At 58.7% G+C, this 56,639-nt stretch carries 51 protein-coding genes and 2 pseudogenes (1 of these 53 running past the window's edge); 30 read left to right on the plus strand and 23 right to left on the minus strand.

The window, feature by feature from the left end; genetic code table 11:
* The first annotated feature begins 318 nt into the window (after positions 1-318).
* The 4 genes from ACVWYY_RS05490 (at position 319) to ACVWYY_RS05505 (ending at position 3,736) form a co-directional block, all read left to right on the plus strand.
* Positions 319-525: a hypothetical protein gene (locus ACVWYY_RS05490; protein ID WP_457439818.1), complete on the plus strand. Its 207-nt coding sequence runs from the start codon at positions 319-321 to the stop codon at positions 523-525.
* A 173-nt stretch (positions 526-698) separates the two neighbouring features.
* Entirely contained in the window at positions 699-1,565 is an 867-nt protein-coding gene (thiD, locus tag ACVWYY_RS05495) for a bifunctional hydroxymethylpyrimidine kinase/phosphomethylpyrimidine kinase (protein WP_414357609.1), read from the plus strand.
* Positions 1,566-1,591: 26 nt separating this feature from the next.
* Positions 1,592-2,158 carry a GDYXXLXY domain-containing protein gene (locus ACVWYY_RS05500; RefSeq protein ID WP_457404364.1) on the plus strand — a complete coding sequence of 189 codons (567 nt, stop codon included), beginning with the start codon at positions 1,592-1,594 and terminating at the stop codon, positions 2,156-2,158.
* A gap of 303 nt (positions 2,159-2,461) precedes the next feature.
* Positions 2,462-3,736 (plus strand): RNA-guided endonuclease InsQ/TnpB family protein, encoded by a 1,275-nt coding sequence (locus ACVWYY_RS05505; RefSeq protein ID WP_457439820.1) that lies wholly within the window; start codon positions 2,462-2,464, stop codon positions 3,734-3,736.
* Here the strand turns inward: ACVWYY_RS05505 and ACVWYY_RS05510 are convergent.
* From ACVWYY_RS05510 to ACVWYY_RS05520, 3 genes are all read right to left on the minus strand, one after another.
* Positions 3,682-4,377, minus strand: a complete 696-nt coding sequence (locus ACVWYY_RS05510) for an alpha/beta hydrolase (protein ID WP_457403453.1) — start codon at positions 4,375-4,377, stop codon at positions 3,682-3,684. The genes ACVWYY_RS05505 and ACVWYY_RS05510 overlap by 55 nt on opposite strands.
* Positions 4,378-4,416: 39 nt before the next feature.
* On the minus strand, positions 4,417-5,430 hold the full coding sequence (gene hemF / locus ACVWYY_RS05515) for an oxygen-dependent coproporphyrinogen oxidase (protein WP_457403460.1): 1,014 nt from the start codon (positions 5,428-5,430) through the stop codon (positions 4,417-4,419).
* A 146-nt stretch (positions 5,431-5,576) separates the two neighbouring features.
* Positions 5,577-5,819 carry a Ycf34 family protein gene (locus tag ACVWYY_RS05520; RefSeq protein ID WP_011434378.1) on the minus strand — a complete coding sequence of 81 codons (243 nt, stop codon included), beginning with the start codon at positions 5,817-5,819 and terminating at the stop codon, positions 5,577-5,579.
* Between the two features lie 214 nt (positions 5,820-6,033).
* Between ACVWYY_RS05520 and ACVWYY_RS05525 the strand changes: the two genes are divergently transcribed.
* The 4 genes from ACVWYY_RS05525 to ACVWYY_RS05540 all read left to right on the plus strand — a co-directional run bounded on the left by ACVWYY_RS05525 (position 6,034) and on the right by ACVWYY_RS05540 (position 10,992).
* On the plus strand, positions 6,034-6,330 hold the full coding sequence (locus ACVWYY_RS05525; RefSeq protein ID WP_011434379.1) for a hypothetical protein: 297 nt from the start codon (positions 6,034-6,036) through the stop codon (positions 6,328-6,330).
* Positions 6,331-7,384: 1,054 nt separating this feature from the next.
* Positions 7,385-7,954, plus strand: a complete 570-nt coding sequence (locus ACVWYY_RS05530; RefSeq protein ID WP_011434381.1) for a phycobiliprotein lyase — start codon at positions 7,385-7,387, stop codon at positions 7,952-7,954.
* 35 nt (positions 7,955-7,989) lie between these two features.
* Complete coding sequence (gene hypB / locus ACVWYY_RS05535; RefSeq protein ID WP_414343585.1) at positions 7,990-8,679, plus strand: hydrogenase nickel incorporation protein HypB; 690 nt, start codon at positions 7,990-7,992, stop codon at positions 8,677-8,679.
* A 426-nt stretch (positions 8,680-9,105) separates the two neighbouring features.
* Positions 9,106-10,992, plus strand: a complete 1,887-nt coding sequence (locus tag ACVWYY_RS05540) for an AAA family ATPase (RefSeq protein ID WP_011434384.1) — start codon at positions 9,106-9,108, stop codon at positions 10,990-10,992.
* A 61-nt stretch (positions 10,993-11,053) separates the two neighbouring features.
* On the opposite strand, the gene glcD is transcribed toward ACVWYY_RS05540, so the two are convergent.
* Entirely contained in the window at positions 11,054-12,565 is a 1,512-nt protein-coding gene (glcD, locus tag ACVWYY_RS05545) for a glycolate oxidase subunit GlcD (protein WP_457393925.1), read from the minus strand.
* Between the two features lie 72 nt (positions 12,566-12,637).
* On the opposite strand from glcD, the gene ACVWYY_RS05550 reads away from it, so the two are divergent.
* From ACVWYY_RS05550 to ACVWYY_RS05565, 4 genes are all read left to right on the plus strand, one after another.
* Entirely contained in the window at positions 12,638-13,870 is a 1,233-nt protein-coding gene (locus ACVWYY_RS05550; protein WP_457439824.1) for a class I SAM-dependent methyltransferase, read from the plus strand.
* 128 nt (positions 13,871-13,998) lie between these two features.
* Positions 13,999-14,199, plus strand: coding sequence for a 50S ribosomal protein L35 (gene rpmI, locus ACVWYY_RS05555; protein WP_011434387.1), 201 nt, complete (start codon positions 13,999-14,001; stop codon positions 14,197-14,199).
* 133 nt (positions 14,200-14,332) lie between these two features.
* Positions 14,333-14,689, plus strand: coding sequence for a 50S ribosomal protein L20 (gene rplT / locus ACVWYY_RS05560; RefSeq protein WP_011434388.1), 357 nt, complete (start codon positions 14,333-14,335; stop codon positions 14,687-14,689).
* A 79-nt stretch (positions 14,690-14,768) separates the two neighbouring features.
* Positions 14,769-15,500 carry a transporter substrate-binding domain-containing protein gene (locus ACVWYY_RS05565; protein ID WP_414522463.1) on the plus strand — a complete coding sequence of 244 codons (732 nt, stop codon included), beginning with the start codon at positions 14,769-14,771 and terminating at the stop codon, positions 15,498-15,500.
* A gap of 60 nt (positions 15,501-15,560) precedes the next feature.
* Here ACVWYY_RS05565 and ACVWYY_RS05570 read toward each other — a convergent pair.
* The 5 genes and pseudogenes from ACVWYY_RS05570 to ACVWYY_RS05590 form a co-directional block, all read right to left on the minus strand.
* A pseudogene (locus tag ACVWYY_RS05570) lies at positions 15,561-15,744 on the minus strand (hypothetical protein); the annotation flags it as partial.
* A 101-nt stretch (positions 15,745-15,845) separates the two neighbouring features.
* Positions 15,846-17,579, minus strand: a complete 1,734-nt coding sequence (purH, locus tag ACVWYY_RS05575) for a bifunctional phosphoribosylaminoimidazolecarboxamide formyltransferase/IMP cyclohydrolase (RefSeq protein ID WP_457403448.1) — start codon at positions 17,577-17,579, stop codon at positions 15,846-15,848.
* A gap of 152 nt (positions 17,580-17,731) precedes the next feature.
* Positions 17,732-18,523, minus strand: coding sequence for a serine O-acetyltransferase (gene cysE, locus ACVWYY_RS05580; RefSeq protein ID WP_457403447.1), 792 nt, complete (start codon positions 18,521-18,523; stop codon positions 17,732-17,734).
* A gap of 136 nt (positions 18,524-18,659) precedes the next feature.
* Positions 18,660-20,201, minus strand: coding sequence for a hypothetical protein (locus ACVWYY_RS05585; RefSeq protein ID WP_457403446.1), 1,542 nt, complete (start codon positions 20,199-20,201; stop codon positions 18,660-18,662).
* Between the two features lie 180 nt (positions 20,202-20,381).
* Complete coding sequence (locus tag ACVWYY_RS05590) at positions 20,382-21,284, minus strand: 4-hydroxybenzoate solanesyltransferase (protein ID WP_457395192.1); 903 nt, start codon at positions 21,282-21,284, stop codon at positions 20,382-20,384.
* 392 nt (positions 21,285-21,676) lie between these two features.
* On the opposite strand from ACVWYY_RS05590, the gene ACVWYY_RS05595 reads away from it, so the two are divergent.
* Complete coding sequence (locus ACVWYY_RS05595) at positions 21,677-22,402, plus strand: response regulator (RefSeq protein ID WP_457403445.1); 726 nt, start codon at positions 21,677-21,679, stop codon at positions 22,400-22,402.
* Here ACVWYY_RS05595 and ACVWYY_RS05600 read toward each other — a convergent pair.
* From ACVWYY_RS05600 to ACVWYY_RS05610, 3 genes are all read right to left on the minus strand, one after another.
* Positions 22,399-23,781: a CCA tRNA nucleotidyltransferase gene (locus tag ACVWYY_RS05600; RefSeq protein ID WP_457403444.1), complete on the minus strand. Its 1,383-nt coding sequence runs from the start codon at positions 23,779-23,781 to the stop codon at positions 22,399-22,401. The two genes, ACVWYY_RS05595 and ACVWYY_RS05600, sit on opposite strands and share 4 nt — an antisense overlap.
* 145 nt (positions 23,782-23,926) lie before the next feature.
* Positions 23,927-24,961, minus strand: a complete 1,035-nt coding sequence (gene hemH, locus ACVWYY_RS05605; RefSeq protein WP_457403459.1) for a ferrochelatase — start codon at positions 24,959-24,961, stop codon at positions 23,927-23,929.
* Between the two features lie 268 nt (positions 24,962-25,229).
* Positions 25,230-25,697, minus strand: a complete 468-nt coding sequence (locus ACVWYY_RS05610) for a hypothetical protein (protein ID WP_457403443.1) — start codon at positions 25,695-25,697, stop codon at positions 25,230-25,232.
* A 312-nt stretch (positions 25,698-26,009) separates the two neighbouring features.
* On the opposite strand from ACVWYY_RS05610, the gene ACVWYY_RS05615 reads away from it, so the two are divergent.
* The 5 genes from ACVWYY_RS05615 to ACVWYY_RS05635 all read left to right on the plus strand — a co-directional run bounded on the left by ACVWYY_RS05615 (position 26,010) and on the right by ACVWYY_RS05635 (position 30,624).
* Complete coding sequence (locus ACVWYY_RS05615; protein ID WP_414355562.1) at positions 26,010-26,501, plus strand: Tic20 family protein; 492 nt, start codon at positions 26,010-26,012, stop codon at positions 26,499-26,501.
* A 92-nt stretch (positions 26,502-26,593) separates the two neighbouring features.
* Positions 26,594-27,145: a cyclic pyranopterin monophosphate synthase MoaC gene (gene moaC, locus ACVWYY_RS05620; protein ID WP_457403441.1), complete on the plus strand. Its 552-nt coding sequence runs from the start codon at positions 26,594-26,596 to the stop codon at positions 27,143-27,145.
* A gap of 44 nt (positions 27,146-27,189) precedes the next feature.
* Entirely contained in the window at positions 27,190-29,049 is a 1,860-nt protein-coding gene (locus ACVWYY_RS05625; RefSeq protein ID WP_457439850.1) for a hypothetical protein, read from the plus strand.
* On the plus strand, positions 29,043-30,047 hold the full coding sequence (locus ACVWYY_RS05630; protein WP_011434401.1) for an alpha-E domain-containing protein: 1,005 nt from the start codon (positions 29,043-29,045) through the stop codon (positions 30,045-30,047). The genes ACVWYY_RS05625 and ACVWYY_RS05630 overlap by 7 nt, the downstream gene beginning before the upstream one ends.
* A 16-nt stretch (positions 30,048-30,063) precedes the next feature.
* Positions 30,064-30,624 carry a gamma carbonic anhydrase family protein gene (locus ACVWYY_RS05635; protein ID WP_457403438.1) on the plus strand — a complete coding sequence of 187 codons (561 nt, stop codon included), beginning with the start codon at positions 30,064-30,066 and terminating at the stop codon, positions 30,622-30,624.
* Positions 30,625-30,645: 21 nt separating this feature from the next.
* Here the strand turns inward: ACVWYY_RS05635 and ACVWYY_RS05640 are convergent, their stop codons facing one another.
* The 4 genes from ACVWYY_RS05640 to ACVWYY_RS05655 form a co-directional block, all read right to left on the minus strand.
* Entirely contained in the window at positions 30,646-32,106 is a 1,461-nt protein-coding gene (locus tag ACVWYY_RS05640) for a circularly permuted type 2 ATP-grasp protein (protein WP_457383988.1), read from the minus strand.
* Positions 32,107-32,282: 176 nt separating this feature from the next.
* Positions 32,283-34,085 carry a glycosyltransferase family 39 protein gene (locus ACVWYY_RS05645; RefSeq protein ID WP_457403437.1) on the minus strand — a complete coding sequence of 601 codons (1,803 nt, stop codon included), beginning with the start codon at positions 34,083-34,085 and terminating at the stop codon, positions 32,283-32,285.
* Positions 34,086-34,301: 216 nt separating this feature from the next.
* Positions 34,302-34,562 carry a DUF6761 family protein gene (locus ACVWYY_RS05650; RefSeq protein ID WP_011434405.1) on the minus strand — a complete coding sequence of 87 codons (261 nt, stop codon included), beginning with the start codon at positions 34,560-34,562 and terminating at the stop codon, positions 34,302-34,304.
* Between the two features lie 98 nt (positions 34,563-34,660).
* Positions 34,661-36,283, minus strand: coding sequence for a CocE/NonD family hydrolase (locus ACVWYY_RS05655; protein WP_457403457.1), 1,623 nt, complete (start codon positions 36,281-36,283; stop codon positions 34,661-34,663).
* A gap of 160 nt (positions 36,284-36,443) precedes the next feature.
* Here ACVWYY_RS05655 and ACVWYY_RS05660 point away from each other — a divergent pair.
* Positions 36,444-36,627: pseudogene (locus ACVWYY_RS05660) on the plus strand (hypothetical protein); the annotation flags it as partial.
* Between the two features lie 503 nt (positions 36,628-37,130).
* On the opposite strand, the gene ACVWYY_RS05665 reads toward ACVWYY_RS05660, so the two are convergent.
* Both ACVWYY_RS05665 and ACVWYY_RS05670 read right to left on the minus strand, forming a co-directional pair.
* Positions 37,131-37,595, minus strand: a complete 465-nt coding sequence (locus ACVWYY_RS05665; protein WP_414331516.1) for a cupin domain-containing protein — start codon at positions 37,593-37,595, stop codon at positions 37,131-37,133.
* Between the two features lie 45 nt (positions 37,596-37,640).
* Positions 37,641-38,420: a cysteine hydrolase family protein gene (locus ACVWYY_RS05670; RefSeq protein ID WP_041437718.1), complete on the minus strand. Its 780-nt coding sequence runs from the start codon at positions 38,418-38,420 to the stop codon at positions 37,641-37,643.
* A gap of 273 nt (positions 38,421-38,693) precedes the next feature.
* Here ACVWYY_RS05670 and ACVWYY_RS05675 point away from each other — a divergent pair, with 273 nt between their 5' ends.
* The 9 genes from ACVWYY_RS05675 (at position 38,694) to ACVWYY_RS05715 (ending at position 47,216) form a co-directional block, all read left to right on the plus strand.
* A complete protein-coding gene (locus tag ACVWYY_RS05675; RefSeq protein WP_011434410.1) occupies positions 38,694-38,852 on the plus strand; it encodes a hypothetical protein in 159 nt (52 codons plus the stop codon).
* A 29-nt stretch (positions 38,853-38,881) separates the two neighbouring features.
* Positions 38,882-39,373 carry a GNAT family N-acetyltransferase gene (locus tag ACVWYY_RS05680; RefSeq protein WP_457439826.1) on the plus strand — a complete coding sequence of 164 codons (492 nt, stop codon included), beginning with the start codon at positions 38,882-38,884 and terminating at the stop codon, positions 39,371-39,373.
* Between the two features lie 78 nt (positions 39,374-39,451).
* On the plus strand, positions 39,452-39,742 hold the full coding sequence (locus tag ACVWYY_RS05685) for a 4a-hydroxytetrahydrobiopterin dehydratase (RefSeq protein WP_099884075.1): 291 nt from the start codon (positions 39,452-39,454) through the stop codon (positions 39,740-39,742).
* A 143-nt stretch (positions 39,743-39,885) separates the two neighbouring features.
* Complete coding sequence (locus tag ACVWYY_RS05690; protein WP_457439828.1) at positions 39,886-40,842, plus strand: NAD(P)H-binding protein; 957 nt, start codon at positions 39,886-39,888, stop codon at positions 40,840-40,842.
* Positions 40,843-41,247: 405 nt separating this feature from the next.
* Positions 41,248-43,083, plus strand: a complete 1,836-nt coding sequence (locus ACVWYY_RS05695; RefSeq protein ID WP_457439831.1) for an NAD(P)H-quinone oxidoreductase subunit F — start codon at positions 41,248-41,250, stop codon at positions 43,081-43,083.
* Between the two features lie 50 nt (positions 43,084-43,133).
* Positions 43,134-44,669, plus strand: a complete 1,536-nt coding sequence (locus tag ACVWYY_RS05700) for an NADH-quinone oxidoreductase subunit M (protein ID WP_457403432.1) — start codon at positions 43,134-43,136, stop codon at positions 44,667-44,669.
* 58 nt (positions 44,670-44,727) lie between these two features.
* On the plus strand, positions 44,728-46,038 hold the full coding sequence (locus tag ACVWYY_RS05705; RefSeq protein WP_457403431.1) for a CO2 hydration protein: 1,311 nt from the start codon (positions 44,728-44,730) through the stop codon (positions 46,036-46,038).
* A gap of 81 nt (positions 46,039-46,119) precedes the next feature.
* Complete coding sequence (locus tag ACVWYY_RS05710) at positions 46,120-46,578, plus strand: fasciclin domain-containing protein (protein ID WP_414357838.1); 459 nt, start codon at positions 46,120-46,122, stop codon at positions 46,576-46,578.
* Positions 46,579-46,958: 380 nt separating this feature from the next.
* Positions 46,959-47,216 (plus strand): CHRD domain-containing protein, encoded by a 258-nt coding sequence (locus tag ACVWYY_RS05715; protein ID WP_414374720.1) that lies wholly within the window; start codon positions 46,959-46,961, stop codon positions 47,214-47,216.
* Between the two features lie 234 nt (positions 47,217-47,450).
* Here the strand turns inward: ACVWYY_RS05715 and ACVWYY_RS05720 are convergent, their stop codons facing one another.
* From ACVWYY_RS05720 to ACVWYY_RS05735, 4 genes are all read right to left on the minus strand, one after another.
* Entirely contained in the window at positions 47,451-48,842 is a 1,392-nt protein-coding gene (locus tag ACVWYY_RS05720) for a TldD/PmbA family protein (protein ID WP_457439833.1), read from the minus strand.
* 95 nt (positions 48,843-48,937) lie between these two features.
* Positions 48,938-50,092 (minus strand): RNA-guided endonuclease InsQ/TnpB family protein, encoded by a 1,155-nt coding sequence (locus ACVWYY_RS05725; protein WP_457439835.1) that lies wholly within the window; start codon positions 50,090-50,092, stop codon positions 48,938-48,940.
* A 169-nt stretch (positions 50,093-50,261) separates the two neighbouring features.
* Positions 50,262-52,910 (minus strand): leucine--tRNA ligase, encoded by a 2,649-nt coding sequence (gene leuS, locus ACVWYY_RS05730; RefSeq protein WP_457439837.1) that lies wholly within the window; start codon positions 52,908-52,910, stop codon positions 50,262-50,264.
* 140 nt (positions 52,911-53,050) lie between these two features.
* Positions 53,051-53,941, minus strand: coding sequence for a ferredoxin reductase domain-containing protein (locus ACVWYY_RS05735; protein WP_011434421.1), 891 nt, complete (start codon positions 53,939-53,941; stop codon positions 53,051-53,053).
* 351 nt (positions 53,942-54,292) lie between these two features.
* Between ACVWYY_RS05735 and ACVWYY_RS05740 the strand changes: the two genes are divergently transcribed.
* Positions 54,293-55,300 (plus strand): phosphoribulokinase, encoded by a 1,008-nt coding sequence (locus ACVWYY_RS05740; RefSeq protein ID WP_414351832.1) that lies wholly within the window; start codon positions 54,293-54,295, stop codon positions 55,298-55,300.
* Positions 55,301-55,386: 86 nt separating this feature from the next.
* Entirely contained in the window at positions 55,387-56,118 is a 732-nt protein-coding gene (pgl, locus tag ACVWYY_RS05745) for a 6-phosphogluconolactonase (protein WP_457403425.1), read from the plus strand.
* A 151-nt stretch (positions 56,119-56,269) separates the two neighbouring features.
* Here pgl and ACVWYY_RS05750 read toward each other — a convergent pair whose 3' ends face one another.
* Positions 56,270-56,639: the 3' portion of a hypothetical protein gene (locus ACVWYY_RS05750; RefSeq protein WP_414344534.1), read on the minus strand. Its footprint extends 53 nt past the window's final position; the window shows 370 of its 423 coding nt (coding positions 54-423); the start codon falls outside the window, past its right edge; its stop codon occupies positions 56,270-56,272.

Below are 56,639 nucleotides of genomic sequence, written 5' to 3' on the forward strand. Positions count from 1 at the left end.
CTTCTGCCATTTGTTTTCATCTAAAAAAACCAACTTCATCCTCTTTCCTCTATAAATTATTCTCTCTATCCTAACATAAGATCAACACGACCTAGGACACTGTACCCACAACTAAAACCTTGGTCGCGTCTTCGCGTCAGCGTTGCGGAGCAATAGCGTTGCGGAGCAATAATGCAGGGGCCCAAAAGGTTTTTCTCAGTAGCCCGGCTGTCTCAGCCTAATCTGAAAATACTACATTAGTTTATATTGTTGGATTCTTAGTGTTAGAAGTTATCGAAAGTAAGTCTGTTTCCTTGGCGAGATCAGTTCTCGACTCCTGTGAAGTTGCATTTGTTGCACCTATCTCTGCCGTTGAGCTCGCCTCTCTATGCCCCGCAACTGGAGCAATCCCTCTGTCAGCAAGTTGACCGGGAGCTGGGCCAGCGGGCTCGGCTTCTGCGCTGGAGCTTGACGGCGGTGGAGGGGGATAGAGCCTGGGTTGAGGTGGTCGCCACCACTGATGAGGGCTACTCGGATTTAGACTAGGACAACTCACTCTTAGTCAGCTTCTTGACAGACGTCTGCAAGAGTTTTCCCAATACCCCAGTGGTCTCAGACCAATCGAGAACCAACAGTTTCATTGCTACGTTAAAGAGATGGTTCATATTGATTGATGGAAATGGCTATCGGTACCCTTGCCCATTTTTGTCGTTTGGCCAATGTCTGTCTCTGCATCTGAACCAACTCCGGCTCCACTGCTGGCCGAGCAGCACCCCCCTGTCGCCCTCACCATCGCTGGATCCGACAGTGGTGGGGGAGCAGGGATCCAAGCGGATCTGCGCACCTTTGCTTTCCAACGGGTACACGGTACCTCTGCCCTGACCTGCGTGACCGCCCAGAATACCCTTGGGGTGAGCCGGGTCGATGCGCTGCCCCCCGAAGCCGTGGCCGCCCAAATTGAGGCCGTGGTGCAGGACATTGGGGTGCAAGGGATCAAGACGGGCATGTTGCTGAATGCCGAGATCGTGCTGGAGGTAGCCCGTCAGGTGGAGCGCTGGGCGTTGCGGCCTCTGGTGGTGGATCCGGTGATGGTGTCCCGCACGGGAGCAAAGTTGCTGGCAGATGAAGCCATTCAGGCCATCCGCGAGCGGCTGATCCCCTTGGCCCAGGTGCTGACCCCCAATCGCTATGAGGCGCAAATTTTAACGGGGCTGCAGCTGCAGTCCCTGGCGGATATGCAAACGGCGGCTCAGCAGATTCGCACCCTGGGCTGTGGAGCGGTGTTGGTCAAAGGTGGGGGTATGCCGGGGGAACTGCAGGGGGTGGATGTGTGGTTCGATGGCGAGCGACTGGAAGTGCTGAAAACAGAGCGGATCCCCACCCGCCACACCCACGGCACCGGCTGTACCCTCTCGGCGGCCATTGCAGCACAGATGGCCTGGGGCAGGGATCCCTTGGCGGCCACAGTGGCGGCCAAAGCCTATGTAACAGAAGCGCTGCGACATCCTTTGGCCATCGGGTCAGGTCAGGGGCCAGTGGGGCACTTCTACCCGCTTCTGTCCGGGATTGGCAAACCTGTGCCATAAGAGAGAGGTCACTCTCTCTGGCTGCTATGGCTAGCCCGTCGAATCTTTCTCAGAAGGGATCCCTGCCCAAATGGCGGTTTTGGCTACCCCTACTGCTGCAGCTGGGTATCGTTCTGCTGATACCGGCTCGGCAAGCGCTGACCCTCGCTGTCGGAACCACGATCTACCTGCAAACGGCCCCCGTGGATCCCTATGACCTTTTGCGGGGCCGGTACGTGGCCTTGGGCTACGTCGTCGGTCGACGCTCCACCCTAGAGCAACTGCCGGGTTGGTCACCTGAATTGGAGACCCCAGGGATCCTTTATCTGCGCTTGGCTCCCCCCGCAGGGGATCCCACTCAACCTTGGCGAGCAATCGGTGTCAGCCGGGAGATGCCCAAAGATTTGCAGCCTGAAGAGAAAGTGCTGCGAGGCTGGTTTGACGGGCAGCAGCTCAAGTTGGGAACCGAAGAATTTTTTATTCCCGAAGCGATTGGAGATGCCTGGGAAGAGGATATTCGGCGTTACCCTGAAGCCACGCGGGCAGAAGTGAAAGTGGATCCCTGGGGCAAGGCAGCATTGGTCGGCCTCTGGGTAGGGGAGCATCGGTACTAAGTGCTCATTCTGCCCGGCTTTAACGCTTTAACAATTAATCACCATATTCTGACATCCGAACCCGAAGGAGAGCCGGAAAACTGAATGGGGCAGGGATCCCTATCACTTGCCCCTCGAAACCCTGAAGATGGCGAGAACCGGAGCTGTGCCATTGAGGAGCTTGCTAAGTGCTGCACAGCCTTGCTCAACACCTGAATTAGGGTCATCCCAATTGGGTCAAACTTCTTCAGCTAGAAATCGCAGGAGCCCCGCACTGTACCCGTAGGGTCAGTGCCGGGAGGAATGCGAGGTTACAATAGAACCATGACCCAAGTCCTGACCGTATCCTGCAAGCTCAAGGTGTCCCCGTCGCAAGCCGCCAAATTGGACGCGACTTTGGAGGCTTTTGGCCAAGCCTTGAATTGGGTCAACCAGAACACGCCGGAGAAAGTCGCCAACGCCGTTAAGCTCCAGTCTCTGTGCTACCGCGAAATCCGTGCCCGGTTCGGCTTGTCCAGTAACTTGGCTCAGCAGGTCTGCAGGCGGCTGGCCGGCGCCCGTAAAGTTGCCCAACAGAAAAACCGCCCCGTCAAAGCGTTCAAAGGAGACTTCGCTACCTACGACGCTCGTATCTTTTCGTTCCGCGAGAAAGACTGGACGGTGTCGCTGACCACGGTGGAGGGTCGGGAGCGCTTTGAGCTGGCGATTGGCCGCTACCAGAGAGAACGGCTGGCGGGCTCCAATCCCAAATCTGCCACTCTGGTCAAGCGTAAAGACGGCTCCTACTCTATTCAAATCTGTGTGGAAACGGAGCCATCCCCACCGCAACGCACGGGTAGAGTGCTGGGGGTGGACTTGGGAAGGACAGATATTGCCCATACGTCAGAGGGTGATAACTGGAATGGACAGCAGTTGAACAAAGTCCGAGACCACTACTCTCGATTGAGGGCGGCACTCCAACGCAAAGCCAGTAAGGGCACACGCAGTTCGCGGCGCAGATGCCGTCAACTGCTGCAACGGCTGTCTGGCAAGGAAAGACGCTTTCAGTCGCGTCAGCGTTGCGTAGCAAAAACGTGGGTCAATCATCGCATCTCTAAAGCTATTGTCTCTAGGGCAAAAGCTACCAACAGCGCTATCGCCCTGGAAGACCTGACAGGGATCCGGGAGCGCATCAACCAACAACCCCGCAGTAAAACTGAACGGCGCAGGGCCAACAGTTGGGCGTTTTATCAACTCCGTCAATTTTTGGAGTACAAGGCTCTGCGTGCAGGGGTTGCTTTGATTCTGGTGCCGCCTGCCTACACGTCGCAGACCTGCCACCGGTGTTTGCACATTCATCCCGACCCTGCGCAATCCTACCGCAGTGGAAAGAAGTTTAAGTGTGGACACTGTGGATGGGAAGGGGATGCGGATTTGAATGGTGCGAATGTGATTGCGCTTTTTGGGGCTGCTGTAAACCAGCCTAGAGGTTCGTGGTTGGCTTGCCAACTGCAGGGCTACCGAAAGCCCGCTCCGTACCGCTTTAGCGGTCGGAGTCGGGTAGTTTACGTTTTCACTTCCGAATCTCTCCTATCCAACAGGTTTTGCAACCACACCTGAATATCCCGCAGGCTCTCCGGGGAAACTTCATGGCCCATCTCGTACTCGCGATAGGTGAAGTTCAGTGGCAGCGGGGCAAAATAATCCCTGATCTGGCGGCCAAAAGCAATCGGCAAAACAGCATCAGCAGTGCCATGAACCACCAGGATGGCCAGGTGTTTCATCCGCTCCGGCTCCACCGCCTCGGCCAGGATCTCTGGAGATAGGCGCCCACTCATTGCCACCACCCCCGCCAGCTTCTCCGGCTGGGTCAGAGCCAAGTACAGGCTCATGATCGCCCCCTGGCTAAACCCCAGCAAATACACCTGCCTGGGATCCAAGGCAATATCCGGGATCCCATTGGGCAGCGCCTGTTCCAGAAAGCGGCTCAGGAGCTTGAGGCTATTGCGCGCTTGCTGGGGATCCCCCACCAGCCCTTCTGGCGTCCAGGCCATTTCAAACCAGGCAAACCCGCCCACACTCCAAGGAATAGGGGCTCTCAAGCTAATCACCGCCAACCGGGGATCCAGATAGGGGGCCAACTGGAACAAATCCCCCTCGTGGCTGCCGATCCCGTGCAGCATCACCAACACAGGTGCGGATCCCAAGCCGACCTGTCGAGGCGGCTGAAAGCGGTAGGTGAGGGGCAAAGAAGAAGGCACGCAGCGGATCCTCAAAGGCGGAGACAAGGTATGGCCGGCCTACGCCCAATCCTGGGGCTGGCGAAGCACCTGATGGAGCTTGGCTTCCCACGTGTCCGGTTGCGGCTCGTAGCCATATTCCCAGCGCACCAATGGCGGCAAAGACATCAAGATCGACTCGGTGCGGCCCTGGGTCTGGAGTCCAAAGATCGTGCCGCGGTCATAGACCAAGTTGAACTCCACGTAACGCCCGCGACGATAGAGCTGGAATTGCCGTTCTCGCTCTCCCCATTCCATCCCCTGCCGCCGCTCCACAATCGGCGCATAGGCCGGCAAGAAGGCTTCGCCACAGGCTTGCACCAACTCGAAAAGATGTTCCCAACTGCGGGATCCCACCCGCACCTGTAACGATGGTGGCTCAGAAGCCAGTTGTTCGGGATCCCCTTCCGCCTGGCCTTCAGGCCGATAGAGCAGCCCAGGGCGTTCATCCTGATAGTCGAAGAAAATGCCGCCAACGCCGCGCGCCTCGCCGCGATGAGGTAGGAAAAAGTAGCGATCGCACCAGATCTTGAAAACTGGGTAGTAGACGGGATCCAAGCGGTCACAGGCTGCCTTGAGGGTGCGGTGAAAATGGGCCGCATCCTCCTCAAACAGGTAATAGGGGGTGAGATCCATCCCGCCCCCAAACCACCAAACCGGCCCCGCCTCGAAATAGCGATAGTTCAGGTGTACCGTCGGCACATAGGGGTTGCGAGGATGCAACACCATAGAGGTGCCTGTGGCGTAGAAAGGATGCCCTGCCGCTTCTGGACGCTGTTTCAGAATCGAAGGGGGCAGATGGGATCCGAACACCTCGGAAAAATTGACTCCCCCCTGCTCAAACACGTCTCCCTGCTGAATGACCCGCGAGCGCCCGCCCCCTCCTCCAGGGCGTTCCCAACGGTCTTCCCGAAACTTGGCTTTTCCGTCTAGGGCCTCCAGACGGGCACAGATGTCATCTTGTAGGCGCTGCATGAATTGGCTCACCTGTTGACGGGCATCCACTGGCAGCGCTGTAGGGCTTGAGGCCAGCATCATAGTCTTCCAATCTCTCGAAACTCGACAAAAACCTCTCCAGCCCCCATCAAACCTCTCAGACTGGGAGAGCCGAACTGCCAAACTGAAGAGTTCTAACCTGGCCGGGCAAGAAACTCCCTGGAAATCCAGGCCGCTCTTGGATCTTACGTGGGAACCGCCTCATAGGGACGAAGTCGCGCCCACTTGTTCCGTTCCTCGCGAAAGCTCTGGCAGCCCACCACATCCCATTCCATCTCGGTGCCCCCATTGCGGATATTGACATTGATCTGGGGGCCCTGCGGCTCAAAATCCGGCGTCAGTGTGAGATGAGGTTGCTGATGCTGCGCTTCCACGGCATGGTAGGTGGTACAGCGATCCACGTAGTAGCAGTGAATACAAATACACATGGCTGCTGCCTGCAAGAAACGGTTCCCAATCTTGAGGGTAGCATCCTGCCTCCTTCCAGACGGCGGATCCCCTCTTTCTCAGCCGATTCTTGAGATATTTCTTAGCAAAGAGAGGCATCTCCTCGTCTCTCGTCTAAAATCTCGACATATTTCTCAGGATGGGGCTTGATCTGTCCTTAGGATCGAACCATCCAGGCTATCCAGAGGAACTGCCATGAACACCCACACCCGCTACCGCTTCACCTGCACCCTCTCCTTTGGAGATATCTACGGCCAGATCATCGTTTGGCTGATTGTCATCTTTGCCAGCTTGGCCGCTGCCCTCTCCCTGATGAATAGCCCCCTCTACGCTTTTCTCACCATTGCTCTGATTTTGGTGATCTCCCTGCCTTTCCTGCTCTTCGCCTTCGTGACCACCCTGCTCAATCACATCGAGTTTGCCGTTGTCCCTCCTGAGGAAGAGGAAAATCGCGCTGCTGCTGCCGCTAAGTCGCCCGTGGCCGTCAGTTAGAAACAACTGGCAGTCGGTTGGCGCTTGTCGGATGGATCCCTTGCCCCAAAGACACCTGTGCTGAGTTAAAAAAACCTTGGCTCTCTTGGTCTAGCGCTTGAGTTGGCCCCTGCAAGGCGAGCAAGCGGGTAGCCTTTTATTGGCATTTTATTGGCAATTGTTTTACCAAAGAATTGGGTCTAAAGCCCTGCCGTTCACGGCAGCTTTTGTGCTGTACTCTAGACCAGTAGTAGAGTAGTCAACCACTTAAAAAACCCGGTAGCCCGGCGACTACGCAAGCAACCTAAATAGGTTTTGCCCTTTCTCTTCAACGGTACTTAGGGCAGAAGGGAACTGCCCCGCTTGGGGAGATGGGCACCGCTGTCGTAAAGGGGCAACCCGATACGGCAAGTGCTGTCTTGGAACCAAGAGCCAGAATCCTCTGCCTTTGGGCAGGGGAGTATGGTGACATCCTCCCGGCGCTCGTCCTGTGGACAGAGCGCGGGCCACCCTTCCCGTCAGCAGGACGGAGTCCTTACCTCGCGGTCGGGCATTCCTGCCCCACGCCACTTGTCTGGGTCTACAACCCCCGACAGACCGACTGAACAGGCAGTTTCCCTTCCCCAGCCTCCCTGGCTACTGCCAGCTTGCAAAACAAGTCTAATCCCAGGGAACGGTGCATCGGCAGACAGGATGGACTCCTGCACCCAGGAACCCCTGTCCACCGGCCAAGAGCAAGATGCTATCCACTCGTTGATTTCCGGCAAAGTGTAGTTGTATACGTCCTGGCCAATCTCCAGCCACGCCAACAGCAAGGCCTCCGTCCCGCTGACGCGAGCGGCTTGTTGGGAGGCATCTGGATCAATCCGGTGCTTGTAGGTTACACCAGCATAAGTAGGTTTTGCTACAGATTTCGCTCAGGGGTATGGTGGGGATCCCTGTATCCCGGTGCTTACCCTGCGGGTAGAGCGCAGGACTGATTGCCCCCGCACCACCGTTAGCTAAATCGTTGAGTTGCTCTGCAAGCTAAGATCGGCAAACCCTGTTCCATCGATGAGGATCCGCGTCGGCCATGATGACCGTAATGGAGTTTTTCGCCCTCAGTGCTGGGGAGTGGATGTGCCAACGCACCAGCCATCACTTGGCTTTTCGCCGCTCTGAGGGTGGGAGGTCGCGGCTACAAATTGCCACCCTTGCGGCAACCGATCCAGCAGTCATCCGGGTTTGCGAGTTGTTCAGGGTGGATCCCCGACGAGCTGTGGGAGCAGCGCGGGTGCGGTGGGATGGCGAGCAGGAGTGGGACAACGAAGAGTACAAGGGAGACGTGGTGCTGGTACCTATCCCCGATGAGACCGATCCCATGCGCGGGCAGTTGCTGCGGGATCAGGGCTACGCTGAGAAAGTACCGGTGGCCGGTACCTATGTCATGGGATCCGATGGCGCCCTTACCCTTTACACCCAGTATGAGATGACTGAGTCGGAAGAGCGCATTTGGTTTGCCAGCCCCAACTTGCGCCTGCGGGCCAGCACTGTCAAGCGGTTCGGTGGCTTCAGCATGGCTTCTTTCTGCTCCGAGGTGCGTAAACTCTCCGTCGGCCCTTCTCCCACCCCTACGGTGGCCGAATCCAGCTCTTTCCGCAGCTAGAGCGTTTTCTCCTCAACCGCAACACGGGTTGTGCCATGCACCAAGTCTTGGATCTGGGGATTAACCTGCTCCACGCCAATCAACACCAGGCCGACCACAACCGGGAGCATTTTGATGCCTGGGGAGTAACCTGTCTGAACCTCATGAGCGCGCCGGGGGCGGGTAAGACGTCTTTGCTGGAGAAAACCGTGGTCGCTCTTGCTGGCTCGCTGCGCCTGGCGGTGATCGAGGGAGACATGACGACCCAACTGGACGCGGAGCGGTTGCGTCGCTACGGGATCCCGGTGATTGCCATCAACACGGGGCGGGCCTGTCATTTGGATGCGGCCATGGTGGCCGGGGGCTTGCAGCAATTGGAAGCACTGCTGGATCCCCAACAACTGGATTTGCTGCTGGTGGAAAATGTCGGCAACTTGGTCTGCCCGGCGGAGTTTGAGGTGGGGGAACACGCCAAGGTAGCACTGCTCAGCGTCACAGAAGGGGAAGACAAGCCTCTCAAGTACCCAATCATGTTTCGAGAGGCGGATTGTCTGCTGATCACCAAAGTGGATCTGGTTCCTGTGTTGGAGGTGGATTTGGATCGGATCCAGGCCAATATCCGCGAGATCAACCCTTCTGTGCCGATTTTTTGTCTTTCTGCCAAGACGGGTGACGGGCTGGAGCCCTGGCTGGGCTGGATCCGAGAGCAGATTCTCCTGGCCCAACACCGACGGCAGCCGCAGTGAAGGGTATCATACTGAGCATCTAGCCGTGGAACTGATACATTTACGCTGAACACTGCTGAACATCACTGTTCAACTATGCAGCGATAGCATTCTGTTTGTTTCCATTCGCGTTAGCGGGACGGAGTCCAAACAGAATGGCGGTATCCCGCAAAGCTTTGAGTAGAATACCCAAAGCGCAGTTTCCGTGTCGTCTTACTACCAATTTTCTGCTTTGCTTTGGCTACCATGTTGGCAGACTCGAAAGTAAACAGAAAGATCAACTGGTAGTAATCCGTACTGAACATATTATACATTATTTTCAGTATAGTTGAGCTTATTATTGACTAGAGTCATGCTCTCCTCACCTGAGCTGGCCAGGCAGGGGATGAGTTAGCACCTCTGGCGGGTCAATTTGCAGATAACTTGTGTGGATGGAAAATCCCGGCTATGGCCAATTTAAGTGACTTTGTACAGGGCATTGAGCAGTTGATCGAGCTGGCTCAGAAGCTGGACGAGAAAAAGCAAAGTGGAGAGCTGCGAACCGAAGTCCGCATCCAGGCCCGTCCTCTGGGCAGTTCTATTCCCCCTTCCGGCTCCATCCCCCGCCGCCGCAGCCCTGCCCAAACGGGGGATCCCCCCTGGAGCAGCGAGCCCCAAGTGATGTCTGCGGTTCGCTTCCAGGAACCGTCCAAGGCCGCTGTGCCCGACCCGCCAGCAACTTCTGCCGACCGCCCAGAGTCTTGGGCTGGGCCACGCCTCAAGGATGTGGGGGGACTGAGGGAACAGCTCCAAGCGCTGCGGGAGATGGTGGAGATCCCCCTCAAGCGGCCCGATCTGCTGGCCAAGCTGGGGTTGGATCCGCCCCGCGGCGTGTTGTTGGTAGGCCCCCCCGGCACCGGCAAAACCCTGACGGCCCGCGCCCTGGCCGAGAGCCTGGGGGTGAACTACATCGCCATTGTCGGCCCGGAGCTGATCGGCAAGTACTACGGCGAGGCGGAGGCGCGCCTGCGGCAACTGTTTGAAAAGGCAGCCAAATCGGCTCCCTGTCTGGTGTTTATTGACGAAATCGATGCCCTAGTGCCCAACCGCGCCACTGTCGAGGGGGAGGTGGAAAAACGCCTGGTGGCCCAGATGCTGGGGCTGATGGACGGGTTTGTGGCCCAAAAGGGGATCGTGGTGCTGGCAGCCACCAACCGGCCTGAGGCTCTGGATCCGGCTCTGCGGCGACCGGGGCGCTTTGATCGGGAGGTGATCTTCAAGGTGCCGGACCGGGAGGGGCGGCGGGAGATCCTGGCCATCCACACCCGCGGCATGCCCTTGGCGGAGGATGTGGATCTGGACAGCCTGGCGGATCAGACGCTGGGCTTTGTGGGGGCAGATCTGCGGGGCCTGTGCCAGGCAGCAGCCTATGCGGCTTTGCGGCGGCAGGTGCCCGATTTGGGATCCCCCATCCCCGAGTCCCTGACGGTAACCGCAGCGGATTTTCAACAGGCTCTGCAACAGGTGAAGCCGGCGGTGCTGCGCTCGGTGGAGATTGAATCCCCGCAGGTGAGCTGGGATCAAATTGGCGGCCTGGAGCACGCCAAGCAGATTTTGCAAGAGGCCATCGAGGGATCCCTGCTGCACCCTGAGTTGTACGAGCAGGCTCAGGCCCAAGCGCCCAAGGGCATCCTCCTCAGCGGCCCCCCTGGCACTGGCAAAACCCTGTTGGCCAAAGCCATCGCTTCCCAGGCCAAGGCTAACTTCATTGCCGTCTCCGGCCCGGAGCTCTTGAGCAAATGGGTGGGATCCTCCGAGCAGGCGGTACGGGAACTTTTTGCCCGCGCCCGCCAATGCGCCCCCTGTGTCATCTTCATCGACGAGATCGACACCCTCGCCCCGGCGCGGGGAAGCTACTCCGGGGATAGTGGGGTCAGCGACCGCGTTCTGGGGCAGCTGCTGGCAGAGCTGGACGGGATCCGCCCCAGCCAGGGGGTGTTGGTGGTGGCCGCCACCAACCGCAAAGCCAGTTTGGATCCCGCCCTCACCCGGGCCGGCAGGTTGGAGCTGCACCTGAGCGTGGAGCTGCCGGATCGCAGCGGGCGACGGGAAATTTTGGCCGTTCACAACCGCAAGCGTCCCCTGGGGCCTGATGTGGACTTACAGGGGTGGGCCGAGCAGACCGAAGGTTGGAGTGGTGCCGACCTGGCCCTGCTCAGCAACCGCGCCGCCATTGCCGCCATCCGCCGCCACCGCGCCACTTCCGAGACGGTGGATGCCAAAACCCTGGTCATCCAACAGGAAGACTTCTGTCGAGCCTTTGCCGAGCTGCAGCAGCAACGCCAAGCCGGCTGATCCCAGCCTGAGGGCTATTCCCATCACGCCAGCGGTTCGGAGCACCTTCAAACTTTCAAAATCAAAAGACTGGGATCCCTTGCCATTCTGGTTGGCTGTGGGCGTGGGCTGACTCACCGCAGGTGCGGGGGGTGGGAAAGATCTTGCCGGGGTTGGCGATGTGCTGGGGGTCAAACACCTGCCGCACCCATTGCATGCTCTCCAAATCCGCAGGCGTAAACATTTCCGGCATGTAGCAGCGTTTGTCTGCCCCGATGCCATGTTCGCCGGAGATGCTGCCCCCCAAGCGCACGCAGAGCTTAAGGATCTCGCCCCCCAGTTTCTCCACCTGCTCCAGGGATCCCGGCACCGACTCGTCGTAGAGGATCAAGGGGTGCAGATTGCCGTCGCCAGCGTGAAACACATTGGCCACTGGATAACCGTACTCACGGCTGAGGCGCTCGATTTCCTTCAAGACAAAGGCTAGCTGGCTGCGGGGGATCACCCCATCCTGAACATAGTAGTTGGGGCTGAGCTTGCCCATGGCGGCAAATGCTGCCTTACGTCCTTTCCACACCCGCGCCCGCTCTTCCGGGTCGGATGCAACTTGCACCTGTCGCGCCCCATTTTTGAAGCACAGCGCCCTCACCTGCTGGCCGGCTTCTTCCACCTCCAGTTCCAGCCCATCCACCTCCACCAACAAAATGGCCGCCGCATCCCGCGGATAGTAGCCCAACTGCACCACATCCTCCACGGCATTGATGCTGAAGTTGTCCATAATCTCCAGGCCGGCGGGGATGATCCCGGCAGCAATGATGTCGGAGACGGTGGATCCCGCCGCTTCCACACTGTCAAAGTCTGCCAGCAAAACCTGCACTTGAGCCGGGGCCTTGAGCAAGCGCAGGGTAATCTCGGTGGCAATGCCCAGGGTGCCCTCGGATCCCACAAACAGCCCCACCCAGTCGTAGCCGGGCATCTCCGGGATCTTGCCTCCCCAGCACACCACCTCCCCATCCGGCAGCACCACCGTCAGGCCGAGAATGTGGTTGGCTGTTACGCCGTACTTGAGGCAGTGGACACCGCCGGAGTTCTCCGCCACATTACCTCCGATGGAGCAAACCGACTGGCTAGAGGGATCCGGCGCATAAAAGTAGCCTTGGGCGGCAACGGCCTGGGTAATCCAAGTGTTAATAACCCCCGGCTGCACCACCATGCAGCGGTTGTCCAGATCGATTTCCAGGATCTGCTTCATCAGGGTGGTGGCAATGACGACGCTATTTTCCACCGGCAGGGCCCCCCCCGATAGCCCAGTACCGGATCCCCGCGCCACGAAGGGCACCTGGTAGCGGCTGCACAGCTTCACCACCTGCGCTACCTCTTCTGTTGTGCGGGGCAGCACCACCAGCGCCGGCCTTTGCCGGTAGCTGACCAGCCCATCGCATTCGTAAACCAGCAGCTCCTCCGGCTTGCTGATCACCCGCTTGGGATCCAAAATCTTTTTGAGCTCAGCCGTCAGCCTAATCCAGTCGAAGGTGAGGCCGGTTTGCAGAGGATGAGAAGAAGTTTTTGCGCTGGCAGTGCGAAGCACTTTCATAACAGTAGGCTCAGCAGGAGTTTGGGAGGGGGATATTGTCACTATAGTCTTGCTGGCTCCAACAGATAGTCCATGCAGCCCAACTCCCCCAGCGCCGAACAAGTCCTCAACCAAGTGCGGCAGCTCTACGAGCTCTACCCCTTCCCCCCGCAGCCCGTCGGCACTGTTCCCCCGCCAGGGTGGAATTGGCGCTGGAGCTGGCCCCAGGCCCATGCCTTTTGTACGGGATCCCATCCGGGTCGGCGCAAGGTGCGCATTCTGGATGCGGGCTGTGGCTCGGGAGTGGGAACAGAATACATTGCCCACCAAAACCCCAACGCAGAAATTTGGGCCTTTGATCTGAGCAGCCGCGCCCTGGAGATTGCCGAGGCCCGTTGTCGGGCTTCCCAGGCACCGCCGGTGCAGTTTCGCCAGCTCAACGTCTACGACATCGACCAGCTGCCGGGGCAGTTTGACTTCATCAACTGCGTGGGCGTGCTCCACCACCTGCCCGATCCGCTAGCGGGGCTGCAGGCTTTGGCCGGCAAATTGGCTCCCGGCGGGCTCTTGCACCTGTTTGTGTATGGTGAGCTGGGCCGCCACGAAATCCGCCTCATGCAAAAGGCCATCCGCCTGCTGGTAACGGGTTCTGAACACCAAACCCTCGCCTCGGCGGAGCAATTGCAGAGGGGTCTCCAGGTGGGCCGCCGCCTTTTCGAGATCTTGCCGGAAACCAACCGCATCCAGCAGCAAGAACGGGCCCGCTGGGCCATCGAGAACGTGGACGACGAATGCTTCGCCGATATGTACCTGCACCCCCAGGAAGTGGACTACACCATCGAGACTCTGTTTGAATTAATCCGGGCTTCCGGACTGCAGTTTCTGCGCTTTTCCAACCCGGAGTTTTGGCGGCTGGAACGGGTGTTGGGCCAGGATGAAGCGCTGTTGGCGCAAGCTGCTCAACTGCCAGAGCCGGAACGCTATCGCTTGATCGAGCTGCTGGATCCGGTGGTGGCCCACTACGAGCTGTTTCTCGGTAAGCCCCCCATCCGCCGCTGGGAATGGACAAGCCCGGAAAGTGTAGCATCAGCCATTGCCCACCTCAGCCCCTGTCTGGGCCTGTGGCCGGGGCGGAGCATTTTCAACTACGCCTACGAAGCCATCTCCCTGAGCGAAGAAGCCTTCGCCTTTCTCCAACAGGTGGACGGGATCCGCACCGTCCAAGAGATCCAGGCTGGCCTAGAGTGCCCCCTGAGCTTTGAGCAACTGCAACGCTTGCTGCGCTGGCAAGTGCTGCTGCTGGAGCCTCAAAACTCAGTCTCCTGAGAGTTTCTCGACCCCTTTCCCTTGCCTCAGCGGGACGAACCTTGGCATTTGCCCTCTTGTTCTTCTATGGCTTATCCTAGAAAGCTGTGACCTTTAGCTCTGGCCCCGCATATTCTGGGGTTGTCATCATGCCCAAAATCAAAACCCGCAAGGCAGCAGCCAAGCGCTTCCGCCTGACCGGCAGCGGCAAGTTTATGCGTCGCAGGGCCGGGCACAACCACTTGCTGGAGCACAAAACCAGCAAGCGCAAACGCAAATTGGCCGGTGTGGCCCTGGTGGACAAGCGGGATGTGGTCAATGTGCGCCTGATGTTGCCCAACACCCACTAGCCGGGATCCCGCTCGCGCCGGCAAGAAGATTTCAGGGGCTGGCATTGGCGACAGCAGTTCCGATCCCGTTAGCAGGACGGAGTGCTTCTACCCTTCAGTTTGAGTTTGTTCAAGTTCCTATTGAGTTACTGCCATGAGAGTCAAACGGGGCAATGTCGCCCGCAAGCGCCGCAAAAAGATCCTCAAGCTGGCCAAAGGCTTTCGGGGAGCTGGTTCAAAGCTGTTCCGCACCGCCAACCAGCAGGTGATGAAGGCTTTGCGCAGCGCCTACCGGGATCGCCGCCGCAAGAAGCGGGACTTTCGTCGCCTATGGATTACCCGCATCAACGCGGCCACCCGTGCCCAGGGCCTGCGTTACCACGAGTTCATCGATGGTCTCAAAAAAGCCAATATCCAGCTCAACCGCAAAATGTTGGCCCGCTTGGCTTTCCTGGATCCAGAGGCCTTTACCCAGGTGGTGGAGGCAGCGCGCCAGTCTCGCGCCTCCTGAGGAGGTTCCGACGGCTATCCAGAAGTCCTTCCTGGCAGCCATTCTGGCCCTCGCCTGCCTGGGGGGAGGGATCCCTACTGTGGCTCGTCCTTGGCCGGAGATTGTGGATTCTGGACGGCTGCGCGTTGCCATAAAAGACAACTTGAGGCCGCTGGGGTTTCGCACTCCCCAAGGGGATCTGCAGGGGTTTGAGATCGAGCTGGCTTGTGAGCTGGGATCCCGGCTGTTGGGCTCGGCAGAGGCTGTGGAGTTGGTGCCGGTCTCGAATGTAGAGCGGCTGCAGGTGCTGGCTGACGGCCAGGTGGATTTGGCCATTGCTCAGATCGGCATTACCCCGGATCGGGCGCGCCAGGTGGAGTTCACTTCTGCTTACTATCAGGATGGCCCCAGCTTGGTTGTGGCTCGTTCCCACAACTGGGAAAGCTGGTCGGACTTGCGGGGCGGTCGCGTTGCAGTCTTGCGCGGTTCCAGCGCCATTCCCCTGCTGAATCGATACCTGCCAGGGGTGGAGTTGGTGCCTGTCGATTCCTACCGAGAAGGGGCGGAACTGCTCCTGAAAGGGGCGGTGCAGGGGTGGGCAGCAGATCGCTCGGTGCTGGCAGGGTGGCTAGCAGAGCATCCCCGTCGCGAAAGCGCTGCGGAGCCACAGTTTCAATTTCTGGGATCCCCCTTGGCAACGGTGGGGCTGGGCATTGCCATGCCCAAGGGGCTGCAGCACGCCGAATTGCGGCTGCGGGTGCGCCGAGAACTGGAGAATTTGCGGGCTGAGGGCTGGCTGGCAGAGCGGGCCAGAGCCTGGGGGTTGCCCTAAAGTTGAGGATACTCCCTACTGATACATTTACGCTGAACACTGCTGAACATCACTGTTCAACTATGCAGCGATAGCATTCTGTTTGTTTCCAAACAGAATGGCGGTATCCCGCAAAGCTTTGAGTAGAATACCCAAAGCGCAGTTTCCGTGTCGTCTTACTACCAATTTTCTGCTTTGCTTTGGCTACCATGTTGGCAGACTCGAAGGTAAACAGAAAGATCAACTGGTAGTAATCCGTACTGAACATATTATACATTATTTTCAGTATAGTTGAGCTTATTATTGACTAGAGTCATGCTCTTTGTCTCTCTTGGGAAGATTTCTCTCTTGAGCAGAAAGGCGGGCTCAGTGCAGAAAGTGACGTATGCCGGTGCAAACCATGGCAATACCGGCAGCGTTGGCAGCAGCAATGGAATCGGCATCGCGGATGCTCCCCCCCGGCTGGATGATGGCGCGGATCCCTGCTTGGGCAGCCATCTCCACGCTGTCGGCAAAGGGGAAGAAGCCATCGCTGGCCAAAACAGCTCCTGCTGCTTGGGATCCCGCCTGGTGGAGAGCGATCTCCGCTGCTCCCACCCGATTCATTTGTCCGGCTCCGACGCCGAGCGTCTGCCTCTGCTTGGCGACGACAATGGCGTTGGATTTCACATGTTTGCAGACTATCCAGGCAAATTCCAGATCCGCCCACTCCTCCGGTGTGGGCTGGCGCTGGGTGACCACTTGCCAAGAAGGGGGGCTGTCGGTTTGCGTCGGTTCCTGGTCGCGACAGCGTTGCAGAGCAACAGGTGAATCGGCGTCTTGCACCAGAAAGCCCCCGGCCAGGGTGCGGATTGTTTGGGCAGGCCCCACGCACAAGTCCGGCAAGATCAAGACCCGCAAGTTCTTTTTGACTGACAGTAGCTCAGCCGCTTCTGGAGTGCAATCGGGAGCCACCACACACTCCAAAAAAGGCTCCACCAGCCGTCGGGCGGTCTCTGCGTCCAAGGGTTGGTTGAGGGCGACGATGCCCCCAAAGGCCGAAACTGGATCAGCAGCCAGGGCAGCCTCGAGGGCGGCAGCCGGCGATGGGCGAATGGCCACCCCGCAGGGGTTGTTGTGCTTAACCACCACCGCCACCGCTTGTTCAGGTTGCAAGAACTCCCTCCGAGCAGAGCCAGAAGACACAGAGCCCTTCCCGTCAGTGGGCCGCGTCGCATCAGCATTGCGGAGTAACAAGGTTAACTCTGCCGCCAGGGCACGGGCCGCCTCCAGATCCAGCAGGTTGTTGTAGCTCAGCTCCTTCCCCTGCAACTGCTTAGCCCGGTGCCAGCCGGGGGCAGCCGGATCCGTCACATACCAAGTGGCAGCTTGATGGGGATTTTCCCCGTAGCGCAGGCGTTGCCACAGGATCCCTTGCAGTTGAAACCTGTCTTCAGCGGCAGCTGCGGAGGACTGGGAGGGACCTGCTAGCTCCAGGCGAGCCAGGTAGGTGACGATGGCGCGGTCGTAGGCCAGCACCTGCTCAAAGGCCCGACGAGCACACTGGAAGCGAAACGCCAGCCGCTCTGTTTCCCCATAGGCCCCGGAGAGCAGTTGCAAATACTGGGGGTACTGGCTGGGATCCGTCAGCACCGTAACGTAGGGATAATTTTTGGCTGCCGCCCGCGCCAAAGTGGGCCCGCCGATATCGATCTGCTCAAAAGCTTCCTCCAGAGACACTCCTGCCTGGGCCACTGTCTGTTCAAAAGGGTAGAAGTTGACCACCACCAGTTGGATGGGAGGGATCCCCAGCGCCTCTAGGTCTGCCCGGTCTTCGCTGCATTCCAGGCGGGCCAAAATGCCGCCGTGGATGCGGGGGTGCAGCGTCTTCACCCTTCCCCCCAAGATTTCCGGCGCGCCAGTGTGGGCAGAGACAGGGGTGACCGGGATCCCAGCTTCTGAGAGCGCCTTGGCGGTTCCCCCACTGCTGAGCAGTTGAAAGCCATGCTCTTGCACGAGGGACTGGGCCAGCGGGATCAGTCCGGTTTTGTCGGATACACTCAACAAAGCCAACGGTACAGAATCCTGTTCGCGACAGCGTTGCGCAGTAGCAAGGGGCATTGGAGGCGTTATCCAGTAGAGAAGGGCCCAGAGGAAAAAGCTGGCCGGGATACCCAGCCCAGCGCTCTCACAGCATACCCCGAAAGCTGGACCCTCTTGTCCAGCCACCTGGTTCAGACAAATCTTCAGATCGTTCGCATCAGCAGGACGGATCAGGAATATTCTGCTTCGCCTCTCACCTGATCCTGCCGGACCTGTTCCCGCTCCCGGTTAAGGCGGGCCACCTGGGCCTCCAGATCTTGAATACGGTGCAGCAACTGCTCGATTGCACGCCCCACCGGGTCAGGCATGAGATGGTGATCCAGGTCAATGCCATGGGCGGGGATGCGGCGCTGATGGGGCGGGATGACCGCACGGCCTGGGATCCCAACCACCGTCATGCCGGGAGCCACATCCTGAATCACGACCGCGTTGGCTCCGATACGAGCTTTTTCCCCAATGCGAACCGGCCCCAGAATCTTGGCCCCCGTGCCGACAATCACCCCGTTTTCCAGGGTGGGATGACGTTTGCCCTTGCTCCAGGAAGTACCCCCCAAGGTGACCCCGTGGTAGAGGGTAACATCATCACCAATTTCTGCCGTCTCACCGATCACCACCCCACAGCCGTGGTCAATGAAAAAGCGCCGCCCAATCTTGGCTGCCGGGTGGATTTCAATCAATGTGAAAGAACGAGCCAAGAAGCTGAGCAGCCGCGCTAGGAAAAACCAGCGCTGTTTCCACAGCCAGTGGGCGATGCGGTGCAAAAACAGAGCATGCACACCGGGATAAGTGAAGATGACCTCCCAGCGATTGCGTGCTGCCGGATCCCGATCGAAGACACAATCAACATCCTCCCAAAATTGCTGCCAGAACCCCAGTTTTGGCTCCGGCTTGCCAGCAGGGAGAGAATTGCCCTCCCCCGTTTTGGGGCTTTCCACCGCCGACTGCTCGGCCTCCGTCAGCATGAATGGTCTCCGTTTAGGAACCTCCACTCCCCTTTTAGCACTTTTTGCCGGCAGCAAGGAGAGATCTCCAATCGGGCCAAGGGAGCTCCTCGCGCAACTCTCCACTGGGTCGAGCTCAAGCAAATTGCCTTCTGCCCTAGCCTTTACCCAACTGTTGAGCCACCAGTTGTCCAATAGCTTGGGCAGCTCCCGGCTTGCCCCCCAGCCGCTGCAGTTCTGTCTGCATTTGCTGACGGCGCTGGGGATCTTCCAGCAGAACTCGCATTTGCTCGGCCACGGCCACCGGGCGCAAATGGCCCCGCAACTCTGGCACCACCTCTCGCCCCGCCCAGATGTTCGGCCAAGCCAAGTGGCCCAGCCAACGCAGAGCAATCCTATTGAAGACGCGGGCCAGCCAAGTGCCCAAGCCCGGAAGGTGGGCCAACAGGCCGAGGATCCCATCCCAGGCGCGCATTGCCTCCAGCTTGTTGGTAGGGATCACCACAACCATCGGCACCCCCAAATAGGCCAGCTCGGCGGTGTTGGCGCCAATGGTGGTCAGACAGAGATCACAGTTGGCCAGCACAGAATAGGCAGGGAAGCTTGTCCACAATTGCACCGTGCTGCCAAAGGGGGTAACAAACTGGGATCCCAGATTGGTCTGCTCCAGAATGGCTGAGGTGCCATAGATCAAAGCCATATCGGGATTGAGCTTGGGATGGGCATAGGCTGCCAACGACTGGGGGGTTTGTCCTGGGGCCACCGGGATCACAAAGCGGACATTCGGCAGCATCTGTCGCAGCTCATCGGCCACAGCCAACACCAATGGCACCCCCAAGGAGAGCTTGGCTGGCTTGGAGCCTGGGAGCAGCCCCACCTGATAGTGGGTGCGGTTCTCATCGCTCAGACGCTGCCAGCCGCGCGGTAGCAATTCTTCAAAGGCCTCCGGCCCGCTTACGCGAAAGGCCTCCGGCCCGCTTACGCGATCGGTGAAGCGGTTCCCCACTCTCTCTGGCGCAGTTCTTACAGGCTCCCCCTCGCCGATGGAGCTGGGAGATGCATCTTGGAGCAGGCCAAAGGCTTGGGTTGGGGAAGAAAAGCCTGCCGTGGGTTTGGAGGCAGCGGCAGGAGATCTGCTGCCAAGCCAGCCGGAAAGGGGCACCCCCGGCAAATAGACAGCGCTGGCTACGCCATCCGCCATCAAATCCCCGACAACGTGCATTTTGTGGGCCCAAGGGTGGCCCAGCAGCCGTCCGCCATCGTAGCGGCGTTTGATGGCCTCGGTTCGCACGGCGAAAGCATGTACCCAAGGCCGCCAACGGGGTTGATGCTCAGCATAGACCACCAGCCGATAGCGCAAGCGGCGAGCAATCCAGACGGCAAAAAACTGATCCCCCCCCAGAAACAGCACCACCCCTCGCTTGGCCCAATCCCAGGCTTCTTCGGTTTGGCCGGTAAGCAAAAAAGCCAGAAAAAAATCGGGATCCTGCACCCGATCCACGTCGACGAACGCTTGCGCTATCTTCATCTCTTGCCCGGAAGCATGGGGGCAGGGGGACAGCACCAGGGAGAGGCGTGCCTGAGGCAGTTGCTGGCGCAATTCCATCACCACCGGACGCACCCAGGTGGTCAGCTCTCCAGGGCCGTTTGAGAGAATAAGAATGTCATAGGGAGGCTCACCGCTGCTCAGTGGGGCCATCGGAGGCTGGGATCCTGCAATTAATCGTCTCATTCTACCGTTTGCCCATGGCCCTGGGCCGATTCCTGCCAGTCCGGAGATTTGTCGGGATCCCTTCCCAAAGAGGCAGCCCCAGCGTCGGCTGAGGGGCAAGGCGTTCTTCAGAGAGGCATCTGGCCATGCGAGAGGCCAGGGGATCCCTCAGGCCAGCAGGGACCCGCCGATCATCCCCGCCAGCAGAATAAACCCTTGCACCACATTTTGGCCGAAGATGGCCAGGTACAAGGTGGGAGAGGCATTCCTTTGGTGGAGCTGCCAGGTTTGCCGGCCCCAGAGGACGCTGGCGATGGCCCAACTGACAAAATAAACTCCATGCAACCGTAGGCTGATCCCCACCCCCAACAGCGCGATGGCAGTGCCCAAAAAAAATAGCCCCACCGCCGTCGGCGTCCGCTGCCCGAAAAAACGGGCGCTGGAATGGATCCCGGCCCGCTCATCGTCCTCCCGATCCGCAAGAGCATAGACGGTATCAAATCCCAGTGTCCACAACACCGTGGCCAGCCACAGCCAGCCCAGCCCCTCTTCCCACAGGGGTGTGTTGGCATCTTGGCCGCTCACCGCCGTCCAACTGATGAGCACGGCAAATCCCCACGCCAGAGCCAGCACCAACTGCGGCACCGGAAACACCCGCTTGGCCCCTGGATAGAGCAGAATTACCGGCACCGCCGCCACACAGAGGGCAAAGCTAACCGGGTTGAGAAACAGCGCCAGCCCTGCCGCACAGGCCAAACTCACCACCGCCATCAGGATCCCGACGCCAACGGTCAACTCCCGGCTGGCCAACGGGCGATGGCGGGTGCGCTCCACCAGCGGATCCAAATCTCGATCCCAAAGATCGTTGATGACACAGCCCGCTCCGCTGGCGGCCAAACTGCCCAGAATCAGGATCCCGACCAACGGCCAAGGGGGCGTTCCCCGTCCGGCCAAAAAAGCTCCCCACAGCGCCGGGATCATCAAAATCAGTCGCCCTGCCGGCTTGTGCCAGCGCAACAGCCGCAGAATGGCTCCGCCAGTGGCCCAGAGTGCAGAAGGGGAAGCAGACATAACCGGTTTCCGGCCAATCGCGACAGCGGGACGGAGTCCTTAAAGCGTGAGTTGCCGTTCGCGGGAGGGGTGCAGAGCACCATGAGGCGTGGGTAGGGGCGGCTCCACATTAGAGATCTTAAATCAATCATCCTGAATTGCAGGTTTTTGGAATCCTTTCGGTTCCATTCGCCGTCTCAAGGCCCTGTGCAAGTCAGTCCGCCCCTGTTCTCTTTATTGGCCTGCCCTGGAAGTTTGATATCCTATCGGGGGGCTGCTGTTGACGGTGGCGGCACTTGCCCTTCTCACCCTGTGAGGCAGTGATTGCTACGTGACGCTTCCGCGTTCGTGACGGCGGTGCGGAGCACTTGCGTGCAGGCGCAACGGAGTTCTGTATGGAAGCAACCCTCTCCATGACCGGTCCACTTCCTCAAGCCAAGGAAGCTGCTTCCCATCTGGAGACCCTGCTGGTGGTGGATGACGAGGATGCCATTCGGGAAACGGTTGCCCTGGCTTTGGAAGAGCAGGGGTATCAGGTTTTACAAGCCGCTGATGGTCGGCAAGCCCTTGAGATGGTGCATACGGTTGAGCGGCTGGATTTGATGATCTTGGATTTGATGTTGCCCAGCTTGAACGGTCTGGATCTGTGCAGGCTGCTGCGCAGGGAGGGCAACACGATTCCCATCCTGATGTTGACGGCCAAAAGTAGCGAAACCGACCGCGTGGTGGGCTTGGAACTGGGGGCCGACGATTATCTGACCAAGCCCTTCGGCATGCGGGAGCTGATCGCCCGCTGTCGCTCGGTGTTGCGTCGGCAACAACTGGCCCAAGCCAGCGATGCCACGGTGCTCCGCTACGGGGATCTGTGTATGTTTACTCAGGAGTGCCGCGTGTTGGTGCGGGGCGTCGAGGTGAGTTTTTCCCCCAAAGAGTTTCGCCTGTTGGAGCTGTTTATGTCCAACCCCCGCCGCGTTTGGACGCGGGAGCAGCTTCTGGAGCGCGTCTGGGGATCCGACTTCATGGGCGACAGCAAGACCGTCGATGTGCATATCCGCTGGCTGCGGGAAAAATTGGAGCTGGATCCCAGCAACCCAGAGTATTTGGTGACGGTGCGCGGCTTCGGCTATCGCTTCGGCTAGTCTTTTTGCTGGCCACGCCACCGGCGGGCAAAAGAGAGCGCCTCGGCACGAGTTTGAATCTGCCCCCAAGCCTGCGCCTCCTGGAGGTCTTGCAGCAACTGGCCTACCCAGGGGCCGGGTTTGGCCCCCAAGCTGTGCAGCAGATCGCGGCCATCCAGCAGGGGCACCAGATGGGCCAGGGGATCCTGGGGGTCTTCGTAGCGTTTGAGCCAAGACTCCAGCTTTTGAGGGTCGCCGCCCGTAGCCACCGCCAACAGCGCCAGGCCACCGAACAGGGATCCCGCCTGTTGATAAAGCCGCCACTGTTGCGCAGGGGTGGGGGAGTCCGTCAGGAGAAGCTGAAGCTGAGGCAGAAGATGGTGTAGCTTTTGGATGGCCCGCATTTCCGCTCGGCTGAAGCGCAGCCGCTCCAGCTCGGTTTCCACCCTTTCTGCCGTTCGCGTCAGCAAGACAGAGTCCTCAGTTCCCGCTGGATCCCACAACAAGGCCGCCAGCACCACTGCCAACAGCCTGCCGCGCCCTTCGCGTGAGGATGTCAAGGGCTGGGCCAGCTCTGCCAGCGTGCGGGGATAGAGCGGTTGCCAGCGCCCGGCCCACTCCCACACGGCCTGAGCTTGAGGGAAGCCCGGACTTTCCGGCTTCAGGTGGGGCAGCCAAGCCTGCAGCAACCCCGCCGCCACCGCCGCCTGTAGGTGAGCCAGCCCTGGGATCCCTGCCTCCAACAGGGCCACTATCTCTGCCCGCACCCGTTCTGCCGCCACATTCGCCAAAAGGGGGGCCCGCTCCCGGATTGCCTCTTGCGTAGCCGGATCCAGCACAAACCCCAGTTGAGCCGCCTGTCGATAACCCCGCAACAGCCGCACCGGATCGGCGCTGAGGTTGTCGGGGTGTACCATGCGCATCCGGCTCTGGCGAATATCGGCTTGTCCGCCTGTGGGATCCAGCAGTTGCTCCCTTTGCAGATCCAAGGCCAGGGCATTGCAGGTGAAGTCCCGCTGCCTCAGATCCTCCTCAGGGGTGGATCCCGCCTGCAGCCCCACGTCCACGGTCAACTTTGCCAACACAATGCGGGCAATCTGCCGTTCGGGATCCAACACCACAAAGCCCGCCCCCAACCGCCGTGCCACTGCCGCTGCCCAGCCCACGGGATCCACAGCGCACATCAGGTCCAAATCCACCGACGCTGAGGACTCCATCCCACCGTCGCGAGCGGGATCTCCAGCAGCACAGCTCCGCAGCCAAGCCAGGTAAGCATCCCGCAGGGATCCCCCTACCCAATAGCTTTTCTGCGGCAGCCACTCTTGGGGGAAAGGCAGCCGTTGGTAAAAATAGGTCAGCAGCCACTTCGTCAGCAAGGCTTCGCTCGGGCTTAGGGTCATTCCCAGTCAAAACTCCATGAAGATGAGACACCTGGGGTGGTAGGAGAACGCTTCTGGGGGTATGAAGTCAGCGTCCTCGTCTGGTCGCGTCAGCGTTGCAGAGCAACAATGAGCAGAGCAACAATGAAATGCCCGGAGTTTTTCCCTACCGCTCCAGCAGCGAGCCGCCCACAGCAGCAGGGACAAAGGCAGGAGCTGCCAAGCCCGGAGTGAGCAGATGAGGCCGCACCAGCGCCGCCAAGCCAGCAATGAACAGAGGGTCGGTATTTAAGGCGGGCACACGGCGAAAATCGGCAATCCCAGCTCGATGGGCCAGCTCCCGATACTCGATGTCAATCTCCTGCAGGGTCTCGATGTGCTCCGACACAAAGCTAATCGGCACCACCAGCAACTGCTTCACACCTCGGGATCCCAACTCCGGGATGACCCGTTCGGTGTAAGGCTGGAGCCACCGCACCGAACCCACCCGGCTTTGATAGGAGAGGGTGTGGTCATTGGGGCGTCCCACCTGCTGCCAGATCAGCCGCACGCAGGCTTCCATTTCCTGTTGGTAGGGATCCCCGGCCTCGGTGACATAGCTTTCGGGAATGCCGTGGGCGCTGAACAGCACATGCACCCCTTCGGGCTCGGCAAATCCATCCAACTGTTCCCGAATTGCTCTGGCCATCGCCTGCACGTACTGAGGCTGATCGTACCAGGAGTAGATCTGGCAGCGCTCGATGCATGCCAGCTCCGGATCTTCAGCCCAGAGCCGATCCAGCAGCTTAAAGCTGGATCCCGTCGTGCTGATGGAATACTGCGGGTAGAGCGGCAGCACCACCAAGCGGGTGATCCCATCCGACTTGATCTGCTGCACCACCGACTCGATCAACGGATGCCAGTAGCGCATGGCAACATACACCGGCACGTCATAGCCCTCAGCCACCAGGTGGGCCTGCAGTTCTCGTGCTTGCTCAGCAGTAATGCGCCGCAAGGGGGATCCCCCCCCAATGGCCGCGTAGTTGCGGCGGGATTTTTCGGCCCGCAGTGTGGAGATGGCCCAGGCAAAGGCCCGCTGCAAGAAGGGAAACGGCAGCCGGATCAGCTCGGGATCGGCAAACAGATTGTAAAGAAAGGGCTGCACATCGGCCTGGGCCTCTGGCCCCCCCAAGTTCAGTAGGAGCATGCCGCTTTTGGACATAACAAGGCTCATTGCGTTGGCGGTGCGGAGCACCATGTTCTTCTTTATCCACTGTAGGGGCTCTTATCCCCCAGCGGGAAAGTGACCTTAAGTTTTTTTGCAGTCTTTCTCAGCTTTCCCCTCAGGAGAAACCACCCGCACCCAAACCTACAAGTCCAATCCGGAGACTCCGTCCCGCTGTCGCGAACAAAGTCCAAAAAGGGATCCCCGCCCACAAGGGGATCCCCAGCCTTAAAACTCCACTGTCGTGCAGAGCAGCAGAGCGGTGTTAAAACTCTCGACCTCGGTAAACCCGCTGCAGGGCCGGAGTGACGGGGTAGCGATCAATATCGGCCAGGCTCAACTTCAAGCGCAGCGTATTGAGGAGTTTCCAGTAGGGGGGCACAAAAGCCTTTTCAGGGATGGGTTGGGCGGTAGGAGAGGGATCCCCAGGTCGGGCAACCGTCTCCATGGGGCAGCCGCGGTAGCGGAGCGGACGGGATCCGAGGTGAGCTGAGCGCAGATCTCGGCTGGGATCCACCGTCAAGCCGCGAAACTGGATCGCCCCCGGACGAGAGGCTTCCCGATAGCGCAGATAGCCAGCCCACACCTGGGCAATCCACTCCGGCAAAGCTTCGGGCCGAATGTGATAGCGCTCCGGCAACAAACGGTCGTTGAGAAAACCCATCAGCCCAGACCAAACTTGCCAGACAAAAGCTCCGACGATGCGAGCAGCGGGAGACGATGAAATCTTCATGGTGGAAGCTGAAAAATGTAGAGAACCTGAAAAACCGGTGATGCAGCCAGAATTTGCCGTTGATTATACCAGCCCAGATGCATCGGAACGCTCACCCTGAACCTTTTGGCCTCGAGTTTTTCTGCTCACTGGAAAGCAGAAGCCGGCTTGCGGCCAAGCGCGTTGAGCCACCCAAATCCATCGACTACAATAAGCCCAAGGCTTGGGTGTTGCTTTCTCTCTCTGAATCTTTAGCTGGTGGGGATCCTGGAAGCGCACCGACAAGCAAACTTCACTTCAATGACCACTGCACCTAATAGGGATCGACGGATTATGACCTGGCGCGGCGACATCACTCCCATCAATCGGCTGTGGGGATCCCTTCCCTACCTTCTGCCTTTGGTATCGGCTCTGCCCTTGGGCTTTTTGCCCTCTGGGCTGTTTCAATCTCTGCCAGGGCTGATCCCCATTTTTGCGCCCCTATTTCGTCTGGTGCCCCTGGCCACGGGCTGGCTGGGAATGGGGGTGTTTTTGGCTCTCCTGTTCCTGGTGATCCGCAACACCCGCGTAGCCCATTTTGTTCGCTTCAACACCATCCAGGCGCTCTTGCTCAACATTGCCTTGTTCTTGGTGCAGGTGCTGATGCAGGCGTTTGGCATACTCTTCGGCAACCTTGGCCTGGCAGCGATGGTCAGCATTTTGGCCACCACGGCTCTCTTGGGGGTGATTGCCATCACCGTCTACGCCTGGGTGCAAAACATTCGCGGCCACTACGCCGAGGTGCCGGTGCTCTCTGATGCCGCCTATGCCTGGATTCGCTACTAGTTGTCAAGTCCCTGCGGGTCTGGTTGCCGATTTGCCGACCTCATCGGAGCCTAAGCCAACTCTTCAGCTCTCAAGGATTGTGGGAGGCCGGGGTGCCATCGGATTCGAGTTCTAGTCGCGCCAGCAGGACAGAGTCCTTTGTTGGGCAAGCCCTCACCCACCTGGACGCCTCTGGCCGAGCACAAATGGTGGAAGTGGGACACAAGCCCATGGTTGCCCGCTTGGCCACTGCCCAAGGACAGGTACGCATGTCAGAAACGACTTTGCAGACCATCTTGGCCGGTCAAGGGCCCAAAGGGAATGTGGTGGAAACAGCCCGGCTGGCCGGGATCATGGCTGCCAAGCGCACCGCCGATCTGATCCCGCTGTGTCATCCTCTCCCCTTGAGCAGCGTCACCGTGGATCTGAATCCGGATCCCCATCTGCCCGGCTTTCTGATCACCGCTACAGTGAAAACCAACGCCCAAACAGGGGTGGAGATGGAGGCTTTGACAGCAGTTTCGGTGGCTGCCCTCACCCTATACGACATGACCAAGGCCTTGGAGAAGACGATGGTGATCGAACACATCCGGCTGTTGCGCAAGTATGGGGGGAAGTCTGGGCCTTTCGAGGCAGAGGATCGGGATAACGCCGAGAAATGCTGAAAGCTTTGCAACAACCAGAGAGGGGTGTTGGGATAGGGTTGCTGGTGGGAGTCGTGGTGCTGCTCTGGCCCATGCTGCGCCAGGGCTATCCCATGACTCACTCCACTCACTTCAACCTCAGTTGGGCCTTTCAGTATCAACGACAGTTTTTCGGCGGGCAGTTTTACCCCCGCTGGCTGGAGTATTCCAACTTCGGCTACGGCAATCCTACCTTTGCCTTTTACCCCCCTCTGTGCATGGTGGCCCCTCTGCCGTTTCGCCTGCTGGAGCTGGATATGCCCGGATCCCTGGTGGCCAGCATGGGCTTGGCGATGGCGGTCTTTGGCGCAGGGCTGTATGCCCTTCTCCGGCAACTTATCCCCTGGGCTTGGGCTCTGGTTTTGGCTCTGGCGGGTATGGCCGGCCCCTATTGGCTGGTGGATATTTATCAACGGGGGGCAATGGGGGAAGTGTGGGCCATTGCTGTCTCTCCCTGGATTTTCTGGGCCTCAGTCCAGGTGATCTGCCGGCCCCAGTCCCTTTGGCCGATTGTGGCCTTAGCCATTAGCTACGGCCTGTTGGCCCTATCTCACTTGCCCACTTTGCTGGTCTTTACGCTAACTTGGCTGCCTCTGCCTTGGGTGCTGGGCCGCTGGGATCCCCTCTGGCCCAGGGTGGGGCGCTGCTACTTGGGGTTTGGGCTGGGGCTGGGGTGGACGGCGTTTTATCTGCTGCCAGCCTTTTGGGATCAGCGCCTCATCCAGGTGGAGTTGGTGAATTTTGTCGAAGAGTACATGCCCCAACATCGCCTGATGCTGAGTGGGCTAACCCGGCTCCAGCCGCAACTGACGCAGCACTGGTTTGAAAGCGGCCTGGTGGGGTACTGGATCTGGATGGTGGCCGTTGTCTTGGGTGCTGGGATCCTGGTTTTCTGGGAATGGCTGGCCCGCAGGACAAGGGGGATGACCCCGATCCATTCCGTTCGCGCTGGCGAGACGGAGTCCTTTGATGCCTTGGGATCCCATGCTCCCCTGGCCAAAGCGATCCTGCTCTACAGCTTGGGGGCCAGCTTGGTGGCCCTGCTGATGATGACGGATTTGCTGGGTTGGCTCTACGAGTGGATTTTGCCCCTGCGGCGCATTCAGTTTTCTTGGCGCTGGATGGCGGTGACATCAGTAACGGTGCCCTGGCTGTTGGGATCCCTGGCCGCCTGGGGGTGGGGACAAAAGGGCTTGAGGATCCTCTTGATTGTGGGGATAGGTCTGGCCATGGGGATACAAAGCTGGCAGGGCTGGCAGGTCTTGTCCAGAGCCAGGTTTGACCCGCAAACCATCCAGACTTTTCAAGAGCTGTCTGCCGCTAAGCCATTTCCCAATGAGCCCCAGCAGCGACCGGGCATCGCTTTTCTTCACTGGCACTGGATCTTTCCCGATGGGCTGGCGCTGGTGGATGTGCTGGAGTACCGACCTCGCCAAGCAACCCTGCCCATGCCGCCCCCAGAGGTGGATCCGCTGCTGCGGTGGCAAGGCGACATGGTGAACTTTGGACGAGAACAAAGCGATCTGGAGCCACTGTTGGAAGTGGAGCAGTGGCGCTATGGCTACCGTCGTTTTCGGGCCGTTAACCCCACTGCTCAGGATCGATGGGTAGTCCTGCGCACGTTTTACTACCCTGCTTGGCGGGTACAGGTGGATGGTCGCCTCACATCTGCCGAGCACAATGGACTGGGGCTGTTGCAGGTGCGGATCCCGCCGGGGGATCATCGCGTGCAGGTGCGCTATCTGGGTACTGCAGCCGAGTGGATGGGGTGGATCTTGACCGGCCTGACGGGGGTGCTGCTGGTGAAGGTGCGGCGGCTGCTCCGCCTGCTGGGTTTGAACGGAGCGCGGAGACAAGAAACTCCAGAGGAGGTAACAGCATGCTGAGTCGCGTGGCCGATTCCATCTACTGGCTCAACCGCTACGTGGAGCGCGCCGAGAACATCGCCCGCTTCATCGATGTCAATCTCAACCTCATCCTAGACTTGCCCAGCGGTCCCGCTCAGCAGTGGGATCCCATCGTCTACACCACCGGGGATCAGGAGCTGTTTTACCAACGCTATGGCCAGGCAACCCAAGAAACAGTCATCCAGTTCCTGGCTTTTGATAGGGATTACCCCAACTCCATCCTTTCCTGTTTGCGGCTGGCGCGGGAAAATGCCCGCTCTGTGCGGGAGGTCATTTCTTCAGAAATGTGGGAGCGGGTCAACCGCTTTTATTTGATGGTCAAAGAAGCGGCTCAGCAAGGCCCCCACCTGAGTCAGCTCCATGATTTTTTCACGGAAGTGAAGCTGGCCAGTCACCTATTCGCCGGGGTGATGGATGCCACCATGACCCATGGGGAAGGATGGCATTTTGGCCAGATTGGCCGTCTTTTGGAGCGGGCGGACAAAACGGCGCGCATTTTGGATGTTAAGTATTTTATTTTGCTGCCCTCTCTGCAGTATGTGGGTACGGCTTTGGATGAGTTGCAGTGGATTGCTTTGCTGAAGTCGGCCAGTGCTTATGAAATGTACCGGAAATACAGCCGCCAGCACCGCATCAATCCCAGAGAGGTGGCCTCTTTCCTGATTTTGGATCGGCAATTTCCCCGCTCTATTCAGTTTTGTCTTATTCACGCAGATCGATCCCTGCACCAAATCACCGGCACCCCAGCCGATACCTGGCGGGATCCCAGCGAGCGAGCTTTGGGCCGCCTGCGTTCTGAGCTGGACTACCTAACCATCGACGACATTATGGAGCAGGGCTTACATGAGTTTCTCGACAAATTGCAGCTACAAATGAACCACGTTGGCGATTGCATCTACGAAACTTTCTTTGCCACTCGCCCCTTGCAACCGTCTGAATCCTCTCTACTCTCTCAACGTCAAGCCCAACTGACATGAACGGCCTCGACTCTAAATGCAACGAGAAAAACAGGACACCTGGCCAATTGGGCTGGATCGGCAGCCGACGGGAGTAGATGAGGCAGCCTTTATTGCCGCCAATGTCACACTGATCGGCGATGTCCATCTTTCGGAAGCGGTGAGCATTTGGTACGGGGCTATCCTGCGGGGGGATCTCTCGCCCATTGTCATTGGCCGCCGCAGCAATATCCAAGATGGAGCCATTCTGCACGGGGATCCCGGACAGCCGACCCTGGTTGGCGAGGAAGTGACCGTAGGCCATCGAGCGGTCATCCACAGTGCCCACATCGAGGGGGGATGTCTGATCGGGATTGGGGCCATTATCTTGAACGGGGTCACCATCGGGGCAGGCAGCATGGTGGGAGCTGGAGCAGTGGTCACCCGGTCTGTGCCACCCCACTCTTTGGCGGCGGGGATCCCGGCCAAGGTTATCCGCACCCTCACCGAGGAAGAGGTCGAGCAACTGCGCCTTCACGCCCAGCACTACGTGGATCTGGCGCTTCAGCATGCCAGCTGCCTTGGTCAGTGGAGCAGATGTTCGGGCGAGCGGCTCTGAACCTATTTTGCAAGCCGTCTCTCAACAGCCGGGATCCACACAGAGCACCCAGGTATCTTTGCTGCCGCCCCCCTGGGAGGAGTTCACCACCAGAGATCCCTTCTTGAGGGCGACGCGGGTCAGCCCCCCTGGGTGAACATAAATGTCCTTGCCATAGAGGATGTAGGGCCGCAAGTCCACATGACAGGGTTCTAGACGGGGGCCTTCTCCCCGATCCACCAAGGTGGGCACGCGAGAAAGGCACAGGGTGGGTTGGGCGATGTAGTTGCGCGGCTGGGCGCGGATTTTCTCGGCAAAAGCAGACCGCTCTGCCGGTGTAGCCTGGGATCCCATCAGCATGCCATAGCCGCCTGACTCGTTGGCTGCCTTCACCACCAGCTTGTCCAGGTTTTCCAGTACGTACGCCTGATCCTTAGGATCCCAGCAGAGGTAGGTGGGCACGTTGGGCAAAATGGCTTCCTCTCCCAGATAGTAGCGGATCATCTGGGGCACATAGGCGTAGATCACCTTGTCGTCCGCCACCCCCGTTCCCAAAGCGTTGGCGATCGCCAGCCGCCCCGACCGGTAGACCTCAAACAGGCCGGGTACCCCCAAGAGGGAATCAGGGCGAAAAGCAAGGGGATCGATGAAGTCATCGTCGATGCGGCGGTAGATCACATCCACCCGCTGCAGCCCCTTGGTGGTGCGCATTTGCAAATAGCCATCGGCCACCACCAGATCCCGCCCTTCCACCAGCTCCACCCCCATCTGCTGGGCGAGGAAAGAATGCTCGAAGTAGGCGGAGTTGTAGATGCCGGGGGTGAGCACCACCACCGTTGGATTGGCCAGTTGCGGCGGCGCCAGGTAGAGCAGAGTATCCAACAAGTGGCTGGGGTAATCGTCCACCGGGCGGATCCCCATGGTGTTGAACAGGGAGGGAAAGGTGCTTTTCATCACCCGCCGATTTTCCAGCACGTAGGAGATTCCCGACGGACAGCGCAGGTTATCTTCCAGCACGTACCAAGTTCCGTCCCGATCCCGCACCAAGTCGGTGCCGGTGACGTGGCACCAAATTCTCCCCGGTGGGTTGAGCCCCACACAGGGCCGCAGAAATCCCTTGGCCGTCTCGATCAGCTCGGCAGGGATCACCCCATCCTTAAGGATCTTCTGGTCGTGATAGACATCGTCGATGAACAGGTTGAGGGCGTGGATGCGCTGCTTGAGACCCTTCTCCAGCCGCTGCCACTCGGAAGCCGAGACGATGCGGGGAATGATGTCAAAGGGGAAAATTCGCTCCGTGCCCTGGCTATCGCCATAGACGTTGAAGGTTACCCCCATTTGAAAGAGGGCCGCCTGCGCCGCCGCTTGCCGCTGCTGCAGTTCCCCTTCTTCCAGAGAATGAATGCGCTCAATCAGCGGGATCGCCTCAGGACGGGGCTGGTTACGCCCCAAAAACAGCTCGTCGTAAAACCCCTCGCCCGGGTCGTAGGCATCAAAACGCACGTCTGGGATCCCTGGAACGCTATCATCTTCTTCTACTTCTTCTACTGTTGGCGGCTCTGGATCTGCATAGTGTGCTTTCAGCTACTTTTAGCCTGGTAAAAAGAAAGGACTCCGTCCCGCTGACGCGAAAGGACTCCGTCCCGCGAACAGTGGGTTGGCCAAACCAGGGGGGAGCTCTAGGGATCCGCCACCTCAAAGGCCCATAGCCCCCGCTCAGCAGGGATCCGGTGCAACCGTCCGCTGGGAAAACGCCGTTGCAGTTCTGCCCCTTGCTGATCCCATACCCACTCGTTCATGAACAGGGTAAACGGCGGTTCTAGGTCTTGGCCGGGCAACGTCTCTGGGGAAAAAACCTTCACCTCCTGCTCCGGCCCAGCAAAAAATTGAATCCAACTTTGCCAGTAGATAGGCTCTCCCCAGCTGAAATAGGGGTAGGCAGTGCTAGCCGCCAGATAGAAGCGGTAGTCGGGATCCATTTGGCGAGCTGCCACATAGCGCCCGGTGGCCCCCACATCGTTGCCCTGCGTCCAGCCTTTGTGGACAAAGTCTCCAAAAATGGCCAGGTTCCACCCCCCAATCAGCAGGATTGCCCCCGCCATCGCCGCCGCCGGCAGCCAACTCCCGGCCCGGGATCCCCAGCGTTCCAGGAGACCTGCCAGCACTTGGATCCCTTCCAAGGTTAGATAGGCTACAAAGGGCAGGATCACCAGCAGGCGGGTGTAGTTGGGGGCTTTGGTGATGGCCAAGCTAAACAGCAGGTAGAGAAATAGGAAGCTGCCGATACAGAGCCAGTCGTGGGGCTGGCTGCGCTTCTTGAAAAGGCGGTAGAGGCCGGATCCCAGCCCCAGCCAGATCAAAGCCCCCGTCAAGGGATCCACAAAAGCATGGCCGTAGTTGGGATAGATGTAGCCGCGGTCGTGCTGGCCGGGGTCGTTGAACATACTCAGGCCGTTGAAGATGTTGCGCCAGACCGCCTCCTCCGGGGTAGCCGCATTCACCCACATCTGCTGTAGGGCCCGCCCCTCCGGGAAAAAGAGAAATTGTTGGCGAGAGTACTCGGCGCTCACCGCAGGTGCTGTGACCGTGGCCACCAGAATGGGCCCAGCCACCAGAAAAAAACCCGACGCCGCCGGCACCGTCAGCTTAGCCAGGACCCAGAGGGGATTAGCTTGCTTGTTTTCTCCTCGGAGATCCTCCCGGCCCAGGAGCAGGTACAGAACTCCAAACAGCAACCCCAGCAGGATCACCACCCGCCCCGGCAAATAGCCGTAGAGGGAGAAAGCCGCCGCTCCTCCCCCCAGATAGAGCAACAGGGGGTTTTTCTCCCGCACCCCCTTCAAGATCAAGGCCAAGGCTGCACACTCTACCAAGACAATGAGGTTTTCCCGCATCGCCATACGGCTAATAGCCAGCAGGGCATGGTTGGATCCCAAGAGGGCTGCCCCGGCCAAGGCCAGACGGGATCCCCAAAATGCCCGAAAAAACCCGTAGGCCACCAGAATGGTGACGACCCCGAAGGCGGCATGTACCGTGCGCACATTGAGCAGCGTGACTCCCCCCATCAGCCGCGTCAGGCCGCCGAAGAGGCTGAACATGAAGCGGGGGAAATAGAAATACTCCGGCATCAGCCCAAAGATATCGGGATAGCGCACCCCTGAGGCGCGACGGGCCATGGAGGTGATCACAATCTCGTCAGTATTGATCTGAAAGGGGATGTTGGCCAGGTCGTAGAGGTAAATCGGGGCAAAGACCAACACCAACAGCCCCAGGTGCAACAGCTCCTGTTGCCAGCGCAGCCGCGTCGGATCCCAAGGGGGTTGAGCCGGGGAAAACTGCGCCCAATACAACCCCACCAGCAGGATGCTCAGCAGCCAGAGGCCAATCTGCAGCACGTGGTAGCCAAACACCCCGTACCAGAGGATCAGGGCTACCCCCAAGCCCAAGCCGGATCCCAGCAGGGGCAGATGCCGGGAGGTCATCACCCTATCCCAAACCGCCATAGAACCGATACGACTGGAATCAGGAACGAATCGATCCCTCTCAGCCTACCAGGCGCAAGATGCTCGACAAAACCAGAACTCAGTCAGCGCCTTCCCCCCTAGTCTTTCTCCCAAGGGGCGAGGGGAGATCAGAAAAGGTTGGAATCAAAACTTTGCCCCACCTGTTCTAGGGATCGCCAACAGGGATTCACAAAATCAATAACCCCGCATCGGCTCCGCCTCTGGCTCCAATTCCGGATCTATGAAGTTGGACGGATCGTAGAGGAAGCGGTTGACCTCGTCCTCAATGCGATAGATCTCGAAGGGCTCCAATTGTTTGCCAGTTCGCAAGGCCAGCAGGTAGCCATCCACCAGCAGACGTAGCTCATCGGTGCGCCGGTAGCCCCGCTGCCAGGTATCCACCAGAGCATCGGTCAAAGCCTGATAGTGCCGGATCAACTTTGGGTCTTGCAACATGGTGTTCCCTTGCCCTGCCTGTTTCTATCCTAACGTTTGGTGTCTCTTTGTAAGCGGGGATTGCGAACGGGATCCCGAAGCTTGGTCTCTTCTTGGCTTCAAGCCATGGGCAGGTGCAGCCGCGAAGGCGTCTCGCCACCGCTGCGGAGAGTGATGGTGAGAATGCGGGCCTCAATCAGCCGCTCTTCCCGCATTCCCGTGCCTGTGTTGACAGGATAGGCCGGAAAACAAGCCGCGCTAAGGCTGAGGCGCAAGGCGTGACCGCAAGGGATGCGAATACAGGTGGGCTGACAGGGAATCAGAATGGGGGTACTGGGCTGGGGATCCCGTAGGCGACAATAGCCTTGGGAAAAGTTATACACCTGCCCATCGGGCCTTACCACCGAGAGCACAGCGCAAAGATCGAAACTGGGGCTGTCGGCCTCCGCGTACACCTCCACAGCAATGTCCCCGACCAGAACCAGCTCGGCTTGCAGCGGCGGAGTGGTATAGGTCAGGACATCGGTGCGGCAGTCGAGGGCGGAGCGCTCTTGCGGCCCGGCAGGCTGAACTAGGTGGCCCCCCAAGGCCGGCACCGGTCGCCAGGGATCGTGAACAAACGTATCCGACTGTTGTGCAGGCGAGGGTTCAGGGCGAAGGGATCCCTCTGCTTCTGAAAGGGCAGCCAAGCCGGTGCTGTGTAGGTAAAAAGCTTTTGGCTCAGGGGTAGGCCAAGCATCAAAGCCGCGCCAGCGGTTGGATCCCATCTCGAACAGGCGTACCGGCGGCTCCTGGAGGATCCCTGTATCTTTGCCTTTGAGGAACTGGTCAAACCAGCGCACCTGCAGGCGATCGATGGGGCTGACAGCCTCTGGGCCGAAATCCAACGCCCCCACTTTGCGGCCCCAAGGGAGATGGGCCCAAGGGCCGATGATCAGGTATTGAGGGTTCTGGCTGCGGGCGCTCATTTCCTTGTAGAGGCGCAGGCTACCACTCAGGTAGCTGTCAAACCAGCCGGCAATGTGTAGCATCGGCAGATCCACCGCCTCTAGACGGGGAGAGAGCTTGCGCCAGTATTCATCCGGCTCACTGTGCTCCAGCCAGTCGAAGTAATAGGATTGGGGGGCATACTGCTGCAACACCCCCGGCTTGAGGGGGATAGGGTCGTAGAGGGGGAGATTGCGGGCAGCTTTCAAAAGCGCTTGGTAGGCATTGGCATCCCCCCTGAGACGCGCCCCTTCGGTCTCCAGTTGCAAGGCCCAACTGAGGTTGTTGTAGAAGGCAAAGGCCCCCCCTGGGTAAGCGGCATCGGCATAGAGATCGTAAGGCAGCATCGCCGGGCAGAGGGCCTTCAAAGCCGTCGGACGACTGGAAGCGGCATACAGCTGGGTCATGCCCTGATAAGAGAAGCCGTACATGCCCACTACGCCGTTGCTCCCCGGCAAGGCAGCCGCCCAATTGACGGCGTCAAACCCGTCTTCCACCTCATGGCGGAAAGGGTAGAAGGATCCCTTGGAAGTTCCCCGTCCGCGCACATCCTGGATGACCACAATGTACCCCTGGGCCGCATACCACCTGGGATGGGCATACACCACCGTCGAGGCAATGGCCCGCCCATAGGGCTGCCGCATCAGCAAAACCGGGTAGCTCCCCTCCCCTTGCGGGCGATAGACATCCGCGTCCAGTTGGATCCCGTCGCGGGTGAACATGGAAACAGTTTCGCGGGGGCGAACGGGCAACATGGCCTGGGTTGGGCTAGCGGATCTTGCCAAAGGGATACCAACCAAGGACAACCTAAGGGATCCCTGGGTGGATTCTTCCTAAGATAAAACAGAAGCCCTTATGAGAGCATGACTCTAGTCAATAATAAGCTCAACTATACTGAAAATAATGTATAATATGTTCAGTACGGATTACTACCAGTTGATCTTTCTGTTTACTTTCGAGTCTGCCAACATGGTAGCCAAAGCAAAGCAGAAAATTGGTAGTAAGACGACACGGAAACTGCGCTTTGGGTATTCTACTCAAAGCTTTGCGGGATACCGCCATTCTGGTTGGAAACAAACAGAATGCTATCGCTGCATAGTTGAACAGTGATGTTCAGCAGTGTTCAGCGTAAATGTATCAGGGAGAAACTCCCACCAGAGTTTGAGCCCCTTCCCTGGTATTGCCCTTGATCTCCGGCCTGCTGGCGCAAACGCAGCCCCCTCCAGACCCCTCTTTTATGGCTTTTATGGATTTATGGAAACAGAGACCCTGGGAAAAGATTTGTCGGAGCATGCCTCTAACCCCCAAAACCCTGAACTTTGCTGAATTTACTGAGCTTTAGGCGGTTTGGCAAAAGTCATTGAGAGGGATATAGTAGACCAAGTTTCCCCCTGATCCTTGAGTCCACCGCAACGGTTGCCGGGAAGTGAAGGGGGAAAGCGCTCGGGGGGTATTCCTCAGGGCTTTGCGGGATACCGCCTTCCTGCTCAGAGATAGGCAGGATGCGATCGCTTCTTTCCTGAACCATGTTCAGGAGAGTTCAGCGTGAATGTATCAGTACCCCTGACTTCCAACCTCTACAGCTCCCAGAGCCATTGAGGCCTAAGCCTCAGCAAATGCCCTTCTCCAGCCCCCCGACAGCACCTGCAAATCCTCCTCATCCAAGTCCGCAGGAGTGCCGGAGCGGATGAGCTCGGCAAAATCTTCGTTGGGCACCATGAAGCAGAGGGCGTAGAGGCGGCCTGGGCCGGTGTTGCGGATTTCATGCACGCCTGTTGGCGGAACCAAAATGCTATCTCCAGTTTTGATGGGGGCCGCTTTTCCATCGCAAATGGCCAGGCCTTCCCCCTTGAGAACAAAAAACATTTCCACAGCCATTTGATGGCGATTTGGAGGGGTTTTGCCTCCCTCATCGAAGATCTCCACACAAAAGGTTAGAGAAATCTGAGCATGAGAAGGATCGAACACGATGGCCAGGCGATTGGTATCGTGGGGGCTGATGCGAAAAGCCTGATAATCGGCAGGGGTTTTAACAATTGGAATCACGCAGCGGGAAAGCGTTTGCATCCGGATCCTCCGCTCAAGAGATGAGGGGTGAATAGTGGGCAAGTGCTAACAGGGGAGAGCCGCGAGCAAATCTGAGGAGGAGGCGACAAAGCCAAAGCACTGCTTGACGTTGTAGAGGGTAGCTAGCAAACAGTATTCAGGAGAGGTGGTGGCGGCGCAGTCTTCCAGCAAAATGCAGTCGTAGCCGAGGAAATTGGCATCTTGCAGCGTGGTCATGACGCACTGGTCGATGTTCACGCCGGCAAAAAAGAGGGTGGTGCGCCCCAGGTTTCTGAGAATGCTATCGAGAGGGGTATCCCAAAAGCCGCTCATGCGGAACTTGTCCACCCAGATATCCTCGGGTTTGACCTCCAGTTCCTCCACCACAGCAGCGCCCCAACTGCCCCGCGTGAGGACCAAAGACCCGTTCTTAGGCAAGGGATCCCCCAGCCCTACTCCCTCTCCGGTGGGGTTGTACACATGTCGCAAGCCGGCGCTGATGTTGAGCAAGTCAGGGCGATTGCCCCAGTTCACCCACACAATCGGCACTTGAGCTTGTCGCAGGCGGGGCAGCAGGGCTTTTAGAGGGCCGATGGGAGCCCGTGCCGGTGTAACATCGACGCCGATGCTGGCCAGCCAACCGTCGGGATGACAAAAGTCGTTTTGCATGTCGATCACCAACAACGCCGCCTTGGCCAGATCCAAGCGCAGGGTTTTGCTGGAGGTGGGTAGCAGGATGGGCCGGGGATCCAAGGGCGGACGGGTGAGGTCGGCCATTTCGGCATTCACAGCCCAGGCATTGGGAGGGATCCCAAGGGTCTTCAAGGGGCGATTGGGAGTGCTCATGGATTCTCCGCTCGCGTCGCGCAGCAGTGGGATCAGGTTGGGCAGTTGAGTGATGACCCACAACTACGCTCGACCTTAATGCACAGCTGACCTGACTTTGGAATCATAGGCTACACTTTCTCACCTTATTAACGCATGGGATCCCCCAGGGTCAGTCGATAGGGGCTGAGATGGAGATCAGGAGAAGAAAAACCGAGGAGATTTCCGAAAAGCTGCCCAGGGATCCCTCCCTGCACGCTATGCTGTAGAAACTTGAAATGATTATGTAGAAGCATGAGCATCCTGCGGCAATATATCTTTCCTGCCCTCATCCTGCTGGTGTTTCTGTTTACCCTGGTGGTGGTGAGCATTCGCTCGTTTCTGCCGGAGGATATGGCCCAGCCTGCCCCTCTAGAAGAAGCGACGCCTGTGGCCCTTTCTGCAAATGCCTGACGATGGCTGAACAAGGGATCCCTCTGCCTGTGGGTTATCGTTGGCGCATTGGTTCAGCCTGGGATCGGCCCTGGGTGCGACGAGGATTGCAGGCCACGTTGCAGGAATCTTTTCCAGAGCAAAGCAACTGGGATCACCTAGAAGAGACGCTGGATCGCCTCTTCGACCCACCCCGCACCCCCTGCTGGTGGATCTTGAAAGAAGAAACTGCAGAGCCGGTGGGCTGTGTTTGGGCCGGCATCTCCACAGATCAAGCCACCCATCGGCGGGTAGCCTACATTTTTCTGCTCTGGGTGGATCCCGCCCATCGCCGGCAGGGCCTGGGCAGAGCTTTGATGCAACAGGTGGAACGCTGGGGATCCCAGCAGCAGCTGGCGGCCATCACCCTGCAGGTTTATCGCCATAACCAGGCTGCCCTCAATTTCTACAAGCGGGCCCATTTCTCCGTGCAAGGCTACTGGCTGTACAAACCCCTCGGCGCCGCTGGCGTGGCAGAACCAAAAGGTTATGAAGTTTTGTAAATAAGCTGGGATCCGCTCTCAGTTGCTCCTTTGATGAAAGCGTGATGAAAACGATGGCATCGACCGGAGGGAAAGCCCATGTCCAGACCTGTCAAACTCAGTGAAGCTGAGGTCCAAGCCAAGCTGGAAAATCTGCCGGGCTGGTCTTTGCAGGATGGGAAGCTGCATCGTCAATTTCAGTTTCGCTCCTTTGTCGAAGCCTTTGGCTGGATGAGCAGTGTGGCCTTGGTGGCCGAGAGCATGGGGCACCATCCCGAATGGACCAATGTCTACAACCGCGTGCGGGTGCATCTTACCACCCACGATGCCGGGGGCATTACAGAACTGGACTTTACCCTGGCGCAACGCATGAACGAGCTGGCCGGCTGAACGCTTTCTCAGTACCTAACTCTAGGGATCCCTCAAAGCCGGCTTGGCAAGGGATCCCCATTGGTTTGTTGCTGCCTCTAAGGTTGTGTCGGGAGTTGCGCTGGTCTGATAGACTAAGCCTAAGGTTAAGAAATGATAATTTTATGAACGTGCTGGTTGTGGGGGCGACGGGAACGCTGGGCCGTCAAGTGGTACGCCGAGCCATCGAAGAAGGACATCAAGTCACCTGTCTGGTGCGAAATCCGGCAAAGGCTGCTTTCTTGAGTGAATGGGGCGCTCAACTGAAAGTGGGAAATCTGCTTCAGCCCAGCACCCTCAACTCCGCCATGGAAGGCATCGAGGCGGTGATCGACTGTGCTACGGTGCGGGTGACCGACACCCTCAGCGCCCGTCAGGTGGACTGGGATGGCAAGGTTGCCCTGATCAATGCGGCACGGGCTGCCCAGGTAGGGCATTTTATCTTTTTCTCCATCATGGGCGCCCACCACGAGTATCCCAATGTGCCCCTGATGAATTTCAAGCATCACATTGAGAAGTATTTGGTTGGATCCCAGATGCCCTACACGATTTTTCGTCCGGCGGGCTTTATGCAGGGGTTGATTGGCCAGTACGCCATCCCCATCTTGGAAGAACAAATCGTCTGGGTAACCGGCGAGGGCGTGCCGACGGCCTACCTGGACACCTTGGATGCTGCCCGGTTTGCGGTGCGATCCCTCAGTGTAGAAGCCGCCAAGCAGCAAATCTTTCCCTTGGTGGGGCCTAAGGCTTGGACGGCCCGAGAAGTCATCGCCTTGTGCGAGCAGCTCTCCGGCAAAAAGGCCAAAGTCAGCACCATGCCGCTGGGACTGCTGAGAGGGGCGCGCAAGATGGCGCAGTTTTTTCAGTGGAGCTGGAACATTGCCGACCGGCTGGCGTTTGTGGAGGTGATCGCGGCCAAAGAACCCATGCACGCCGATATGACGCCTGTATGCGAAACCCTGGGGATTGAACTGGCCTCTCTGACCTCTCTTGAGGACTACCTAGCGGAGTATTTCCAGAAGATGTTGAAACGGATTCGCGAGCTGAAGGTCAAGCAACCCAAAGTCAAAACGCCCTTCTAGGTCGTTGTTCTCAATCTTCATCTTCTTGGCAATTTCACAGGGACTTACGATGGTAGCCTTGGGATGAAGAGGTGAATGGGATCCTGCTTGCGTTAGCCTATCGAAGACCGGAAGTAGGGCAGCAGAACTTCGGGGATGTCCTAGAGCCATTCACGGTATCTGCGCAGCCGGGGATCCTGAGTTCCCAAGGAGTTTATTCCCATCTACGCTTTAGAGAGTGAGGTGGTGACAACAAGAGAGTAACCTCTGTTGCCCCTTGCTAAGGTATAGGCTTTTGTCTATAGCTTTCATCGAGAAGTTCAATTTTTATCTATCTTAGTTCGCAGCTAAGATGCTGCTTAAGATTTTTTACAGGATCTCAGCAAGTGTTCCAGTTTGGCCAAGATCCCTGGCCGAAGGAGGATTATGAGCTTGAACGGGCTGGTCACAACTGCATGGCTGATTCCCCTCTACGCCTTGGTGGCGTGGGCGGGAGCGCTGATCTGGTCCCCAGGAATCACCCGGCGCACGGGACCACGTCCGGCAGGTTATTTGAATGCCCTGCTGACCTTAGTGGCTTTCCTTCACAGTGTGGGAGCGCTGGTGGCAATTTGGGATCAGCCGGCGCAGGTCATTCGGTTGCCCTGGCTACAGGTGGGGGATCTGATGTTAGAGCTGCCGCTGCAGGTGTCATCGGTAACTCTGGGGGCCTGCGCTGTGGTGACGGGGCTGAACCTGGTGGCCCAGATCTACGGCTTTGGCTACATGGAAATGGACTGGGGCTGGGCGCGGTTTTTCTCCCTGCTGGGCCTGTTTGAGGGGGGGATGTGTGCCTTGGCTTTGTGCGACTCCCTCTTTTTCAGCTACGTGATCCTGGAGATTTTGACCCTGGGCACTTACCTGTTGGTGGGCTTTTGGTTCAACCAATCGCTGGTGGTGACGGGAGCACGGGATGCTTTTTTAACCAAGCGCATCGGCGACCTGTTGCTCTTGATGGGGGTAATCGCCATCTATCCCCTGACCGGCTCCTGGGAGTTTGAGGATTTGGCGGCCTGGGCAGAGGCGGTGCAGGCAGGATCTGTCACTGTGGATCCCACCCTGCTGGCCCTGGTGGGGCTGGGGTTGCTGGCCGGCCCCGTAGGCAAGTGTGCCCAATTTCCTCTGCACCTGTGGCTGGATGAGGCGATGGAAGGGCCGATCCCCTCGACGATCTTGCGCAATGCGGTGGTGGTGGGCACAGGGGCCTGGGTGTTGATTCGCCTGCAACCCCTCTACGAGCTTTCCCCAACAGTGCTAAGGGTGATGCTAACCATCGGCGGCTTGACAGCGGTGGGGGGATCCCTAGTGGCCTTGGCCCAGATCGATGCCAAGCGGGCCCTGTCTTATCTGGTGAGCGCCTACATGGGCTTGATCTTTGTGGCGGTGGGCACCGGTCATCCCCAGCAAGCCTATGGGTTGCTGCTGACCTATGCGCCCGCGATGGCCCTGTTGGTGATGGCGCTGGGCATGGTGATCTGGAACAGCATTACCCAGGATCTGCGCTATCTAGGAGGCTTGTGGTCGCGGCGCCCTATCTCGGGGCTGTGCTTCTTGACCGGGATGGCTGGAATCATCGCTTTGCCTCCCTTCGGCTCCTTTTGGGTGCTGACGGATCTCTGGCAGCAGTTGGTGCAACCGGGGCAGGGGTTGTGGGCGGCAGTTGTGCTGGTTACCAATGCGGTGACGGCGCTGGGGCTAACGCGGGTATTTGGCCTTGTTTGGGGGGGCAAACCGCAGCAGATGAGCGAGCGCTCGCCAGAGGTGCATTGGCCGATGACGTTGCCTAGCACCGCCATGATGGGGGTAACGCTGCACATGCCCATGATCCTAGCGGCACTAGGTCTGATTCCCGCTCTGGAAGGGATCCCTGTTGGGGTAATGACGGGATCCAGCTTGACAGGCATTGCCTTGGGAGCCTGGCTGTATCTGCGTCCGCAGCGGCAGCCGGTGGACTGGGCCTTCTTGGCCGACTGGCAGGATTTGTTGGCCAACGACTTCTACACCCCCAAGCTCTACCGGGCCAGTGTGGTGTTTGCGGTACGCATCATCTCTGAGGTTACAGCCTTGTTCGACCGCTATGTGGTAGACGGCTTGGTAAATTTGACCAGCTTGGCGGTATTGGCGGGTGGACAGGTTTTGAAATACACCACCTCTGGCCAGTTGCAAGCCTACGTGCTGACGATTGTGGTGGGGGTGGCCCTGCTGGGCTGGCTGATTCTCTAGGCTTGGGCAAGGTAGCGGGACGGAGTCCTTAGATAAAGAGGGAAAAGACCATGCTGAGTGCCTTGATTGTGTTGCCGATCTTGGGATCCCTGCTCCTGTTCTTAGGCTTGGGGGGGCGAAAGCTGGCGGTGGCCTTGGCCGGGATCCTGCTGGGGATCTCGCTGCTGCTGTTTGCCAACTTTGACCTGCAAGCGGAAGGGCTGCAGTGGGTGCAGCGGTGGGATTGGATCCCGGCAATTGGGCTGAGCTACTCCCTGGGCCTGGACGGGTTTTCCCTGCTGATGGTGGCTTTGAATGGGTTGCTCACGCTGATTGCGGTGCTGACGGCTGAGCCAGAGGTGAAGCGGCCCAACCTCTTATACGGCTGCATTTTGCTCATGAGCGGGTCGGTCAACGGGGCTTTTGTTGCCCAGAACCTGCTTTTGTTCTTCTTGTTTTACGAACTGGTGCTGATCCCGATCTACCTGCTCATCTCCATTTGGGGCAGCCCCAAGCGGGATTATGCTGCCATCAAGTTTTTGATTTACACCGCCGTTTCCGCCATCTTTCTGTTGGGGGCCTTTTTGGCCATCTACTGGCTGGGGGATCCCCATAGCTTTGAGCTGCTGGAGATCCGCATCACCTCTCTCAGCCCTGTTGCCCAGACCTTGACGCTGTTGGCCTTGATCGTGGCTTTCGGCATTAAGATGCCGCTGATCCCCTTCCACACCTGGTTGCCTGATGCATACGGGGAGTCGTCGCCGCCAGTGGCCATCCTCCTGGGAGGGATCCTCTCCAAGTTAGGCACGTACGGTCTGTTTCGCTTTGGGCTGCAGTTGTTTCCCCAAGCTTGGGCCGACTTGGGTGGGATCCTGGCCTGGTGGGGAGCCATTGCCGTGCTGTCGGGGGCTTTGGCGGCCATCGCCCAAAAAGACATCAAGCGCATGGTGGCCTACAGCTCCATCGGCCATATGGGCTACATCCTGCTGGGCATGGCGGCAGCCACCCCGATTAGCCTGACCGGGGCGATGGTTCAGATGGTCTCTCACGGTCTCATCTTGGCGCTGCTGTTCGATTTGGTGGGCTTGGTGGAGCGCAAAGTGGGAACCCGCGATCTGGATGTGCTCAACGGCCTGCTCAACCCCTTGCGGGGCTTGCCCACGGTGAGTGCTCTGCTCATCTTGGGGGGGATGGCCAGCGCCGGGATCCCTGGCCTGGTGGGCTTTGTGGCGGAGTTCTTGATCTTCCAGGGCAGCTACCAAGATTTTCCTCTGCCCACTTTGATCAGCATCTGTGGCACCGGCTTGACGGCGGTGTACTTTGTGATTTTGCTGAACCGCACCTGCTTTGGCAGGTTGGACAACCGCACCGCCTACTACCCGCGCGTGCATGGCTGGGAGCGGATCCCAGGGCTTATTTTGACGGCCTTGATCGTTTGGTTTGGGATCCAGCCCATGAACCTGGTGAAATGGCCGCAACCGTTGGCCTTTACCCTATCCACCCAGGTGGCTCAGGCCCAAACGCTTATCTTGGCATCAGCCGGTGACCTTGCCCCCATCACCCTCTCTGGAGCCGATCCAGGCAAGCGGGAAACTCCCAGGAATTGAGATCCCAGCAGATGCCCCCTATGGAGCCAGGACTTTTGAAGAGTTGGAGACTTCTTCCATGACGACAACCCTTACAACCCGCAAGCTTCCCCCTTCTAACCACCCTTTTGCGGATGTAGTCCACCGCTTGGAGGCAGGGGGATCCATGCTGCCGGATACGCCGGAAAACCTAATGCAAATTATCGGCCTCTACAAAGCCTATGCCGTGCCGATGGATTTCTACTGGCGGGATCTGCTCTACATTGCCGAGCAGGTGTTTGTGGATCCCTTGCCTTTTTTCAAGTTCATCATTCCTGAAGAGTATCTGAAGCTGGCCAACCACTACGCGGGGGATAACGCGGATTTGCGCATTTGGCGAGGCCAGGCTACGGCCCACCCCGAGCTGCTGGAGTTCATGGAAAAAGGGGAGCTGAAGCGCAAGCTGCCCAGAATTTTGCATCACCTCTGGCATGACCGCATCAACATGGAATTTGCCGAAGAATGTATGCGGGCCATGCTCTGGCACCGGGATATGGGGGGCTTGCTGGATCCCTACATGGATTCCGAAGAATACAAGCAAAATGCCGACCGCGCCATCCGCGCCTACTGCCAAGGCAACCCTCTGTTGATGGGGCTATACAAGCTCTTCCCAGACATGTTTTTAGAGCTATGCCGCCAGGCCACCATGTACTCGGTGTTGGGCCTGTTTTGGGAGGTGATGGCTCCGGTCTTTTTTGAGATCAGCGATCTCTACGATGAAGGCAAAATTACCAGCGTGCCGGAGGCGATGAACTTTTTGGTCAACGGGATCTTCGCCATTGCCGGACGACCCATCTACCACCGCGTGCGTATTCGGGGAGAATGGTACGATATTGTGCCCAAATCCAAAGGATTCACCTGGCTATATGAGGCTGCCTTCCCCTATGTAGAGGCCGTGTTTTATCGCACCTCTCCTTTCCGCGGCACTAAGTCCTACAACGCCCAGGCCAACGAAGTTCCCACCAACCAGTTGGACTTCCACTACGGGATCCTCTACGCCGATAAGTTTCCGGTGGGCACCGCCGGGATCCCGCCCACGCTCTTGCACCAGGATATGTACCACTTTTTGCCCCAGTATTTGGTGGAGTATTATCGCAAGCATTGCCGCGGCGAAGAGGACATGCTGATTCAATTGGGGGTTAGCTTCCAGCGCTCCATGTACAACGTCACCTCAGCCGTGATTCAGGCGGGAAGGGCCGCTTTCTTGTATCCCCTTGATGACCCAAATCCGCGGCACTTGATGATGAACCGCCGTTATTTTGAGGGACAACTCAATCGCTTCACCCGACCGGAATATGGGATCCGGGAAGCAGCCCGCCTCGCCTACATTCAGGATCAGAATTATCGCTAGCCCGTGGCAACTTTAATGATCCCAAAGCCTTTCGAGCAGCAATCCAGTTAGCAACAACTTCACAGCAAAAGGATCCCGGCCATGCCCGATATTGTTGATATTGCCGTCTCTGCTGAGGGCTTTTCCACCTTGGTAACTGCCGTTAAAGCGGCAAACCTGGTGGATACTTTGAAAAGCCCCGGCCCCTTTACCGTTTTTGCCCCCACCGATGCGGCTTTTGCCAAGCTGCCCCCTGGCACCATCACCACTCTGGTGCAAAACATCCCCCAACTGACTCGCATCCTGTGTTACCACGTGGTGCCCGGCCGCTTGAAAAAGGCAGATTTGGCCAAGTACCAAAGTGTGGGCTCGGTAGAGGGATCCCCCATCGACTTGTTGATCGAAGGGGACGTTTTCGAGGTCAATAACGCCACCGTTATCCAAGCCGACATCGAAGCCGATAACGGCATCATCCACGTCATCGACACTGTCATCCTGATGCGGCCCCACTGGTTCTGGCCGATTATGAACTCCGCCTTGGCTGCCTCGGCCAGAGGATAGACAGATCTATCCTGAACCGAGCTTGGGGAAAGTGCCTGGGTGAACCCTCTCCCCCTCTCCGCAACTTTATAGGTACGGTCAGAGATTTCTGCTCCGCGTGCAGTCTACACCATCCCCCGCCCCCCACAGGGTGGGGATTTTTGTCTCTCGGTAGCAGTGATGTCGCCGTCTTTTAAACCCAGAGATGAATCCGAAGCTTGGCCTGATACGTACCTTATTTAGCCTGTTCTCTGACCGAGGAGCTTTTTTCCATGTTGTTGATCGGTTTTTCCCTTCGGCCTCGTTCAATTTTCGAGGTTTTTTGCGGCTTTTGCCTGGTTGCTGTCTTGTTTCTCAGCGGTTAAGGAAGCTTTACAAATCTCACAACCCCACTTCTACCCATTGCTAACTTTGGCCCTGGACATATTCACATTGCTCAGCCGCAGCCAGGACAATCTTTCGCCCAGGCCACAGGGCCGGTGGTCTTTGTCTTGAACATGTTGCCGAATCCAGGCAATCAGTCGGGGAATTTCCGACTGGAAGCCAACCTCACCCCTGAGCAAGTCTCCAGCTTTTTGGCCGGAGCTTACTACATCAACATTCACACGCAGGCCAACCCGCCGGGCGAGTTGCGAGCCCAGGTGGTTTTCCCTCGCTAAGGTTTGATCCAGTACCCCATCTGGGATCCCCGCAGGTGAGGGGATCCCTAATTTTTGCGGACGGATTGGCTGTTCTGTGAACTCCCCCACGGTCAGTCGTGCCGGCAGGACAGAGTTTCTGTGTAGCTCCTGGCCAGCAGCTTTCGGTAGTCCTGGAACTGGCCTGCCAGTCCCCTTTACAGAGCGAGCTGTAGGCTTCACCTCTGGGCTAGCTGTGGAGCGCCAAGGGAATAACTACACAGGTTGTTGCCCACCTACAATGGCCCGACAGCGAATGTAGGGGCCGCCCGCATCCACCTTGGCCGGTTGACCCTTGCCACAATGGCCGGATCCCAAGTCCCACAGGAAGTCCCGCGAGACGGCATCCACCGATTGCAGCACCTCAAAAGCATTGCCGGTGATGGTGACACCGCGCAGCAACTCCGCCAGCTTGCCATCGCGAATGCGGTAGGCCCGCTCTACCCCAAACATAAACTCGCCGGTGGAGTCCGCCTGCCCGTTCCTGGCCCCATCCAGGAAGTAGCCATCGGGAGTGCTGGCGATGATTTCCTCTAGCGTTTGGGATCCGGGCTCGATGAAGGTGTTGCGCATGCGGATCAAAGGCTCATCGGCGTATTCCCAGGCGCGGGCATTGCCGGTGGGCTCCACCCCAAAGTGGGCGGCAGTTTCGCGGTTGTGGAGATAGCTGACCAGAATGCCGTTTTGGATGATGGTGGTGCTTTGGGTAGGAACGCCCTCGTCGTCCACAGGAAGGGTTCCCCCTGCCCCCGGCATAAACTCTGAATGGCCGGAGTCTTTGAGAGTAACCCAGTCGCTGGCCACCCGCTGCCCCAGCTTGCCGGCAGCCACAGAACCCGCCAGAACAAAATCCGCCTCGACCGTGTGGCCAATGGCCTCGTGCACCAACAGCCCCACGATGGAAGGCGACAGAATAACCGTGGCCCATCCCCCTTCTGCGTAGCCTGCGGACAATAAATCAACCGCGGTAGCAGCCGCCTTTTCCGCCATCTGCAAGGGATGCGAGCGGAACAGGCAATCCCATCCCCCTGTTACCCCAATGGCCTCGGAGCCACTGCTGAGCTGGCCGTCCGCTTCGGCCACCGCCTGAACTCGCAGCTCGGGGCGCACCAGACGAAAGGCCACATCCGCCCCATCGGTGGTGACAATGGCTTTTTCCTCGTAGATCTCGTTGTAGGTGCAACTGGCGGAGCTAATTTGGCGAGAGGCCTGCCGGGCCTGCGCCTCGGTTTCCAAAGCCAACTGGATCTTCGCCTCCAGCGGTTTGTTCAACACCTCCTCCACACCGGGCTCGCAGAACTCCCCTTGGGCCAGCCGCACACTGGGCAAGGATCCCAGCTTTTGTTTGCGGTAGTCGGCGCTGGCTTGGGCGGCACGGCGAGCTTCAGCGATGGCCTCCCGAATGGCAGCCGGCGAGGGATCCCCGGTGGCAGCAAAGCCCCAAGTGCCGGCCTCCAACACCCGCACCCCCACTCCGGAACGGCGACGAACCGCGGTGCGCTCAAGGCGGCCCTTCTCGGCAGTGATGCTGCGGAACACCTTGCTGTGGTAGCGCAGTTCCACAAAGCCAGAGCAGTCCCGAAGGATGTCGCGCAGAAGGTCTCGCATAGCAACAGGGAGATGGGTGTAGTCCTCAGTCCAGCATAGCCCGATCCTGGAAAGTCGATGAGCTGCCACGCCGAGTAAACTACCCGGCACCCGCGCTATGCGCAGGGTGCGGGCTTTATCCCAATCCCTAGCTGACCCAGAGGACAGCTAAGTTTCGGAATTTCAGGCGAGTTTACAGTCGCCCCAAGGAGAGAGATCACCTGAGCAGCGTTATGGTCAGCATCCCCTTCCCACCCACAATGCCCACACTTGAACGACTTACCGCTTCGGTAGGACTTGCCTTGCTCAGGGTGGATGTGCAGGCACTTGTGGCAGGTCTGACTGGTGTAGGCAGGCGGCACCAGTACCACAGGCACTCCAGCAATCGCAGCCTTGTAGGCTACAAACATCCTGAGCTGGTAGAACGCCCAGTTGTTAGTCCTGCGCCGCTCGGCTTTGGCCCGAGGCTTCTGATTCAGGCGGTCTCGAATGCCCGTCAAATCCTCAAAAGCCAGTGCTGCACCAATAGCCTGGGCATCCCTGACCAAGGTTTTGCTGATGTTATGGTTCAGCCATGTCTGGTAGCGCCGTTCTCTCCCAGAGAGCCTTCTCAGCAGCCTCCTAGAGCTGCGAGTGCGTTTGGATTGAACCTTGGCGCGTACACGGCTGAACCGGTCACGGACGGCCTGGATGTGTTCTCCACTCCAAGAGCGTCCGTTGCTAGCGGTGGCGATATCCCGCCTACCCAAGTCAACTCCGATTACCTTTGGAGTTTTGCCAGTTGGGGGAGTATCCAGCTCAACAGCAATGTTGATGTAGTAGTCCCCTTGCTTGGTCTTGGACAGAGTAGCGCTGGTGGGCGTTTGCCCCCGCAGCAAAGCGATTTGATAACCGCCAATCTTGAGCTTGAGCCAAACCCGTCCGCTCATCAGGGTCACGCCCACGGCTTGGTCGGACTCTCGGTACTTAAAAGTACGAGCGTCCAAAGTCAGACTGGTGGGGCGGAACTTGTGGACTTGCTTCACCGCCTTGGCATTGCTAATCACCCGACGGAGCGCCTGACAGACGTGGTTGGCTTTCAGCCCCGTTGCTGCCCTTACCGGTCGATAGACCAAGTGGTGCAGCTTGGCGGTGTTCCAGCAGTTCTTTTGTTTGGCGGTGTCGAGAATCTGGTTGCAAGCATTCGCAAAGCCCTGCAAAGTGCGGTCAATTTCTTGACGCAACTCTTGTGGGACTATCAGCTTGCAACGTACGGATATAGTCTGGCTCATGGGCTTATTGTAGTTCATCCAGACTTTTGACCAGCAAACCTATATGGAGGCGGGCTTTCCTCCCGACACCAAGCCTGCGGCTATGGTGCGGGCCTCCAGCCCGAAAATTTGGTGAAAGCCCCGATCCCGTTCGTGTCAGCAGTGCGGAACATTTTGGCCAGGCCCGCCGTTAGAGGACAAAGTTAACCAGCTTTTTCGGCACCACCACCACTTTTTTGGGTGTTGCCCCCTCCAGGTATTTCTGCGCTGCTTCTGACCGAAGGGCCAACTGTTCCTGCTCCTCCGGCGTTACCTCGGCAGGGGCCTCAAACGAGCCGCGCAATTTGCCGTTCACCTGAATCACAATGGTCACCGTGTCGGCCACCAGCGCTGCCGGGTCATAGCTGGGCCAAGACTGCCGATGCACCGAGTCTGCGCCCCCCAGCGCCTGCCACAGCTCCTCCGCAATATGGGGGGCAAAAGGCGCCATCAGCAACACCAGCGTGCGGATCCCCTCTGCATAAACCGGCGAATCCAGGATCCCGGCCTCCCCCAGAGCATTGCTCAGCTTCATCAGCTCGGCAATGGCAGTGTTGAATTGATAATCGTTTTCCAGATCTTCGCTGACTTCCTTGATGGCGGTGTGGATGGCCCGGCGCAGATCTTTTTCCGCCTTGGTCAGGGATCCCACCTCGACCTTGGCCGGCAACAGCTCTGAGACCCTGCCCCGCCAGGACTTCGTCCCGCCACCGCGAACGACAAACTCGTACACCTGCCGCCAGACGCGGTTGAGAAAGCGAAATTGCCCTTCCACGTCGGCATCGTCCCACTCCAGATCCTTCTCCGGCGGGGCCTTGAACAAGATAAACATGCGGGCCGTATCTGCCCCGTAGTGGGCCAGCACCTCCTCAGGATCCACGCCGTTGCCCTTGGACTTGGACATGGTAGCGTAGATAACTTGCAGGGGCTCGCCCGTTTCCGGATCCCGCGGGTCGTTGGGATCCTGCACCAGAGCTGCCGGGATCCAGCGATCCTTGCCGGACTTGTTGGGGTTGTAGTAAGTGCGCCCTTGCACCATCCCCTGGGTGAGCAGACGCAGGAACGGCTCGTCAAAATCCAGCAGCCCCCGATCCCGCAACACCTTGGTAAAAAAGCGGGAATAGAGCAGGTGCAGGATGGCGTGCTCGATGCCACCCACATACTGATCCACCGGCAGCCAGGCGTTCACCTGGTCTTTGCGGAAGATCTCTTGGTCGTTGCGGGCATCGCTGAAGCGCAGGAAGTACCACGACGAGCAGATGAAGGTGTCCATGGTATCGGTTTCCCGGCGAGCCTCCGCGCCACAGGTGGGGCATTTCACCTTCACCCAGTCCTCCAACTGGGCCAACGGGGATCCCCCTCGCCCCGTCAGCTCCACATCCTCCGGCAAGAGCACCGGCAGATCCTTCTCCGGCACCGGCACAATGCCACAGTGGGGACAATGGATCACCGGGATGGGACAACCCCAGTAGCGCTGCCGCGAGATCAGCCAATCCCGCAGGCGGTAGTTGATCTGCTTTTCCCCCAGCCCCTGGGCTTCCAGCCAGGCGATGGCTCTTTCCACGCTTTGCCCTGGGCCTTTGCCCACCGGGATCCCGTCTAGGGGGCCAGAGTTGATCATCACCCCTTCCCCCGTCCAGGCAGCCTGCAGTTCTGAGGACTCCGTCCCGCTGGCGCGATCCGCTGAGGCCGGAGAACCCTCCGGCGGCTGCACCACCCGCTTGATGGGCAGGCCGAACTTGCGGGCAAACTCGAAGTCCCGTTGGTCGTGGGCGGGCACGGCCATGATGGCCCCCGTCCCGTAGCCCATCAACACATAGTCGGCAATCCAGATGGGGATCCGCTCTTGGTTAACGGGGTTGATGGCGTAGGATCCCGTCCAAACCCCTGTCTTTTCCCGGTCTTCAGCGCTGCGCTCGATCTCGCTGCGGGCAGCGGCCTGGGCTTGATAGGCTCTGACGGCCTGCAGTTGCTCGGCGGTGGTGAGCTTGTCCACCAAGGGGTGCTCCGGCGCCAGCACCATGAAGGTGGCCCCCCAGAGGGTATCGGGCCGGGTGGTGAACACTGCCAGCTCGTCCCCTGCCTCGGTTTTGAAAATCACCTTAGCCCCCACCGATTGGCCGATCCAGTTCTCCTGCATGGTGCGCACCCGCTCCGGCCAGCCGGAGAGCTTTTCCAGATCCGCCAGCAGTTGGTCGGCATAGGCGGTGATTTTGAAAAACCACTGCTTGAGCATGCGCTTTTCCACCAGGGCGCCGGATCTCCAGGAACGCCCCTCCGCATCCACCTGCTCGTTGGCCAGCACCGTCTGATCCACCGGATCCCAGTTCACTGGCGCCTCTTTCTGGTAGGCCAAGCCCGCCTGCAAAAATTGCAGGAAGATCCACTGCGTCCACTTGTAGTAGTCGGGGGCGCAGGTGGTGATCTCCCGCTCCCAGTCGTAGGACAGGCCCAACCGCTGCAGTTGCTCCCGCATCTGGGCAATGTTTTGGTAGGTCCACTTGGCCGGCGGGATCCCCCGGTCGATAGCGGCATTCTCCGCCGGCAGGCCAAAGGCATCCCAGCCCATCGGGTGCAACACCGCGTATCCCTGCATTCGTTTGTGGCGGGCAATTACATCGGTGATGGTGTAATTGCGCACATGCCCCATGTGCAGGTTGCCGCTGGGATAGGGGAACATAGACAGGGCATAAAATTTGCGGCTCCCGTCCTTCAGCTCTGGGGTGCGATCCAGCCCGATTTCACGCCAGTGGGCTTGCCACTTGCTCTCGATGGCCTGGGGATTGTAGCGCGCGTCCACGGTTCGATGCTCCTGGGAAAAAAGCGCTCACGCTGGGAGATAGAAGCATTTTGACATACTCCCCACGCCAGTGCTCTCAAGCAAGGAACGGGATCCCTATTGGCGCTGACAAACCGACAAGCAGGGATCACAAGCAGGGATCAGTAGGTTTCTTCGTGCCACCTGTCTGCTTTCTTCAGTTCCTTCTGGAACTTGCTCCAATCCTGACCGGCTTGTTCGGCCAAAGGCCCCATGACGTTGTTGATCCCGTCCTCCATCCCCTTGAGGCCGCAGATGTAGGTGTAGGTGTTGGGCTGTTGCAGCATCTCCCACAGCTCGGCGCCGTACTCGGCCATGCGGTTTTGCACGTACATTTTCTTGCCATCGGGGGTTTGTTGCTCGCGGCTGATGGCGTAATCGACGCGGAAGCGATCCCCGTACTGGGCTTTCCAGGCCTCCAGATCCCCGTGGTAGAGCAAGGTGGAAGTGGTGGGCACCCCAAAGAACAGCCAGATCTTGCCCTGATAGTTGGGATCCTCCTCAAACAGGTGCTTGATGAAAGCGCGAAAAGGAGCAATGCCGGTGCCGGTGGCGATCAAAATCAGGTTGGCATTCTCATCTTCAGGCAACAGGAAGGTTTTCCCCGATGGCCCCGTGATCATCACCTCGTCGCCTGCCTTCAAATCGGTGAGGAAGCCGGAGCAGACCCCCACCCCCGGCTGGCCTGTCTCTCTATCGACATATTCAGCCCGCTTCACGCTCAAAGAGACGGTGCGCCCCTCGCCATCATCGCCAAAGCGGGTGGAAGCAATCGAGTAGAGGCGGGGCTTGTGGGGCTTGCCCTTGGCATCTTCGCCAGGAGGGATAATGCCAACGCTTTGCCCTTCTAGGTAGCGGTAGTTGGGATCCGGCAAGCTGAGCACAATGTGCTTAGTCAGTCCGGGTGCTCCTTCACCGACAATGGAGTAGGTCTCCACGCAGTGGCCGATCAATGGTGCGTTGGGACGATACAGATTGACGACAACCTCTCGCTTTTCTGCGCTGGCAACCATACCTACGATCTGCTCCTGGCACTGGGAGGAAATGAGTTTACATATAGCAAAATAGCAAACACCACAGCAGCCCGGCTGCTCAAATGGAACTTGTCAGAGGAGAAGCAGACGACCTTCGCCAGCCCCCCAGGCCGTCCTGAGAGCGGCAACCCCGGAAAAATAATCCCGGCCAAGCTCATCGGCCAAAAATATGGATTTTTTGTTAAATTGTTGCTTGTGGTGCCCACAGCTCTGGCCTGCCAGTGGCTTGTGATGTAACGGCTTTATTTGGTATCATGCAAGACCGTAACAGTTGGTAACTTTCTAGAGCCTTTTTCTCAGTTTTGCCCTGCCCGTCCCCAAGGAGTTCCCATGGCAAGCAGTCCTGATCGTGTTGTGATGATTGGTGTCGCCGGAGATTCTGGCTGTGGCAAGTCCACCTTTTTACGCCGGCTGGGGGATCTGTTTGGCCGGGATCTGATTACCACCATCTGTCTGGATGACTATCACTCCTTGGATCGCTACCAGCGCAAAGAGAAGGGCATCACGGCGCTCGATCCCCGCGCCAACAACTTCGACCTGATGTACGAGCAGGCCAAGGCGCTTAAGAACGGCCAAAGTGTGATGAAGCCCATCTACAACCACGAGACGGGGCTGATTGACCCACCGGAGCTGGTGGAGCCCAACCGCATCATCGTCCTGGAGGGGCTGCATCCCATGTATGACGAGCGGGTGCGCCAGCTGCTGGACTTCAAGGTGTACTTGGATCTGGCCCCAGAGATCAAGATTGCTTGGAAAGTGAAGCGGGACATGGCGGAGCGGGGCCACACCTACGAAGATGTGTTGCGCTCAATCGAGGCTCGCCGCCCGGACTTTGAAGCCTATGTCGATGTGCAGAAGCAGTACGCCGATGCCGTCATTGAGGTTTTGCCTACCCAGTTGTTGCCGGAGCTGGATCCAGAGCACAAAGTACTGCGGGTGCGGCTGATCCAGCGGGAAGGGGTGAAGTACTTCGACCATGTTTATCTCTTTGACGAAGGCTCCACCATCGATTGGATCCCCTGCGGCAAAAAGCTGACTTGTTCCTATCCAGGGATCCGCCTCCACTATGGCCCTTCCACCTACTTCGAGCACCCGGTTTCGATTCTGGAGATCGACGGCACCTTCGACAAGCTGGAAGAGGTCATCTACATCGAGAACCACCTGAGCAACTTGTCCACCCGCTACTATGGCGAGCTGACGGAACTGTTGCGCAAGCACCCAGAATACCCGGGATCCCGCAATGGCTCTGGTCTGATTCAGATCATCGTGGGCCTGAAGCTGCGCGCCCTCTACGAGCAAATTCGGGCAGAAGCCAAAGAGCTGGCGGTGGCTTCCTAGTGTTTGCCCCGCTTAGGGGATCCCTTCGGTAAAGTGTTGGTGCAGGTCGGCTGACCCAGCATAGGTCGGCAGTAGGGCTTCGGTGTATGCAGGGATTCCAGTTGGAGATCTTTCCGGAGGGCCCCGTCTTAATCCAACGGGCCATCGAGATTTGGCAAGCTCGGTCAGCCGCTGCCATTCGCGAGCGGGGACGCTTTACGGTGGCCTTGGCGGGAGGGAGCACCCCCAAGAAGCTGTATGCTGCCCTGGCCCAAACCCCAGGGATCCCTTGGCAACAAACCTGGCTGTTCTGGGGAGACGAGCGCTATGTTCCCCCGGATCACCCTGAAAGCAACTACCGTATGGTACGAGAAACCCTGCTGCAGCAGATCGGGATCCCGGCGGCTCAAGTTTTCCCTATGCCCACCCAAGCGGGGGATCCCCTTCGCGATGCTGCCGAATACGAGGCGACCCTGCGGCAGATTTTCGGTACAGAGTGCCCTTCTCTCGACCTGGTATGGCTGGGAGTGGGGGAAGATGGCCACACAGCTTCCTTGTTTCCCGACACAGCCGCTCTGCAGGTGCAGCACCGCTGGGTGACGGTGGGGCAAAAAGGGCAGGAGCCGCGTCTAACCTTGACCTATCCCGTCCTCAATCAGGCAGCCCAGGTGGTGTTCCTGGTAACCGGAGCGAACAAAGCCCCCATCGTGAAAGAGGCGCTGACCACCGAGGCCCACCTACCCTGCCAGCGCGTAAACCCCAGAGGACGGCTGCTGTGGTTGCTGGATGCGGCGGCAGCAGCTCAACTGCCCCTGCTCTGTGTCCCGCTGCTCAGCTAAACAACAGGCGGGCTAACTGCCGATGGGATAGGATCCCCAGGCCCACCGCCCCCAAAATCATCCCAGCCCATTCCAGTGGCCACAGGTTTGATAGCCCCAGCGGCCAACGCACCAGGTTTCATGGGTCGAGAACCGGCGGGGCAGGGATCCCTCAGGGGTTGCCGGGCAAATTCTTCAGTACTGGAATCACCAGCTCTTGGACAGGCAACGCTACAGGCTGGGCGGAGTCACTGCTCAGGGAGCTGGATGGCGCAGAAGGGGAAGAGCTGGGGATCTCGCCCATGGGCCGCAGTTGCCAGCGGATGATCTGCTCGCCGCGGTAAAAGGTGACCAACAACTGATCCCCTTGCGATTGAATTTGCCAGGTGCCATCACCGCTGGTTACCGAAATATGGCCGCCGGAAAAGGGTGCATCCAAGGCCGGCCCCGATTGGCTCCAGATACGCCCGCCACCCGTTTCCAAGATCAATTGCACCGTCGCCCCCTGCCCCTGGCCGCTCAAAATTTGGCCGGTTCCGCTC

This window comes from Thermostichus sp. MS-CIW-34 (assembly GCF_054060435.1).

Bases quoted from the DNA above. Each gene is read 5' to 3' on its own strand.
- thiD (WP_414357609.1), top strand. From the start codon at position 699: ATGTCTGTCTCTGCATCTGAACCAACTCCGGCTCCACTGCTGGCCGAG.
- ACVWYY_RS05500 (WP_457404364.1), top strand. From the start codon at position 1,592: ATGGCTAGCCCGTCGAATCTTTCTCAGAAGGGATCCCTGCCCAAATGG.
- ACVWYY_RS05505 (WP_457439820.1), top strand. From the start codon at position 2,462: ATGACCCAAGTCCTGACCGTATCCTGCAAGCTCAAGGTGTCCCCGTCG.
- hemF (WP_457403460.1), bottom strand. From the start codon at position 5,430: ATGCTGGCCTCAAGCCCTACAGCGCTGCCAGTGGATGCCCGTCAACAG.
- ACVWYY_RS05520 (WP_011434378.1), bottom strand. From the start codon at position 5,819: ATGTGTATTTGTATTCACTGCTACTACGTGGATCGCTGTACCACCTAC.
- ACVWYY_RS05525 (WP_011434379.1), top strand. From the start codon at position 6,034: ATGAACACCCACACCCGCTACCGCTTCACCTGCACCCTCTCCTTTGGA.
- ACVWYY_RS05530 (WP_011434381.1), top strand. From the start codon at position 7,385: ATGACCGTAATGGAGTTTTTCGCCCTCAGTGCTGGGGAGTGGATGTGC.
- hypB (WP_414343585.1), top strand. From the start codon at position 7,990: ATGCACCAAGTCTTGGATCTGGGGATTAACCTGCTCCACGCCAATCAA.
- ACVWYY_RS05540 (WP_011434384.1), top strand. From the start codon at position 9,106: ATGGCCAATTTAAGTGACTTTGTACAGGGCATTGAGCAGTTGATCGAG.
- glcD (WP_457393925.1), bottom strand. From the start codon at position 12,565: ATGAAAGTGCTTCGCACTGCCAGCGCAAAAACTTCTTCTCATCCTCTG.
- ACVWYY_RS05550 (WP_457439824.1), top strand. From the start codon at position 12,638: ATGCAGCCCAACTCCCCCAGCGCCGAACAAGTCCTCAACCAAGTGCGG.
- rpmI (WP_011434387.1), top strand. From the start codon at position 13,999: ATGCCCAAAATCAAAACCCGCAAGGCAGCAGCCAAGCGCTTCCGCCTG.
- rplT (WP_011434388.1), top strand. From the start codon at position 14,333: ATGAGAGTCAAACGGGGCAATGTCGCCCGCAAGCGCCGCAAAAAGATC.
- purH (WP_457403448.1), bottom strand. From the start codon at position 17,579: ATGCCCCTTGCTACTGCGCAACGCTGTCGCGAACAGGATTCTGTACCG.
- cysE (WP_457403447.1), bottom strand. From the start codon at position 18,523: ATGCTGACGGAGGCCGAGCAGTCGGCGGTGGAAAGCCCCAAAACGGGG.
- ACVWYY_RS05585 (WP_457403446.1), bottom strand. From the start codon at position 20,201: ATGGCCCCACTGAGCAGCGGTGAGCCTCCCTATGACATTCTTATTCTC.
- ACVWYY_RS05590 (WP_457395192.1), bottom strand. From the start codon at position 21,284: ATGTCTGCTTCCCCTTCTGCACTCTGGGCCACTGGCGGAGCCATTCTG.
- ACVWYY_RS05595 (WP_457403445.1), top strand. From the start codon at position 21,677: ATGACCGGTCCACTTCCTCAAGCCAAGGAAGCTGCTTCCCATCTGGAG.
- ACVWYY_RS05600 (WP_457403444.1), bottom strand. From the start codon at position 23,781: ATGACCCTAAGCCCGAGCGAAGCCTTGCTGACGAAGTGGCTGCTGACC.
- hemH (WP_457403459.1), bottom strand. From the start codon at position 24,961: ATGTCCAAAAGCGGCATGCTCCTACTGAACTTGGGGGGGCCAGAGGCC.
- ACVWYY_RS05610 (WP_457403443.1), bottom strand. From the start codon at position 25,697: ATGAAGATTTCATCGTCTCCCGCTGCTCGCATCGTCGGAGCTTTTGTC.
- ACVWYY_RS05615 (WP_414355562.1), top strand. From the start codon at position 26,010: ATGACCTGGCGCGGCGACATCACTCCCATCAATCGGCTGTGGGGATCC.
- ACVWYY_RS05630 (WP_011434401.1), top strand. From the start codon at position 29,043: ATGCTGAGTCGCGTGGCCGATTCCATCTACTGGCTCAACCGCTACGTG.
- ACVWYY_RS05635 (WP_457403438.1), top strand. From the start codon at position 30,064: ATGCAACGAGAAAAACAGGACACCTGGCCAATTGGGCTGGATCGGCAG.
- ACVWYY_RS05645 (WP_457403437.1), bottom strand. From the start codon at position 34,085: ATGACCTCCCGGCATCTGCCCCTGCTGGGATCCGGCTTGGGCTTGGGG.
- ACVWYY_RS05650 (WP_011434405.1), bottom strand. From the start codon at position 34,562: ATGTTGCAAGACCCAAAGTTGATCCGGCACTATCAGGCTTTGACCGAT.
- ACVWYY_RS05655 (WP_457403457.1), bottom strand. From the start codon at position 36,283: ATGTTGCCCGTTCGCCCCCGCGAAACTGTTTCCATGTTCACCCGCGAC.
- ACVWYY_RS05665 (WP_414331516.1), bottom strand. From the start codon at position 37,595: ATGCAAACGCTTTCCCGCTGCGTGATTCCAATTGTTAAAACCCCTGCC.
- ACVWYY_RS05670 (WP_041437718.1), bottom strand. From the start codon at position 38,420: ATGAGCACTCCCAATCGCCCCTTGAAGACCCTTGGGATCCCTCCCAAT.
- ACVWYY_RS05675 (WP_011434410.1), top strand. From the start codon at position 38,694: ATGAGCATCCTGCGGCAATATATCTTTCCTGCCCTCATCCTGCTGGTG.
- ACVWYY_RS05685 (WP_099884075.1), top strand. From the start codon at position 39,452: ATGTCCAGACCTGTCAAACTCAGTGAAGCTGAGGTCCAAGCCAAGCTG.
- ACVWYY_RS05690 (WP_457439828.1), top strand. From the start codon at position 39,886: ATGAACGTGCTGGTTGTGGGGGCGACGGGAACGCTGGGCCGTCAAGTG.
- ACVWYY_RS05695 (WP_457439831.1), top strand. From the start codon at position 41,248: ATGAGCTTGAACGGGCTGGTCACAACTGCATGGCTGATTCCCCTCTAC.
- ACVWYY_RS05700 (WP_457403432.1), top strand. From the start codon at position 43,134: ATGCTGAGTGCCTTGATTGTGTTGCCGATCTTGGGATCCCTGCTCCTG.
- ACVWYY_RS05705 (WP_457403431.1), top strand. From the start codon at position 44,728: ATGACGACAACCCTTACAACCCGCAAGCTTCCCCCTTCTAACCACCCT.
- ACVWYY_RS05710 (WP_414357838.1), top strand. From the start codon at position 46,120: ATGCCCGATATTGTTGATATTGCCGTCTCTGCTGAGGGCTTTTCCACC.
- ACVWYY_RS05720 (WP_457439833.1), bottom strand. From the start codon at position 48,842: ATGCGAGACCTTCTGCGCGACATCCTTCGGGACTGCTCTGGCTTTGTG.
- ACVWYY_RS05725 (WP_457439835.1), bottom strand. From the start codon at position 50,092: ATGAGCCAGACTATATCCGTACGTTGCAAGCTGATAGTCCCACAAGAG.
- ACVWYY_RS05735 (WP_011434421.1), bottom strand. From the start codon at position 53,941: ATGGTTGCCAGCGCAGAAAAGCGAGAGGTTGTCGTCAATCTGTATCGT.
- ACVWYY_RS05740 (WP_414351832.1), top strand. From the start codon at position 54,293: ATGGCAAGCAGTCCTGATCGTGTTGTGATGATTGGTGTCGCCGGAGAT.
- pgl (WP_457403425.1), top strand. From the start codon at position 55,387: ATGCAGGGATTCCAGTTGGAGATCTTTCCGGAGGGCCCCGTCTTAATC.